This is a genomic window from Lysinibacillus sp. NPDC093216, assembly GCF_050280325.1.
In the GTDB taxonomy this organism is placed as follows: Bacteria; Bacillota; Bacilli; order Bacillales_A; family Planococcaceae; genus Lysinibacillus.
Map to the genome: position 1 here is coordinate 400,974 of NZ_JBNNVB010000002.1, position 43,765 is coordinate 444,738.

The window sequence follows — 43,765 nt, forward strand, 5'->3', positions numbered from 1 at the left end:
GAACAGAAAACTGGGCAAGAGTAACATTTTATCGTGCAAAACAACAAATCAGAAAAGGTGGGGAAAATAATGAATCATAGCGTTTTTAGAGATTTAATCCCGAGCTACATAGAAAATTTAACAAGCGAAGAGACAAATAAACAAATAGAAAAACATATGGAACAATGTGAGGAGTGCCAACAGTATGTAAAGGAAATGCAGGAAAACCTGTTGGTAGAACGTACCCATGAGCAAAAAAAGGAGGATAAAAATATCGATTATTTTAAAAAGGTGCGATCAAAAAATAGGAAAAAGATTTTCATTATTGTAGGATCACTACTATCCATTTTCCTTATTATATCCATTGGTTGTTTCTTCCTCTTCGCCCACATGTGGATAGCAGATGAAAAGGGCATACAAACAACCGTCCAACAACAAGGTACAACGGTTACATTGTCCTTTCAAACGAAAAATGACAATCGTTATCCTTTATCGATGAAACATAGGGGACAGAAGTATATCTATGAGATCATTATTTATGAAAAGTGGAATGATTTTTCAGAACCAGCCAGGATTTTAAAAGATGGAAGTAATGTCACGTTTACATTTTTAGATGAAAATACATTATTACTGGACAATGGTGAAGAAAAGAAACTGACAGACGAAGACAAAATACTCATTCAATATAAAAATAGTACGGAAGAGATACTATTAAAGGATTTATACGATCCAGAAAATAAAAGAAAATGATATGAACATGAATAAGAAAAGAATAGTTGCTACATTAATTCTAGATTATTCACCGACCAATATAAAATCCCGCAGAAAAGCTTTTTACTGCGGGATTCTCTTTTTCACTTAAAGTATTTTAATTTTTTCATTATACTTGATTCTATGCTTTCCCTCAGCCTAGCTAATTCCAATAGGGAAGAGGATTATTCAATTGTATGTAATCGTCCAAGTCACCATGTACATAACAATAAAGTAACTATAATCGTTAATATTAACGATAAAATAGACATCATTCCCCATTTATCATCACATAAAAATTCAAATAGCCCCAAGTTACAGGAAAAACTTTACCAATTATTTGTAAGAGATTGAGCAGCATATCAACGGGAAACATAATACCTGAAAGCATAACGAACGGAGAAATTTTTAAATTTGAAGTGCTACCTTTATACAGATTTGAGAGATATTGTGTAATGAGAAAAGGGATATTAATATAGATTTAAAGAAGTGCAAAATTTGGGGGAATGAAAAATGATTTTACTTAAATATAAAGTAGAGGAAAACGAGCTAGCAATGTTAAAAGAAGTTTATCAATCGGTAGGATGGATGAAACATGACGAACGCATCATAAAAAAAGTTTTCAATGCAAGTACACACCAAGTTTTCGCAGTAAAAGATCATGAAATTATAGGGTTTGCGAGAGCTCTTTCAGACGGTGTATTCAATGCTGCTATTTATGATGTTGTAGTCCATAAAGATTATCAAGGAAGAGGAATTGCCAGAACTCTTTTAGAGGACATCATTCACCAATTAGAGGATGTTTCTTGTATTCAGCTAATTGCAACGACAGGAAATGAACCTTTTTACGAAAAGATCGGCTTTAAAAAATTGCAAACTGGTATGGCCATATACAAAAATCCGCAACTAGCAGAGGAGTATTTGGAAAAGTAATAATCCTTGTGGTGGAGGACAAAAAAAGCTGTAGCGTACGGTATCGCTACAGCTCAATTTGACTTGCTTAGGTTAGTCAGTAAAACGATTATATCATACAATAGAGCAAACTAAAAATAACAACAGCTATATTTGATGAAGTATTTAAACACAAGGAAAACTTTAAAGAAATCACAGAATTGAGCTTCAGGAAGCCCACTTCTTCAGAGGTGGGAGGAATGAAGTGCATTTTTCTTTTTAGAACATATGTTTATATTGTAAATAATCAAAAAAAGAAAGGAGTGACGGGTAATGACGCTTCTCTTAAGTACATAAGAACCCCACTGCTTTAACTGTGGGAGTAGTCAGAAAAATCCAAACGTGAATTCTGATATGTAAGTATTTAATGAAAAAATTATCATTTGTCCTTGAATCTCCAGTAGCGTCACCTTTTATGATGAATTTAGTTACTCACTTTAAAAGGTAACAATCAAATATGCTATTGGAGGAAAAGCACAATGAAAAAAGAGAGTTTATTAAACAGAGGATTGGCAAGTTTAATGCATCTGTTCTCGCTACTATTAACCTTTATTTTACCTATATTGGTATACTTAGTATCAAGGAATAAGAATAAATATTTTGCTGATCATGCAAAAGAAGGGATGAACCTTCATTTTACTCTCTTCCCAGTTTTTTTGTTATTAACTTTTATGTCTAAAAAATGGAGCGCAGTTTCAAACCTTTCTTTTGCACTTATTATTCTTGAAACAATATTAATTTTAATTGCAGCAATTTATACTTTAAATGGAAAAAAGTTTTCTTATCCCGTTATACGATACTTTAAAGTCAATCATTAAGGAGAGAATAATTTGTCGGAGAAAGGGATTTTTACGATAGGTGAACTTGTGCAAATGTCTGGTGTTAGTATTAGAACACTTCGATATTATGACAGCATAGACCTACTGAAACCAAGTGATTATACAGAGGGTGGGCATAGATTATATACTACAGAGGACCTATCTACTTTACAAAACATTAAGTCATTACAGTTTCTAGGCTTGTCGCTAAAGGAAATTAAAGACATACTGCAAAAAAACACTGTTAAAGGTGAAATTATCTTAAAATTTTTAAACGATCAAAAACAGTTATTTGAAGCAAAAAAACTTGATATTATAAATATATTATCTGATATAAACCATCTTATTGAAACAGTGAAAGATGAGGAAATCATCCATATCGAGATATTTTGTGCTATGCTTCAAAAATTAATGTTTGCTGAAAATACTGAAACATGGTTTAAAGAACACTTTTCAGATATAACTGATGAATTATTTAGTATAAATAAATCCGAAGAAATCGATCTAGATAAAAAATGGACTAAAGTTTTATCAGAAATTAAACATTTAACACTTACAAAAGCTATACCTTCTTCAAAAGAAGCTCAAGAAACAGTTAAAACACTTCTGCAACTTATGAATGAAACCTTGAAAGGAAATTTAGATTTGGTTGAAAAAAAGCTACCATCCACAGAATCATTCAACTTTCCGAATCCTTTTACAGAAAAGGAGCAAATATTTTTAAAAGAAGCGATAAATATATATCAAAATAATTGTTACAACACCCAGGCAACGATAAAGAATTAATATATGAAAATCCGGCAATGAAAAAGCCAGTTGAAAAATTGCTAGTATGAAAATTAAACCCCAATTGTTTCTAACAATTGGGGTTTAATGAAAAGCTTAATTAGTAATTAATTTCATTTTTCTAAAGAAGATTTTGATTGTTTCATCTGTGTTGCTACGAAACAAGTTATTATGACAATTACTGATAAAATCAAAAACTCCTTATGTAAATCCAAAGGCAATGGCTTCTTTAATCCAAGGCAACCGATAAAAATAATAGTCAATAAACATACTATAATATACAAACTAATAAAGTATATGATAGTCTTTAACATTGAACTTTAACTAAATGCCCCTATAAAGCCTCAAACTATACACCACATACTTTGACAATCACAGTTAATATCCTCTCGTACATACCTATAGAAAAAATCAGTAAATCACATAAGAATACGATTCAAGACATATAAATAAAGGTGGCGGAAAAACATAAGTTTAAAATTATAGATGATAATTAAGAAAATCTTCACTTTTTACTAAGAAAAAATGAGCTTCGTTATATATACTTATAAAAAAAGGAAATAAATGAAACCGTTTGAATATTTAAAACGTATTGGTAGTAGGGAAGAATATTGAAGTAGGTGAGGAAATGGCATACACCATTTACATAGTATTAACAAAAACAGGTACATTATTATCAAAAGCTATAGGCATGTATACTGGAAAAGAGATGAATCATGCGTCCATTGCTTTTGATGAGGAACTCTTTGAAATGTATAGCTTTGGACGTAGACAACTAAACAATCCTTTAAGTGGGGGTTTTTTGCGAGAAGACGCAGAAAGAGGGCTATTTGAAACAGCCGATTGTGTCATTTATCGTTGTAAAATATCTCATTTTCAATACTTAGAGATGATGAAAATCGTAGAATATATGCATTGGAATCGTGATCGCTATAAATATAATTTTATTGGGCTCTTTGGCGTGGTGATGCAAAAAGAGGTAAGAAGAGAGCGTGCCTATTTTTGCTCGCAATTTGTGGCGATGCTTTTAAAGGTTGGAGGGCTGAAAGTTTATCAGAACCCAGCATTAATGACACCCCATTGCATTGCACAATTACCTTATTTAGAAAAAGTATATGCTGGGAAGCTTGCAGATTATTTACAAAGTGTCCGTTCACCAGTAATGTTATACGGTTAAGGCGAAATTTTGAATCATTCTAATTATTTTTTATCCTCGCTTTGATAACGCCTCGGCGCATCTAGATATCCGTTGAGGCTTCATATTTAGGCATGTCTTTACAGATTGTCATAGGACTTAGTAACTTTTACTCAATATTCACACAGATTAATGAAAAAAATCTAGTAATATTAGAGGTAATTAAATTAGGTATTATTCTCTTTGGAGTGTGTTATATACTTTATAGTATAATTATAGGTAATATTGGAATACATAGGGGGAGTTGTTGATGAGCGAAGAAATAAATGCATCTGGCTGGGACGCGATTGATCAGGAAGTATTAAAAGTTTACGGAGACCAGGAGCCGAAGCATTATGGAACCGTTATTCCATATTTACTAGGAGGCGAAGATCCGCTTGAAGGAATCAGTGCCTATAAAAGTGAGACACCAGTTCCACACTGGCATTTTGTAACTTATGGATTTTCCGAATTATATGAAAAAGAATCAGAGGATGCTGAATACAGCGGATATGGGTTTGAGTTAACATTTCGTCTTGCTCGAAATGAAGACGAGGAGGAGCCACCAGCGTGGGCGTTAAATTTGCTGCAAAACATGGGAAGATATGTTTTTGACAGTGGCAATGTTTTCAGAGCAGGTGATTATTTGGATGCTAATGGTCCAATCTGCGAAGGCGCTGATACGCTTTTAACAGCACTTGCATATACATTAGATCCAGAGTTGCCTGCGATTGATACACCGAATGGACAAGTGGAATTTATTCAAATGGTAGGGATTACAGGTGATGAGCTTGAGGCGATGCAAACTTGGAATACAATTGGTGTACTAAATGCAGGTCTAGAATATATCCCGAGCTATGTTACTGACTTATCTCGTGCATCTCTTTTACATATTTCATCCATTGCCGAAGCGGTAGAAAAAGGAATGGCGGAAGAAGGCTCAAATACTGGCTATTTATTTGTGGACCAACTAGCTTGGGAGCAGGGGAAAAAGGGATTGTTCAGCAAACAGCCTAATAAGTTAACGTTGGGGGCAAAGCAAGCAGGAATAATCGGTAAACTATTACGCGGGCGGATTTTAAAAGGGAAAAAACTAACCTTAGTTGGTCGAGAAATCCGAGTTGTATTTGAGCCAGGAGAAAAATGTGGGTATAGCGTGGAGGAAGCGGATGCTACCATAACTTTAAATGAAAAGGCAGTTATGGAGCTCAATCAAAACTTGATGCCACAAGAAAAAGAATTTGAATTACCTTCTATACCGGGGCTTTCACTCCTAATTGAAAAAACATATATTAAAGATCAGCAAGGAAACATTGTAGAAACAATCGGATGATAGAATATAATCTCTCGCTAAAACGAACAGTATATCCAAATGATATGAGTTTGGGTTCGTATAAAAGTGGGAGATTTTTTTATTAGTTTGGGATATAACGTGAAAGCTGGAGACATGATTCGAATCCAAGGATGATTACTGTAAGGAGCGTGGACGAGGTACCGATTTTATGTCAATGGCAACCTGAAGAGGTATAGATGGCTATTCACATGAAAAGATGAAATTATTACTTTGGTACCTTTCTGTAAGGGGTGATGTGTTTAAATGAAGAAACAGATGAAAAGAGCATTAAAAATCGTTGATATTGCCAAAGAGCCTTTAGAGAAAATACCATACATTACCGCTGCACCAAAGGGAGCAGGGATTTCTTATGAATGGTTTCCCGTTTACTGGGGAGAGATGCTTGAACTGCCAGAGGAGTTGGATGCGCTAATTATTGCTTCTGATTTACAAGGAATCGCAGGTCATAATCAAGAAAAGATGGCAGAAACCCAGAAGTTACTTGGTGAGGAACTTGCGGAAGTGCTTTCCCTTTTGTTTCAAATCCATTTGTCAGATTTGGACCCTGCCAAGGTGATGGTGTGCTTATGTGGAGACTTGTATACTAATCTAACCAAAAGGGGTGCTAGCGGTAGTCCTTTGCCTGTATGGAGAGCTTTTCAGAGTCATTTTGGATTTATCACAGGCATCGCAGGAAATCACGATCTCTTGAGGAATGAGGAACTAGCGGAATTGAATTCTACCTCAGGTATCCATTTCTTCACGAATGGGGGTACGATCATGCATGCAAATCTTGCAGTAGCAGGAATCGGAGGAATTATCGGTAGGGTGAATAAACCGAATCGGATGGGGGAAGCCGATTATTTGGAAAAACTCAGAAACATTTTAAGGCAAGTTCCCGACATCCTGCTACTTCATGAAAGTCCGGAAATTAGCTCTCAGGGCCTGCCTGGAAATCCGAATATTTGGAAAGAACTACAAAATGCTGCTGAGCTTTTAGTCTGCTGTGGCCATGTTCGTTGGGACAAGCCATTAGCTGAAACAAGTAAAGGACTACAAATTTTAAATGCGGATGGGCGTGCTTTTATTTTCACAGCGACGACGCTAGATTAGAAATGCTTTATAATGTATATGAGATAAGCCATTAGAAAGTGATGAAGGCTTGGCTGTAGTCGATTTTTTAGAGGACTATATCCAAAATAATTTAGAATCAAATCATATAGAGCTGTCTGAGGTTATTACCGCGATGAAACGAGAGGAGTTCTTTGATGAGAGCTTCGATGAAATTGATTTCGTCTTCGATATAAGTGTAATGACGCTTGCAGAGCTCTATGTAATGTATCTTGATACAGGGAAATTATATGACGGTGAAGACGACTTTGAAAAAATACAGTCAATAAATGCGGATGAAGAATCGTTGAAGTTTATTTTAAGATATTTAGCTAATATAAGAGATGAAGTTCCAACTGCTGATGGTATTAGGGTAATCGCTGAATTATGGCGTGAATCAAAATGCTGGATTGAATGAAAATCTAACTTAGAATTTCTATTCAATAGAGTTGAAAAGGAAGTTATCCATTCTCTAAAATGACAAGGGGATTGGATTCCAGTATTTTTATGTATAGAACTACGCGATAGCATATTTATCTCGTCTACAGGGATGCCCCGTATCTCAGCGGCATTAGAGGAGAATGGGCGACATGTGGCCGTTGCCAATGTCTTGATGAATTTGGACAGAACTTATGTTTAACCTTAAAGTTCAACCTTTTCTGCTATAATGAATGACTGTAGAGATAGGGGTGATAAAAATGCATATCGTCACAATTGAAGGCGTACCATATGATTGGTTGAAGCAATTACAGGAAATTCATGCACATGTATTTGATGGAGCAAATCTCCCACTAGAAAAACTAGAAAGTAAAGAAGGACTCATTTGTTTATTAGCAATAGAAAATGAAGATATCATAGGCTTTAAACTAGGCTACATACATCCGGATGGCGTTTTTTATAGTTGGTTAGGTGGTGTCCATGAAAAGAAACGTGGTCAAGGGATTGCCAGTCGATTATTGAGGCGACAGCATGAACATTTACAGGCACTTGGCTTTAAAAAAGTTCGTACATATGGTAGAAATGAGCGAAAAGCAATGCTCATAACAAATCTTAAACACGGATATGATATTGTCTCAACTTTTGTAGATAAAAAAGATCGACATAAAATAGTGTTTGAAAAAACGTTGGAATAGGAGTTTTATTATGAAGGCATACTTAGCAAATGGATTATTTTCTTTAGGAGATCGTTTAGTTAACGAGCAGCTAGCTGCAGCAATTAGAGAGGCAGTACCAGGTATTGAATTATACGTACCACAGGAGAATGATGCGATAAATGATAAGACGGCATATGCTGATAGTTTGGCGATTGCGCAAGCGGATTTAGAGATGCTACAAAATAGCGATGTATTAGTGGCCGTATTAGATGGCGTTGAGATTGATTCAGGTGTAGCAGCAGAAATTGGTGCATTTGCGATGCTGAATCGACCAATCGTAGGTGTATTTACAGATGTTCGCCAACAAGGCCGGGACAATATGATGAAAATAGAGGCACTTGTACGGGACGGAATTGAAAATCAGTTTGTTTATCGTAATTTATTTGTGATTGGCTTGATTAAGCGCACGGGAGTGATTACGACTTCCATTACTGAAGCTGTTAAAGCCGTTGAAAAATATAAAAAATAGGAGGAGTATTGTATGTTACTATCAACAACAGATATTGTAGCGGGAAAAGAAATTGTAGAAACTATAGGTTTAGTAAAAGGTAATTCGGTACAATCGAGAAATATTGGCCGCGATATGATGGCTGGACTTCGTAATATTGTCGGAGGAGAGATGAAGGAGTATGCAGAAATGCTCACTCGCTCTCGAGAACTTGCCACACAAGCTATGGAGGATGAAGCAAGACAACTAGGGGCAAATGCAATTGTTGCGATAAGATTTTCAACATCATCGGTCATGGACGGCACATCAGAAGTATTAGCATATGGAACTGCAGTAAGAGTAAAGGAATAATCTGCAAAAGATTTCGGTCAACAAGATTTTTACTTGGTTAAAAAAATGGTAGATGAAATTCATTAAGGTGTCACTTAAATAAAGTATGACGCTTAGGCAAAGCTAGAGGTTGGTTTCCGTTCCGGCTGGGCGCTTTGTAGCTGCCGCTTTGCTTTCGCTACAGAAAACATTTGTTGTTGCTGTCGCTACGCTTTCGCACAGATAAAACAATTGCTGCCGCTTCGCTTTCGCACAGAGCAAAACTTCCTGGGGGCGTCCGATGAGCCACTTCACTCGCGTTTCTCGCTGCAGGGTCTCATCTGTGACGCTGTGTGATCTGATCCCGAAAGTGAGTAGCCTAGAACGGAAATTAAGCTCATTTTAAGGGCAACTTTATTAGCAGATAAAAAGGACTTCAATTACTCTGTAAGATTAAGTACAAGTAATTGTACATTAAGTATTATTTAATAGTGTTTCACTTATAATGTTACACATTTAATGAAAATGCACATTACTAAATGCAATTTAGTGGTGTGCTTTTTTATTTTGACTATCTTTCTTATTTAAATTTGTTATAAGACTGAACATTTTACAATGACGAAAAAAAAACATTAAAATAAGAATATTCGTTCCTTTTGAGGGGGTTAATAATTGTATTGGTTTGAATATTGTCCTAAACATATCGAAAGTAAGTATGAGCTACTTGTATTTAAAGAAAATCACCCCTTTCTACCTTTAACAGATTACTACCATGACTGTTTCGGAAGAATAGACAAAAGTTCTGCCATATCCTATTTGAATTGTCTACTTCCATTTTTTAAATGGTTAGAGAAAGAAAGCAACTATCAAGGAAAGAAAGTGCAATGGAATGATCCAGAAGAAAAAATACGTGTTGTGGTTGAAGATTATTTGATGTATGAAATGAAGTGTAAGATTCGTGATAAAGACACGTTTCGCTTTGTAAATTTAACTAGTAAAAGTCCTAATACGATAAGTCGTTTTTTATCGGCATTAAAATCTTTTTATAAGGCTATGATTCGTTTGAAACGGTATCCGTATAGTAATCCATTAATAGATGGTCAAACTCTCTTGCACAGCTATAAAGTTGAGATAAAGGGTGTTCGAGATGATAAGCCAAGAATGCCTTCAATTGCAGGTACAGAAGAAGTTATCCCTCATAGAAGATTAACGGATTCCTATTTTAAAATTATCAATGAAGAATGGCAACCACAAATTATTGATGATATAGATCTACCTTATCAAGTATATCAAGCTGGAAAAAAAGCAAGTTGGTCACTTCGTGAAATGGTGATAGCTCGTATGCTATTTGAAACAGGTGCAAGAGCCTCAGAAATTATTGAATTAACAGTTGGTGATTACCGCAAACGTAAAAGTCATCAAGAATTTATTACCTTCAATAAGGGGAGTCATGGTAGAAAAATAAAGTTTATACGTGTTAGCAAAGATACGGTGAAAATATTGTTTCACTACATAGATACTGAAAGAAAACCCTTTGACGAGAATCATTTAAATTTTGAACAATTACCTGATGATGCCCCTATCTTTTTATCAGTAAATGGAACACCTCTTACTTATCACGCTTGGTACTACCACTGGAATCGAGCAATGAAGAGTAATGAACTAAGTTTAAATCCACATAAAGCAAGGCATTGGTTCGTTACTTCTCGATTACGAGAGATTTATAACGTTGCACAAAATGAAACAGAAATTCATCAACGAAAAAACGAGCTGATTAAATATATGAAGTGGAAAAATCCAGATACGATGAATGTGTATGAGCATCATTTTGATGAAACGAAACATCGAGAAGCTCATGAGAATATGTTGGAGCAAATGCAGAAAAATGAAGAGGATTATATTAAACAAAAATCTTTGAAGAAATCAAAACCAAAGCTTGAAGTCATTGAATCATCTATCATCGAAAACTTTGATGAAGATTTAAAAGAATTGTTAGAAGGGTTGGAATAAATTTGGATGAAATAACGCAGTCAAGACCTAAAACAGAATGGTACGATAAAATGCTTGGGCAAATGGATACTCGATTAATGTGTCTACAAAATAATAAAAGTGAATTTTTAATTGATAAATTAGATGAACGGTTGCTTAAATATTTGTATAACAACTGCTTAACTTTCGATTGGAAAAATCAATTGTTGCTTATAGCGTTAATTGGAGAAGTTAGGAATAATGACACACAAACTATATTTACTATAATAAGCATACTTCATCCAAGACTCAAAGACATTTTTAGGGAATGTAACATTACTTCATTTTCAGATTTCGAACCAAATGTCCATGTAGATAAATATTTGAAAGGTGATATTTGTATCAATTCTTCTAACAGTATGAAAAAGGATTTACTAAGTAAATATAATTCTTCTGAATACTATACTAAAAAGTGGATTAGTGAAAACCTTCCTTCAGGTGAACAGCAATATTATAATAAGTTTTTATTACCACCCTTTTCATATGATAGTAGAGAGTTTTCCTTTACTAAATTAGCCATAGAACAAGCCCAAAACACTCGTAAGGATGAAACAGATGCTATTGTGCCACATCTTTCAACAATACGTGCAGAAGCAAATCTACGATGGAATCAAATGAAGAGATTGAGAGATGCGTTTCATCAACAAATAAGGGTGATAGAAACTGATTCAATATCATTACCGATTGAATTTTCTTATGCGGAACCAAAACGTATTGGGGAAGTATTTTATTTTCGTTTATGGGACAAACCTTCCTTTGTACTAAACCATCAAAAGGATTTTTCAGATATTATTATAAAGCAAGCGACACAAAAAAAGTCGACTTATTCTGATGAAAATAATGCTTATTTTCTTGAGTTTATTCGTGCTGAATCAATAGAGAGTGATTCAGCACCTGAAGGTCTTTGGTTTAATGAATTAATTGAGCAGAACGTTTTAGGAAAGTGGGTACAAAACAGACCCATCGAAGAACATGAGAAGATTTTTAATTTCTTATCTTTATGGGGATACGAGTCTGATAACGGGCAAAAACCCTATACGTTTCATTCGAGGCATAAAGGTATACTAACACCTTCAACATTTATCACTTTACACAAGGACAAAGCAGAAGGTTTATTAATAGATGTAGAACCATTTTATGTGGCTTGTACATTTGGTCTATTAGCCATCGACATTTTAACAACAACAGGTGCAAGAAGGAATGAATTACTTCAAATCAGTAATACAAAAGAATGTATTGAGGTAAAGAAAAAGAACAACAAGCTACATTATTCCTATAAAGCTATTCCTAAAGGAAGAGATTCGTTAGAAGAGTTTTATTTAAGTAAACAAACGATGGAACATATTCAAACAGTATCAAGGATGTTAAAAGCACATTATGACGCTGATAAAATTCCAAGTGTCCTTTACAGGGAGGGAAGAAGGCACGTATTCCCCACACCTTTACCTTATTATTTCCAATATGCAGGTAAAGCATTACAAGGAAATGCTTTACACAGTTCCATTCGATTTTTACTTCATGGATTATTATTTGAGAGGCAGAACGGAAAAGCTGTAACTGTGAAAGCACACCTTTTACGTCATGCATTTGCAACAGAAGCTGTTCAGCGTCAAAAAATGCCGATTGATATTGTCGCAAAAATGTTACATCAGAAGGATTTGAATGTAACAGGGTATTATTCAGCTCCCACACCTACACAAATCGCAGAATCAGTAAGTGAATTACATGATGTTATTTCAAGTTATGTAGACATTGATGATGTGTATATAAGAAGTCCACAAGAGTTGCAAAAAGAATTTGATGCCTACGCCGAAAAAGTTGGTGTATTTAATAAAGTGTTGGGTGGTACTTGTGTTACAGATTACATTTGTCCTACTAAAATGCAATGTTTAGGCTGCAAAGCAAAAATACCCGAACCAGACCAAGAGGATGAATTATTAGAAGTCATTCAGTTATCAAAAGATATGGAAAGACGATTTAAACAAATGGGATTAGAGGTCGAAGTTCGAAAAGCGAAAGAGATGGCAAAGCAAGCGAAGATTGAATTGAAAGAGATTGATTTAATTAAGCAATATAGAGAGGAACGTAGCTATGAACCAATCACCAAAAGGAATCCATTTAGATAAACATCAGTGGCTTGATCAAGTACATCAGCAACGTAAGAAGCGTTCTGTTTCTATCGGTAAACAAACCATTGACTTTCTTGTAACTCAAGGAATTCCTGTAACCTATCATAACATTAGCGAGCATTCGAAAGCCTTTGATGATAAAGGAAAGGGCATCCATATGAATACCATTAAGCGTAATGAGGAACTACATGCCTATTATCAACAGTATAGCAGAACCTATAAAGTAAAGAACACGCATAAAAAGTCAGTCATGCCTTCTAAATTTGACGAAACTGCATTAAGAAGGATTTCTTCTGAACGGGATATAAATAACGCTAAGAAAAAATATATGCAGCTTTCTAAAGAGGAGTTAGTGAATCGCTTACTAGCAGTTGAACAATATGTGGCTGAAAATCATCAACGATGGGTCGCAAATCATTTTGAACAGTTCAAATAATTTAAAAAAATATGGGCATTCGTAATAAGTAGTGGACTTGCCCATTCTTTTTCTTACTAAACAATTTGTTCGTTCAATTGTTTAGTATTACTTCATTCGGTATATTTATTTTCGGTAATAGAATAGTGGTAAATTTCAATATCTGAATCAATGAAACCTCTTCGTTTCGCTCCATGCAGTGTTTGATACATATTCTCTCTACCAACAGGGTTGTCCGTATGAATATATATTTTGTTTGCCCGTAACCCTTTTTCACAAATATACTTTACTAAGTCATAACCTGTTGGCAATAGATTACCTTGTAGATCTTCTCCTAAATCATGGTCAAGAGAAAGTATATCTACTTCGTGAGTTTCAAGTAAGTGAATGGCTTCTTGAAACGTTCTTGCCACGACAAAACCACTAGGACAATCTCTTAAATCATCTACATATACATTAATCATATTATTAATTCCTTTCTCCACAATATGTTTCAAATGCGTAGTGAAATTATTTTTAAAAATTAGTTTCCACTACTTGTTACGAATAGCCAAAAATATATAAACATGACTAATAATAAAGGGATATTTACGTGCATTTTCCAATATCTCTTTATTACTCGTTTTACAACCAATGTATTAATTCAACCATTTCATCAACTTCATCAATAAATTTGAGAATAGCAATAATATGACTGCATATTAGCTTGCTTTCATTACTGTTTAGAATTTGATTATCGTGTGCAAAACTTCTATTGTTTCGAACTTGATTATATTCACTTAAAATGTTCGTATATACTTTTAAAATTTGTAATGTCATATTAGAATCAACAATATTACTTGCTTCTAAGTGCTTACGATACTTACCGAATAAGGTGTGTAATCCATCTTCTTTATCATAAGGTAATTTATATTTAGTACATAGTTGTCTGAAAAAACGCGTACAGAATGTATGTAATCTATCTAGTGCAAGTTCTGGTTTATCTTCTTTTAGATTTTTCTTTATTTCATCTGAAAGGATTTGAAGAGAGGCAGAACCAAATACGTCAATTGTTGTAAGTGTATCAATATCACTGTCTAAGCTAAATTCAAGTGTTAAATCTGGTATAAATATAATACCTTTTAAATCATAGCCGACTTCTGATGGAATTAAACTTTGGCAAACATCAAATAAGGTTGACTTAATTTGGGGTTTATCTAATTCTTCAATCGCTGCGGAAGGTAATGCAAATTTTATATTTATACCTTTAGCATCCCAACGACTTCCTCTTGCCCCATCAACATAATAAGATGTACCTAAATCTTCAATAGATAAAGTAGCTGTTCTCAAAACCTCCCATGACATATCTGCATGTTTTCTTTTCAGTTCACTTATCACGACTTGAAAGAATTTCTCCTCACTAACGGGTAAACAGTATGTATAATCACTCATAAAATACACCCCCACTCTTATTATTACTAGTATTTTACAGTATAAATTGATTCTTATCTATTGTAGCTTGTAATAAAGATTGATTATTTATAATAAAGAACGATAATTTGTAATAAAGTTTGATTAAAATCATCCTTCCTCTGTAAATTTCTTAGAGGTTAGATGATTCTTTTTTGGATATTTATGTTAATGTAACTATAAAGATTGTGATGAAATGTACTTAAACTAACGAAGCAGTTTAGTTCAATAAGTAATTTGGTCAATCATGGTAAAGTAATATTAGGTATGGGAGAGATGATAATGGACCAATTAAAAGGGAAAGTTGCGATTGTTACGGGTGTAAGCCGTCTGAAAGGGATAGGAGCCGCTATTTGTAAGGAGTTAGCTGATTCGGGTTATCATATATTTTTTACTTATTGGACGGAATATGATAAAAAAATGCCTTGGAGCATTGAATTAGATGAACCCGTTAAATTAAAAGAAGAATTAATAAAAAAAGGTATTAAGGTATCATTTATGGAGTTGGATTTAACTCAACATGATGCACCTGAACAACTTATAAATAAAGTTTCTGAACAACTTGGTAGTCCTGATATCTTGATTAATAACGCAGCATACTCAACCAACAACGATTTTTCTAATTTAACTGCCGAAGAATTAGATAAACATTACATGGTAAATGTGCGTGCAACGACACTATTAAGTAGTAGATTTGCTCAAAGGTTTGATAAGAAATCAGGTGGAAGAATAGTCAATATTACTTCAGGTCAGTTTCAAGGACCAATGCCTGGCGAATTAGCATATGCAACAACAAAAGGAGCAGTTGATGCTTTAACTATTACGTTGTCGGCTGAACTAGCCCCTTTAGGAATAACGGTTAATGCATTAAATCCAGGTCCAACTGATACAGGTTGGATGACAGAAGAAATAAAAAATGAATTAAAACCGATGTTTCCTTTCGGTAGAATAGGAAAACCGAGAGATGTTGCAAAAACCATTAAATTTCTAGTGAGCGATGAAGCAGATTGGATTACAGGTCAGATTATTCATTCAGAAGGTGGATTTAAAAGGTAATTTAACTAAAAAGGCTTTGGTTTTAGAACCTTTTTGTTGTATTAAATTCCAAGGAAGTTATCAATTTGTGAAACATTGTACTTAAACTCCCATGAAAGAACGTAATCATCTTTCATTTTCTGTGGTGAAGTGCTGATTTTTGCACTGCATGAAGGGCTAACGGGGTGCTTTAATTGAATATTCGCATCCCGAAATAATCAAACTTTTTTATAAAAACCAAACTAGATAAATAAAGAACCAACTGTTTTGATCAAACTTTGTTTCAAAACAGTTGGTTTCTTTCTGTATAAAATCAGCGTTTGCAACTTACTTTTAATCGAACTTTATTAAAAAGCTACATCTATATAAAAATAAAAGCAGAATTAGTCCTTCAACTAATTCTGCAAAAAGCTATTATAATGTGTAACATTCTATTTATCATGTTGTTAAATCTTTAACAGTAGAAAATAACTTGACTTTTAATAAAACTCGGTGATTGAAGTCCTTTTTATCTGCTAATACGGAATTAACTGTAAAAATAAAGTGAATTATAACAAAAGTATAGTATGTCGTGCCAATTATACCAATAAAATAGAAATTACGTAGTTAAAAGGACTAATAGTGTCCAACTCTTTTTGTATAATAGAGAAGTAACTTTGAAGAGAGAGTGGGATATATGGTAGATTCACAACAAAACAAAGGCTATCGCGTCATTTCGATGTTTGACAGACTAATGGATGGTCAAGGAATTAACAAAAAACAAGAAGCATTTACACATAATGTTGGTGAAAAAACCATACAACGGGATTTGAATGAAATTCGAGCGTATCTGGAAAAAGCTAAATTGGGTTGCCATTTAGAATATGTGCGGACAGAAAATGTGTACAGGCTGACAAATAAAGGGGAAAGTATTTTATCGAAGGAGCAAGTTTTAGCGATTGTTAAAATTCTCATCGAATCAAGAGCACTGCTAAAATCAGAAATGAGCGCTATTATAGATAAGCTGATTTCGATTGTTGCGGCTGATAAGCAGGAGTTTATTCACAATATTATTTTAAACGAAAAACATTTGTACGTAGATTTAAATCATAAAAAGTCTCTATTGCCTTTAATTTGGGTTCTATCAGAGGCGGTTCAAAAAAAGAAAATCATTAAAATTGATTATTTACGTGAAGGCGAAATAATTCCTACAGAAAAGATTTTAAAACCACTCGCGGTCATTTTCTCAGAATACTACTTTTATTTAATTGCTTATGATAATAAGCACGAAAAGGATTTGCCCATTGTGTATAGAGTCGACCGAATTCAACATTTTCATGAGCTTGATAAAAAATTCCAAATACCATATGCCGAACGTTTTCAAGAAGGGGAATTTCGCAAACGTATTCAGTTTATGCATGCTGGCGAGCTAATGCGTATGAAGTTTATCTTTAAAGGAACATCCCCGCAAGCTGTGTTAGATCGCTTACCAACAGCAAAAATATTATCCAAAAAAGATGGGCAATATTTATTTGAAGCAGAAGTTTTTGGACATGGTATTAAAATGTGGCTGCTGAGCCAAGGGGCAAACATTGAAGTGCTAGAGCCAATTGAGCTTAGAGAAGAGATGATTGAAACGATTCAATCAATGCAGCAAAATTATCGCTACATATAAAAAATAAGATAAAAATCCGCGTAGATTCTAATCTAGGCGGATTTTTATCTTATAAGAATGTAATTTCATAAAAAAGATCACCTTATTAATTCTGAAAATTTGCACATAGGTATTCTTTTCCACGCTATAATTGAGCATATACTGAATGGATAAAGGGTGGCAATAAAATGACATATAATCATGAAGAAAAAGATATATTGTATCCAGATGGTACATTAATGTATCGTGGCGGTGTGAAGAAAAATGACTTTGGTCATGACATTTATGATGGAAAAGGTACGTTATTTGACCAAGAAGGGGAGCTGTTATTCGAAGGAGAATTCGTCAATCATATGAAGCAAGGTAATGGCATCATGTATTTAAAAGGTCAAATGATTTATCAGGGCGAATTTATTCAAAATAAAAAACAAGGTAATGGAATTTTATATAAGGATGGTCAGGTATATTATGAGGGGCATTTTCGTAATGATTTAATGGAAGGTTACGGGATTTTGTATTATGAGGAAGATGCTATTGCTCCATTTAAAGAGCTTCGTACACAGTATTCGCATTTAAACCAGCCGCAATATGAGGGTGATTTTGTCCATGGCATGAAGAAAGGCAAGGGAAAACAATACTATCCAAGTGGTTTTTTACAATATGAAGGTGATTTTATCTGGAATCATATGCAAGGTGCTGGAAAGCTATACTTCGCACCAGAATCGCCAAGTACTAAGGAGCTTTCAAATGGTGTAATATCCCTTCAATATGAAGGCTATTTCTTTGAGGATATGAAGCATGGAAAAGGTAAGAACTATTCTAGTCAAGGTGTGCTAGTATCGGAGGGACAATTTAAAGAGGATGCTATGACGGGACATGGTACTCTTTATTATACTAATGGACAGGCTTCCTATATCGGAGACCTTGTAAATGGAGAAAAGCACGGTCGAGGAGATTATTTTAATGAAGAGGGAAAAATAATTTATAGCGGTGAATTTATTAACGGTGAACGTTTGCGAATAACACCAGAAATAGAGCAAGAAATTGAAAAATTACAGAAGCAGCTGGATGGACTTGTAGGACTTCCAAATGCCAAGAAGGAATTACATAATCTAATTAATTTCATTAAAATTCAAAGCTTGCGTGTCGACCATGGTTTAACAAGCTTCCCAATCACCTATCATCTAGTGTTCTCTGGAAATCCAGGTACAGGAAAAACAACAGTGGCACGTATCATAGGCCAAATATATAAACATCTTGGTGTACTCTCAAGCGGGCATTTTGTGGAAACAGATCGTGCAGGCTTAGTAGCAGGATATGTTGGTCAGACGGCTTTGAAGGTCCAGGAAGTTGTGAATAAAGCAAAGGGCGGCGTGCTTTTTATAGATGAAGCCTACTCACTAATTAATGATAAACAGGACGCTTTTGGTAAAGAAGCGATTGATAGTCTATTAAAGTCGATGGAGGATTTACGCGATGATTTAGTTGTGATCGTTGCTGGCTATACAGAGCTCATGGAGGAATTTCTTCTTGCCAATCCAGGCTTTAAATCACGCTTCAATCATTTTGTGCAGTTTGATAATTTTAGCACGGATGAGCTTTATGATATTTTTGCCATGCTATGTAAAAATAATGATTACCAGTATGGTGACGTATTTGCACACCATATGAAGGAGCAATTGCACCAAATTCCAGCCGAATCAATTCCAAACTTTTCGAACGGTCGGTATATTCGAAACTTATTTGAAAAGCTTGTGACTATTCAGTCAAACCGTCTAATTCAACAGAAAGAAATTACGAGAGAAGAATTAATGGAGTTTACAGAGAAAGATATTTTACTAGGTATAGCGGAAAATCTATTCGATAATACATTTTAACTTCTTTCAGCCAATGTCTTTAGTAGCGAAAGCAAAGCGTCAGCTACAAATGTTCGTTGAGACAGAGGAACTCAGTCTAGAAACAAGTTGCTGACGCTGCGTTAACACTACGCTTTCGCGCAAAAAACATCTGCTGCTGACGCTTCGCTTTCGCGCAAAAAACATCTGTTGGCTCGGATGTCACGCAATTATGCCTCGGCATAATTGATAAGTTGTCATTGAGGTCAAGGGATTAATAAAACTTGGCCTCAGCTGTAGACAAAAAATATGATCAATAGACAAAGTTGATTTTCACTCTTAGTCACCATTTTCCGCTAATATCAACGGTTCCTCGTTGCTGCCTATAAGCGATCTTTTCGATATAAAATGAAAAAAGGAGAGAAAGATGAAAAAACTTTTAGCTATTATATTAGTATGTGCATGTATTTTACCGAGGGTAATGACTATAAATATTACGATTGACAATAACATTAAAGTCCATAAAAATAAATAGATTAAACAATTTACAAAAAATGAAATTAGTAGTAATCTAAAACAAAAACATACGCTACCGTATTTTTCTGGAGAGATGACATGCAATTAACGAGGGAAGATTGGATAAAAGCAGGCTTACAACAATTAGCTGATGAAGGAATACATAAAGTTCGTATCGAAGCACTTGCTCGATTACTAAAAATAAGTAAAGGGAGCTTTTATCACTATTTTCGTGACCATCAAGAGCTGTTAGATTCTATGGTCGACTATTGGGAAATACATGCAACAAAGCTGATTGTTCAAAGTATGGAGCAACAGGGGGCTTCCTTAGAACAGCTATTAAAAATTAGTTTTAATCGAGATAAAAAAATGGAAATTGGTATTTATACTTGGGCAAAATATGATCCTGTTGTTGCAGCACGCTTAGTGGATATTGAAGAACAAAGAATTTCGAAATTGTATCAAAAAAAAGGCATAAACAATGCTGAATCGATAGATAGAGCGAGACTTGCCTATTTAACGTATGTAGGATGGATGACAAGGTTTGAAGAAAATCCTAATTTTGATCTTGATAAAATGGTTGAGCTTTTAATACACGATTATAAATGTCCCTAATATGGTTATAGAACCTGAAGGGACAAAATTATTACCATAACATACGGTAGTGTATGTTTTAGGATTGCGATAATTGGAGGTAACTATATGAAATCAATTTTACCATTAGTAGCTGCGGGATTACTGTGGTTTATCAGTTTTTTGCATATATATTGGGCATTTGGAGGTCGATGGGGTTCTGCAGCTGTTCTCCCTGTAAAAGAGGGGGAGCATAAACCTGTTTTTACTCCAAGAAAATGGGGAACATTATTCGTAGCCATTCTTATTCTATTTGCTAGTATCATTATCGTTGTTCAAGGTGATTATTTGCAGAGCTTTCAAGCAAATAGTCCATCTAAAATCGGAAGTATTGTCTGTGCTATAGTTTTCACTATTCGGGCGATTGGTGATTTTAATTATGTTGGAATTTTTAAAAAAATAAAACATTCACAGTTTGCTAAATATGATACTTGGATCTACAGTCCATTATGTTTGTTCTTTGGATTTGTCTATATCATTCTATTGTTTTAAAATGAGTGACAGCGGGGGAGAAATTATAGGGGGAAACAATATTGAATCAAACGATTTACTTACTTCGTCATGGTGAAACGGAATTTAATACACAAGGACGATATCAAGGAGAGCTCGATTCTCCATTAACAGAAGTGGGTGTACATCAAGTACAACAAAATGCACAAATGCTGAAAAGTTTAATTGGAAATCCTAATGAATGGAAAATTTTTTCGAGCCCATTAGGCAGAGCCATGCAGAGCACGGAAATAATTTGTGAAACAATTGGATATGACTTGAAGAATGTTGAAAAAGATGATCGTTTAACTGAGGTTGCAGTGGGACAATGGGCTGGACTAACAATGAAAGAAATCGAAAATTCTTGGCCAAATCTTCTTCAAAATACAGACGTGTATAATTGGTATTTTAATGCGCCTAATGGAGAAGCTTATGACTCAGTAGTGAACAGACTAAGTGCTTGGCTAGAAGACATTCAACATATACCGAAAGTGATTGCTATTTCACATGGTTTAACAGGTCGTATTTTACGAGGAGTATATGCGGATTTAAAAAAGGATGATGCACTGAAGTTAGAAGTATCTCAGGATGTATTTTTTAAATTAGCGAATAAAGATATAACGAGAATTTGTTCGGATTTCGATGATTTTTATTAATAAAAAATCAGCTTTAAGAATTTCTTCATAAATTTCCTACAGGAATATTCATAAATGCCTCCTATTATAATGTGTGGGGGGCGTTTTTTTATGAAAAAATTTGTCTTATTTTGTTTTATATGTGCGGTTGCATTCTTTTTTTATTATACGAACAACACAATAACGGAACAAACGCCAATAGAGTTACCTTCGTTGCATAGTAAAAATGCTTTGTTGCTGAATGAAAAAGGAGATGTATTATTCGAAAAAAATGCAGATGACATTATTTATCCTGCATCATTAACGAAAATTATGACAGCGATTGTTGCTATTGAAATGAGTACGGATCTGCAGAAGCAAACAATCGTTACACCACAAACGATTTCTAAATTTACTGTTCAAAATGCTTCCATGGCGGGCTTTAAGGCAGGAGATTTTGTAACGATAGAAGATTTATTATATGGCACACTGCTTGCCTCTGGGGCGGATGCTACAGGAACACTTGCGGATGCGATGGCAGGTAGTGAAGAAGCATTTGTGACATTAATGAATAATAAAGCGCATGAATTAGGGATGAATGATACCCATTTTGTCAATGCCAGTGGATTACATGATCCCGCCCATGTCTCCAGTGTCCGTGATATAAGTAAGCTATTTCATTATGCCATTAAAAATCCTACCTTTTATCAAATTTTGACTTCGAAAAGTTATATGACTCATGTCCCAAATGAATTAACGATAACAAGCTCACTATTAGCTAAAATACCAGGTGGGGAAGGTACAATATTGGGCGGGAAAACGGGCTATACACCTGAAGCGGGTCTTTGCTTAGCCTCGATTATCGAAAAAGATGGTAAACAATATATTTTCGTGACGACGAATGCGAATGGGCAGGCTTGGACACCACCATTCCATATTGAAGATGCTCTTACAGCGTACGGTGCGCTGTAAGAGGAAAAAATATGAAAAAAATAATAACTTTTTTATCGTTTCAATCGTCATATCTATAGGGTGCACTGCACAAGTACCTGAAAAAGGCGTCTTGGGGCCTTTGACAAATGAAAGTTGGCAAAATAGCTAAAACAGTATTCATGCTTGGGAATACAATCGATCATTTTCATTTAAGAGGGGAGGTACTACATGCCAATTGTTTTCATCATCTATTGCCAGCGCTACCACGGGGGATTTTTGATGAAGAAAAGGAGGAAATTATTTTAGAAAATTATCAGTAAACAAATTGATAACCGTTCATCCTAAAAAATGTGTAATTCAGAAATTATAAATCAGAAAAACTAGTTGATTCCTACTATTTCCTGGGATAATTTATTATTCTATAATTAAAGTCGAATCCTATACTTTTATGGAAAAAACATATGAGAAAAGACATCTGTGATGAAAAGGGCGGTGACGAACGATGAAAAAACTTTTACCCTATGCTATTATTTTGACTTTTTTAATCAGTTTTGTGTTTGTGGGTAATACTTCTGCAAATGCTGAGGGTACACCAGTTATTCAATCAGTAGCTAATGACACAACAGTTTATGTAGAACCTTCCGTAGAAAGTGCCGTAATCGGTCAAATAGTGAAGGGTAGTTATGTAACAGCTACACCAGTAAGTGAGGGATGGACTCGAATTAAAGCGCAACAGCTAGAGGGATATGTAGAAACGGCAGCATTAGTAAGCCTTACATCCGAAAAATATGTAGTGACGAAAAAAGATGGAACAACATTATTTACATACCCTAGTCCAAGTGCACAAAAAGCCGGACAGATTTACGAAAATAGTATGGTCTTTGTATATGGATCGGCACCTGGAGGTTGGTCATTTGTCCAACATGGTCATCAAACAGGTTATGTAGCAACAAATTCTTTAAAGAAACCTGTTGCGACAAAAAAACGAGTAAATGCTACTAATGGCGCTGTGCTTCGTTTAACTGCTAGCCCAAGTGGCGAGGTTCTCGGTACAATTGCCAATAAAACAGTCGTTCAGCAATATACAACGCTAGCAGGCTGGGCCTATGTAGAAGCAGGTGAACAAAAGGGCTATGTGAAAGCTTCAGAGCTAGCAAATATCCAAATAACTGATAACAAAGTATACAATAAAGGTGTACCAGTAGCGAAAGGGGCAAATAAGCGTGTGGCTTTAACATTTGATGATGGGCCAGATGCAAAAGTTACCCCACAAGTTTTAGCGATTTTAAAGAAATATGATGCAAAGGCTACATTTTTTATGGTTGGGCAAAATGTCTCTAAAAATTCAGCAGTCGTAAAGCAAATTTATGAGGCTGGCCATGAAATAGGCAATCATACATGGGACCATGCAAAGTTAACAGCCTTATCGACAGCGAATGTTAAACAAGAGGTTGATCGAACTAACAATGCAATTAATGCAGCGATTGGTCAGTATCCAACGGTTTTCCGTCCACCATATGGTGCAACGAATGATAAAGTTCGTTCTGTCATGACGATGCCTTCTATTCTATGGTCAATCGATACACTAGATTGGAAGCATCGCAATGCTGATAAAATATTAACGTATGTGAAAGCATCGGTGAAAGATGGCAGCATTATTTTAATGCATGATATTCATCAAACGACAGCAAATGGTTTGGAGAACGTAATTCTTTACTTGCAAAAACAAGGCTACGAATTTGTAACTGTTAGTGAAATATTACAATAATCAATAAGTCAAAAAATAAGCCGTGCAATTGTCATTATTAGACAGTTGCACGGCTCATTATTATTTAAATAGATTGATCGTCGTTATAATAATGGGAATACCGAAAACATCGATTAAAAACGCTCCTACAATGGGTACTACAAGAAATGCTTTTTTAGATGGACCGAAGCGTTGGACAACTGCTGACATATTGGCCATTGCATTTGGCGTTGCCCCTAAACCGTGACCAGCAAAACCGGCAACCATAACCGCCGCATCGTAATTCTTTCCAAGAATCTTAAACAATACAAAGATACTAAATAAGACAATGAAGAATACTTGGGCGAAAACAATGATGAATAGTGGTAGTGCTAAATCAGCAATTTCCCATAATTTAATACTCATGAGCGCCATTGAAAGGAAAACACCTAAAGTCACATCGCCGATTAAAGAAATGCTCTTCATGTTAATCGCTTCAGGTTTTATTTTATCCATAATATTGCGCACTAGTACAGCTACAAACATTGAACCAACATAGCCAGGTAGTACGAAACCTGTAGCTTCTGAGAATAATGTTCCAACATATGTACCTACAGCCATACAGAACGTAATTAATAATACTTGTGTAAAGAATGAATCGGATGTAATTTGTTCATGTTTATTTTCAAAATCAATTTCTTCCGTTTCTTGTTCATTTGGCGTTAAATTATATTTACCAACTAAGTACTTTACAATCGGACCACCGATTAAGCCACCAGCCACTAAACCACATGTAGCTGCAGCCGCACCGATTGTCATGGCTGATGAAATACCTAAGTCTTCTAATGTTTGTCCAAATGCTGCAGCGGCACCATGGCCACCTTCCATAGAAACAGCACCAGCCATCATACCGATTAATGGATGAATCCCCATTAGCGATGCAAGAGATACACCAATAACATTTTGCATTAATGCTAGGAAACCACAAGCCAACCAATAAATAATTAATAGTTTTCCACCAAGCTTCACAAGTTTAAAGCTTGCTCCTAAACCAATTGTTGTGAAGAAAGTAATCATAAATAAGCTTTGTAATGACGTATCAAGCGAAATTTCTAATACGCCTGTTGTTTTTAGAATAGTGGTCAATGCGGCGAATAGTAAGCCACCAACAACAGGTGCTGGTATACAAAAACGCTTTAAAAAACCGATTTTATTGATGAGCCAGCCGCCCAATGCGAATAGTGCAACTGCTAGAAATACTGTTGTAATTTGATTAATTTCGATCATGAACCTTATCTCCTAAGTAAGTGATTTAGTGCTTCGTAAACAAAATAAGCACCTAGTTTAACTGTGCGCCCATTCTCATCCAGAGAAGGATTTACCTCACAAATATCAAAAGAATGTGTATTTGGATGTGAAGTGACTTGTTGAAGTATCGTGCGTACAGTTTTTGGATCTAGTCCAAATGGTGATGGAGCACTAACACCCGGTGCAAAAGCAGCATTTAGTACATCCATACAGAGCGTTAAGAGAATATAATCATGATTATCCATATATTGCTGAAGATCATGCATGATTTGTGCTTTATTTTCTGGCGTCATATTTTCTTCTAACACATAGTTCACATGCAACTCATCGGCTTTATCAAATAGTTCTTTTGTATTGCCGAAAGGTTGTATGCCTAAAACAAAGTAATCGGCATGTGGATCCTGCTCTAAAATCTGACGGAACATTGTGCCAGACGATGGTTGCTCATCGTATGGTCGTAAATCGAAATGAGCATCTATATTGACGATCCCGATTTTCGCATCTTTAGGTAACGCTGCACGAACGCCTAAATAATGTCCGTATAATGTTTCATGTCCACCGCCAAGCACGACACATTGTATTTTTTTATTTAGCAATGTTTTGACAATTTCACCGAGCTCATGCTGTGCCTCTTCTAAAGCGTGATTAAGACAAAGAACGTTACCAACATCTATAATTTGCTGTTCATCATTAAATGTCCAAGGTAAGCTAGATAATGATTCACGTAGAGCATTTGGTGCACTTGCTGCCCCTACACGTCCCTGATTACGACGTACACCTTCATCACATATAAAGCCCACAATACCGGCATGCTGATTATCTGAAGCGCTTACATCATTAATAGGAATTCTTTTCACTTTTTGATGTAAACGGAAACTACTCGTATTAGTAGTTGAATCTATACGGCCTTTCCACTGTTTTTGATCTGTCATTGTATACATATCTTCATCAACCCCATTTCCAATATTATTCTAGTGAAAATATTGTTATGAATAAATTATATATTCACATAATTATTATTTCTAATATATAATTAATATTAATCTATAGCTTAAAACTATAAATGAGGAGGATGTTGTTGTGGATTTTAAACAATTACAATATTTTTTAGCAGTTGTGGAGCAAATGAATTTCTCGAAGGCAGCTGAAAAACTGCATATTTCTCAGCCTTCTCTAAGTAATGCTATTAAAAAATTAGAGCAAGAAATTGGCTCACCTTTACTTGAAAGGAATACAAGAAATCTTCAATTAACAGAAGCAGGCGAGCTTTTATATGAACGAGCAAACGTTATATTGAAAAACATGGAAGTTTTAAAAATAGAAATGGATGAGGTAATTGTACGTGGCACAAGTGAAATAACGATAGGCGTGATGGAATCGATTAAGCATTGGCTCCCAAAAGTCATTACAGAGTATAAAAAAGAATATCCAGAAATGATGATTCATCTAGTAGATATTTTAGGGAGTAAGCGTGTTGAAAAATCGCTTAAAAGCTATAAAACACATTTAATTATTACAAATCAAATAATGGATGATGAAGAGCTCGAAGTTCACTGCTTATATGAAGAGCGACTTGTAGCCGTTTTACCATTAAATCACCCATTAGCGAAGAAAGAGAAGCTGACGATCGCAGATTTAAGTGAAGAGCCTTTTATTATTAGTACAGAAGGCTTTCAAACGAGACATGACATTTTAGATGCATTTGAAAAGGCTGGAAAAAACATTAATATCCAATTTGAAATTGAACGCTTTGAGACGGCTGTATCTCTCGTTCGTGAAAATTTAGGGATTACCATTTTACCAGAAAACTATTTAAAAGGTCCTACAGCTAAAACTATTGTACAAAAGGAAGTAGATTGCCCCAATTTACGGCGAAATGTTTATGTAGTGTATTTAAAAAATCGCCATTTACCTTTGGCTATTCGTGAATTGCTTACTGATATTATGAAGAAAGGCAAAACACTTTAGACTATAGAAAGCTTAAACGACAACTGTTGAAAAAAAGCAATCATATTCTTGGAGTATGTTAAAGATTTGGCTGTCCAAGTTTTCTACGTAAATTATCAATATACAAGAGAGGGGACAATATGAGAAAAATAGTAATTGGTATTTTAATAGTTTGTTTATACTGTTTTCCTTTTGTTTATTTTTCGATGTACCAAGATTTTACTAACCGATCAATGCTCGGCTATTTAATGATGATTGTAATGACTTCACTTTTTGCTTTTTGGGGGAATTTTCTATGTAATTCAATTCCTTTTATTATCGGTAATATTGTATCGGCAGTTAGTTCCTTTTACTTTATCGGTAGGATGGAGGACACGTTAGGGATAGGATGGGATGGTGGTTATTTTAAACCCTTATCGCCTTCTCAACTAGTAGTAATTGTGAGTGTCTTAAATTTAATACCTCAGTTTTTCGCTATGAAGTTAGCTAAGGGACACAAAAATAAAGTTAAAGATTAAATTAATTGAGATGAGTGACTTCTTTGAAATAGAAGTTACTCTTTTTTTATGTTTCTTTACGTAATTTACCAATTTTAATGAATGGTTTATCACTCAAAATTGTAGATGATGTTTGTTAAAACGTATACCATTTATAAAAGTTGATTGGAGTGGAGACTGGGCGACTCCTCGGGGATTAGCGTCACAGATGAGACCCTGCAGCGAAGCGAAGCGGCTCATCGGACGCCCCCAGGAAGCTCTGCTCTGTGCGAAAGCGAAGCAACAGCAATTGTTTTATCTGTGCGAAAGCGTAGCGACAGCAACAACAAATGTTTTCTGTAGCGAAAGCAAAGCGGCAGCTACAAAGCGCCCAGCCGGAACGGAAATCAACCACACGTTATGTAAGACGCTATTCTGATTTGAAGATACATATTATGGCAAAATAGTGTTTTGACTTGTATTTTTTTATCGTAATGAGATTTTCTATACGCTGAAAACACTGTCTTGAGTATGAATTTTCTCTATAATTCAAATTTTTGTTTAATAGACATTGATTTACAAGAAATATAGCGGTAACATTTAATGTAAGAATAAAAATGAATATTCATTCATTTATCATTTTGATGTTCAAATAAAGGGGGGCTTTTTTATGAATTTTTCTTATAGTGAAAAAGTAGTAAAACTACAAGAGAAGCTGACAAATTTTATGGAGCAATACATTTATCCAAATGAGGCAGTGTTTGCTGCACAGGTAGAAGCAATGGAAGATCGTTGGGGAGCGATCCCACCAATTATGGAGGAATTAAAGCGCAAGGCAAAAGAAGCGGGCCTATGGAATTTATTTTTGCCAGAAAGCGAATATGGTGCAGGTTTGACGAATTTAGAATATGCACCTTTATGTGAAATTATGGGACGCTCTTTACTTGCTCCTGAAGTGTTTAATTGCAATGCGCCAGATACAGGAAATATGGAGGTTCTTGTGCGTTACGGCTCAGAACAGCAGAAGAAGCAGTGGCTAGAACCGTTATTACGTGGAGAAATACGTTCCTGCTTTGCAATGACTGAGCCTGCAGTTGCGTCTAGTGATGCAACAAACATCGAGGCAAGTATTGAACGGGATGGCGATTATTATATTTTAAATGGACATAAGTGGTGGACGACAGGAGCCGGTGATCCTCGTTGTAAAATCGCTATTTTTATGGGGAAACATAAGGATTCTACAGCACCGATCCATGAGCAACAGTCGATGATTTTAGTGCCGATGGATACACCAGGAGTGAAAATAGAGCGTATGCTTACAGCATTTGGCTATGATCACGCACCAGAAGGACACGGTGAGGTGACGTTTACTAATGTTCGAGTACCAGTTGAAAATATTTTGTGGGGAGAAGGAAAAGGCTTCGCGATTGCGCAAGGTCGTTTAGGGCCGGGTCGTATCCATCATTGTATGCGCCTTATTGGAGCTGCTGAACGTGCATTAGAGGAAATGTGCGTGCGTGTTCAGGAGCGACATGCTTTCCATCGACCACTCGCAGACCAAGGTGTGATGCGTGAGCGTATTGCGGAGTCCCGTATCGATATTGAGCAGGCAAGACTCTTAACGCTAAAGGCAGCGTACATGATGGACACAGTAGGAAATAAAGAAGCGAAGGCAGAAATTGCGATGATTAAAGTAGTGGCGCCAAATATGGCATTGCGAGTTATTGACCGAGCAATTCAAGCATTCGGTGCTGCTGGGGTAGGACCTGATACGACGCTTGCGGCACAGTGGGCAAATTCCCGAACATTACGTTTAGCGGATGGACCGGATGAAGTGCATCGTAACACGGTTGCCAAGCTGGAGCTGAAAAAGCATGCTAAAAAACAAGAGGAGCTGGTGAAATGACGGTACTAGACTTATTTAGCTTAAAGGGGAAAACTGCCATCGTAACAGGGGGAGGACGCGGTCTTGGAGCTCAAATTGCACAAGGCTTTGCTGAAGCAGGCGCTAACATTGTACTGTGCTCAAGAAAGGTCGAGGCATGCGAAGAGGTAGCCGCAGAATTAGCTGAATTAGGTGTACAAACATTAGCTCTTGCCTGTGATGTGACAAAGCCAGAGGATATAGCGAACGTAGTGTCAAAAACGCTTGAATCATTCGGCCAAATTGATATTTTAGTCAATAACAGTGGTGCGTCTTGGGGTACTCCAGCTGTTGAAATGCCGTATGAGGCTTGGCAAAAAGTCTTCGATGTTAACGTCAATGGCACATTTTTAATGAGCCAAGCTGTTGGCAAAATAATGCTAGAACAAAAGAGCGGAAAAATTATTAATATCGCCTCGGTTGCAGGGCTAGGTGGTACATTACCTGATTTCATGGATACAATTGGCTATAACGCAAGTAAAGGTGCAGTCATCACACTAACAAAAGACTTAGCCGTAAAATGGGGACCATATGGCGTCAATGTAAATGCGATTGCCCCAGGATTTTTCCCAACCAAAATGTCAAAAGTCTTAATTGAGCGTGGACAAGATTATTTAATGGGAGTGACGCCGTTAAAACGTTTAGGAACTGAAAATGACCTAAAAGGCGTTGCATTATTTTTGGCCGCGGCTGCCTCAGATTATATAACGGGGGATGTCATAGTTGTTGATGGCGGCATGAGCTCGATCATATAAGGGAGGGGTACAATGGATACGATACAAGTAAGGGCAAGTGAACGTATTGATGAAGTGAAATTACATTCATTTTTAAAGAGTCAATTTCCGGAGTTACCAGAGGGGAAGCTAGAAATTTCACAGTTTAGTGCTGGACATTCAAATTTGACTTATTGCCTAAAAGTAGGCGAATTTGAAGTTGTTCTTCGTCGACCTCCACATGGACCAGTTGCTAAAAAAGCGCATGACATGAAACGAGAGTTTACGATTTTATCAGCATTACATCCATTTTTAGCTGCTGTACCAAAACCTTATGTATACGTTGAAGATCGAGAGATTATCGGTAGTGATTTCTTTTTAATGGAACGTAAAAAGGGTATCGTACTTGATACTCATTTTCCACCTGGAACCGAAAATACAGAGGATTTAGGACGGCTCATTTCAGAAAAGATGGTTGATTCACTTGTTGCTCTTCATGCAATACCCTATAAGGAAACGAAGCTACAGGATATGGTGAAGCCAGACGGATTTATGGAACGACAAGTACATGGCTGGATTGAGCGCTATGATAAAGCGAAAACGGCAGAGCATGCTGAAGTAGCGGTATTGACAAAGTGGTTAAAGGATCATGTACCTTCTAATCATGAAGCAACCATTATTCATTATGACTACAAGCTTAATAACGCAATGTTTACAAGCGATTACTCTGAGATGATTGGTCTTTTTGATTTGGAGATGACAACTGTGGGGGACCCATTAGCAGATTTAGGCGTGGCCATGAGCTACTGGATGCATGCAGATGACCCAAAAATGTTACTATACGCATTTGGTGAACCACCAATAACGACTTTACCAGGGTTTTATACACGTCAGGAATTCATAAACCGATATGCAGAGAAAAGCGGGCGTGATGTTTCAGCCATCGATTATTATATTACATTTGCCTACTTTAAATTAGCAGTAATATGTCAGCAAATCTATTATCGATATGTGAATGGTCAAACAAAAGACGATCGTTTTGCACAAATGGACAAAATGGTAGCTGCACTAATTCATCAGGCTTCCAAGGCATTATAAACTATGGTATAAATGACGGTTGCTTGTAAAGCAGCCGTTATTTCACGTTATTAAATACTTTTCTGTCAATGAAATTAAGTGTCAAATTTATATAAGGTAAATTAATACTTTTTTTCTGTAAAAAATGTGCATGCATGGGTTAGGAGCATGCAGCTCATTCGAACGTGGAAAGTACTTTTACAACTGGTTGTTTTTTTGAACATGGATATTTATTTCCATGGATTTGATTGACATAAAAAGTGTATTAAGCATATAATACATTACGAAGAGTGTATTGTGTGCTTAATACACTTTTACATTTTTTTGAGAATGGTGTATTAAGTTGTTAATACACCGAGGCCGATTAGCGGGTAATGGCTAAATAATAAATCGGGTAGTTCTTTAAAAGTACTTAGCGCACAAATATGTTCAATCTGTATTAAGTGCTTAATACACGAAAAATATAATTCTCTGGGAGTTGAGTTAATTGACTGTAAAGTTTAATAATCGGGATCCAGTTTATGTCCAGGTTATCCGACATTTTAAAGAGCAAATCGCCCAGGGTTATTTTGAACCTGGTCAGGAGATTCCATCAAGAAGAGAACTAGCCAACCAGCTGAAGATTAACCCAAATACTGCACAACGAGCTTATAAGGAAATGGAGGAACAAGGATTGATTTTTACTGAGGGAAATATGCCTAGCTGCATTACTAAAGATGAAGCGGTCCTTAAAAGCGTCCGTGAGGAATTGATTATTGAAGCGGTTGACTTATTTTTAGGTTCTATTAAATCCATCAATGTACCGTTATCCGAAGTGCTGGAACTAGTTAAGAAAAAGCATGATGCCGAAAGTGGAGAAGCGGAGGAATCGAAATGATCGAAGTAAAAAATGTCATGAAAAAATACGGCAGGAAACAGGTATTAAAAGGACTTTCTTTTACTGCTGAAAAAGGAGAAATTACTTGTTTAATCGGTATAAACGGCGTAGGAAAGACGACAATCATGAAAGCTATTATGGCGCTCACTCCTATTAATAGCGGTGAAATTTTGATTGATGGAGAAAAAATCCGGAAAGAAAGCTTTGAAAAAGTTACCTTTATTCCAGATACGATTACGATGTTGCCGCAAATGAAAATTTGTGATGCCTTTGCGTTCATGGCCGATTTTTATAAAAACTGGGATCCTCAAAGAGCAGAAGAGTTGCTGCAATTTTTTAAACTAGACCCTACTGAACGGATTGCCAATTTATCAAAGGGGAATATGGCTAAAGTCAATATGATATTAGGTTTGGCACTGAATGTGGATTACTTACTGATGGATGAACCATTTTCTGGTATTGATATTTTCTCCCGTGAACAGATTGCCGAAGTGTTTACAAGCCACTTAATTGAAGATCGTGGTGTGATTATCACAACCCATGAAATTAGTGATATTGAACACTTGATTGATAGAGCAGTGCTTATTGATAACGGTGAAGTATTAAAGGAGTTTAGCGTAGAGGAAGTACGTGAAAAGGAAGGGAAATCAGTCGTTGATGTCATGAGAGAGGTGTATTGTGGATGAAAAACTTTTTCAAACTTCTTAATTTCGAAGTAAATCGAATTTTTAAATTGTACCTAACTTTAATAGGATTGATAATTGTCAGTCAGTTCATTGGGGCGATTGTCGTGTCGAAAGTATATATGAATGACGCAGATCAGGTGATGTATAAAAATCAACTATCAATGAGCCAATATATTAAGGAATACGGGGTTTCTCCTTTTCATCGTTTCATTGAATCTGGTTGGTTTATGATGCCAATCTTTTTTAGCATCGCCATGTTGATGATTTATGTTTTCTTTATTTGGTATCGAGATTGGTTTGGAAAAAATACGTTTATTTACAGATTATTAATGTTGCCAACTGAAAGAATTAGTATTTATCTCGCAAAATTGACGACTGTTATGTTGTTGGTACTTGGTTTGGTTACTTTGCAAATATTGTTAATCCCGATCGAAATACAAATTTTTAATAGTATTATACCAACAGATTTACAATCGCATTTTTCATTTTATGATATTTATAGTTTAAGAATGTGGGGCTGGCTGTATCCGAAAACCTTGACAGAATTTATCCTGATTTATGGAGTCGGGCTTATCTTTGTAACAGTTCTATTCACTGCCATTTTAATTGAACGAAGTTACGGTTTAAAAGGCATTTTTTTCGCAATCATTTATGGAATGCTTTCGTTCGGAGTCCTTTTTGTACCAATACTAGTGAATGAATTTGATAGTGGCTATTTTTACGCACTTGAAGTCTTTCTAATGGAACTGGTAATGAGCGTCATCGTATTAAGCAGTGCCATTTGGATCGCAAATCATTTGCTAAAATATAAAATCAGGGTCTAGGGGGGAATGACAATGAAAAAATATTGGAAAACGATATTGATTAGTTTAATCATCGTGACGACAATCGGTTCTTACTATATTCAACAGGCAATGGCAAAGGGTGTATCCTTTAAAATCGAAACAACTAGCGGAAATAAGGGAGAAATCGACAATCTTATTCTTCAAGCGAGTTATCAGAGTGGTGATATTATTCGAGGGTTGCATATATCAAAGAATGGTTCGACTAATCAGAGCAGGTCTTTCATTGGAGAGTTGATAGGACGAAATAACCCTTTGATGTTTCAAAAATATATTGAAGAACACCGTAGTTTTATGCGTGGAAAAGAATTAAATCCTGGTCAGTATTTTGAAGACGAAGACCGTTTGATTTACACCACTTTTCAAAGTAATGGTCGAAAAGAGGGCCGAGGAAATTTGTTCACTCTTCAAATCGACACACTTGATAAACATACAAATGACAGTTCTTCATTTGAAATCAATATGCCTGACCAAGTGAGATATGACTGGATTAATGAGAGAGATGTCTATGTAGAAAATGGAAAAATAAAGATTTTAGGAACTAGCTATCTCAATGGTGATGAAGAGCTGCATATATATACGATTGATGAAAACAAAAAGGAATTAGAGCAGGACTCAATACTTGCAAAATTAGCGTCAGAAGAGAGATTCCAGGCCAGCATCAATATATTTAATGACAATAATAAAGTACAAAATGAAAATTATCTCTTATATATGGTTGAAAATTACAAATACCTAGATGATGATAAGCCTGAAACGATTTCTAGTAAAATGTATCTTTATAACTATCTCAATAATGAAGTGAAGGAATGGACAATTCCAGCCGAATTAGAACCATATAAGGAGTCTATGATTCTTCATGGAACAGATATATTCATTCCTGTTCGCTCAGCCAATGGTTTAGAGCTGTACCGTTATAATATAGAAAAAAAACAGTGGGAAGAGCCTTTAAACTTAAAATATCCAAGCATTGAAAATGATGAAGAAAAACCTTTTTTACAGGTTACAGATGGTAAACTATATTTAGTCGATCGTGTTTTTGACGGTCATTTCCTCTTTATCGGTGATTTACGTACAGGTGAATCATTATATGAAGGTAAAATCATCATCGAAAACAAAGAAAATCTAGATGCAGATTACTCAATAATTATCGGGCAATTATATAACATTAATTAAAGAACATAAAATTTAGAATGAAGATGGTGTTTAACTTCTTTCAGCACTTGTTTAATGTTAACGTAAGTGAAACGGCAGTTACAGAAATCTCCCACCTCTATAGGTGGTGAGATAAATGCGAATTTAAGTTACTTTTCAGCGGGTGTCCAAACACCTACCTGTACCTGTCGCTACGCTTTCGGTACAAAAGACACCTGTACCTGTCGCTACACTTTCGGTACAAAAGACAACTGCTGAAATAGAGGAACTTGGTCTTAGAACGCCACGTCCTGTGGCATTACCGAAATGACCGACATCGTGTCGGCCCTCATGAAGTATGGGAATTGGCTAACTGACCTGGAACTTCTACTTGTAGGAAATTTTTAACTTTTTTCAGGAGTTGTGAAATCTTATTCATTAGGTAATTGAACTAACTAGCTAATGGCTTGTGAAACTTGTTCTTAAACTTTTGGAATGCTTTACTTGAAGAATATTGAGTTGCTTAGGCAGCTCTTTTTTTATTGGACTAACTGTGCAATTTAGTTTAATAAGAAGGATTGCTTCTTACTTTATAGAATACATGTAATATGTATTTTTTTAGGAGGTAAATAGATGATTTTTGAAATAACCAATCAAGTTCGTGTAACTGATTTTAACGAAGGGTATAAGTGGTATGAAGCATTACTAAGCAAAAAAGCTGATTTCATACCACACGACGGATTTGCCGAATGGGAAATAATCCCTGGTTGCTGGTTGCTGAAGGAATACCATCAGAGGAAAGTGGGCCTTTACGTTTAGGGGTAACTGATATAGTAGCTGAAAGAGATCGACTAGTTAAAGAGTTGGAAATTGACGAATTTGAGATATACTCCCGTGAAGAAGTTTCTGCAAAATGGGGAACTTTCACTGACCCTTGGGGGAATCGACTTGGACTATTTGAGTATTTGGATAAGAAAGAAGAAAATGACCGTATAAAAACAATTATGGGAGTTTAAATATTTTGCTTGTTGTACTAACGGAGGCAAAAGTTTAAGATCAAGCTACCGAAGTCAAAGGTAGCTTTTCTTATTGACTAACGGCGCGGATTAATTTAATAAAGACCGATATGATAAATAGATTTCCATCTATAAAAATCAAAGGGAGGGATTCATATGGAAAACTTTGAAGATCTATTGCCAAGATATAAATTTGATAATGATAGAGTAGAAATGATTAAAAAAATGGATAGAGTTAAAATATTGCCTTTACTTCCTAACCTCCTTGAATGGATTCAAGATATGAATTGGCCAGTGGCACCAAGCGTATTAGAATTACTTTTAACTTTTCCAGAAGATATTGTTCCACATGTGCAAAATGTTTTATCTTCAGATGATGATAACTGGAAGTGGTTTATTTTACATTTTTTAGTTACAGAATTACCAGTAGAGTCAAGAGTTCAGTTTAGAGAGTATTTAACTAGAGTGGCTGAAACACCTAAACATAATGAACTCGCAGAAGAACTTGATGAAATCGCAAAAGAGATTTTGGAAACAATCTAAAAAATACCCCTTATTAACTAAGGTAAGAGCAATTTTATAAAGGAAAGATAGATAGTGTAAAAAGGTTTTAAGATGATATGCTTCAATTCTCTTTTCTGATTCATATGATTCCCACGCTTTTGATATTTAATAAAATATATTCTTCCGAAAATATTGTTTATAGAGGAATTATTTCCAATTTACTAGAAAGAGTATACATAGAAAAATAAATACTTCACTAACGGAGCAGGATAGTTTAATAAGAAAGGGAGATAACAGTGGGATATTGGGAAAGGGAGTTACTTAATACGTCACGAGGCACCTTCGAAATATTTATCAAGGGAGAAGGGGAACCACTTTGTATAACCCATCATTACTCTGTATTTAATCAGACAGGAGATTATTTTGCAGAGACATTTACAAAAACAAACAAAGTATTTTTAGTAAATTTAAGAGAGACAGGACATTCAGAAAAAGCAATAGAGCCTTATCAACTGAGTATGTTGGAATCAATATTCGATTTAGAAGCTATACGTGAAAAATTAGGTTTTGTAAAATGGGGATTCGCAGGGCATTCAACTGGAGGTATGTTAGGAATAATTTACGGAATATATTTTTCAAATAGCGTAGATTTCAATGTAATTGTTGGAGCAGCTGCAAGAGAATATATGACATTTTCAAAAGATTGTATTTATAATCCTGAACACCCTAAATTCAACAGAATGCAAGAACTGATTGAAATCTTAAAACACCCAGATTTACTAACAGAAAAAAGAAATAAAGTAAAAACTGAAAGGACAAAGCTATCTTTATTTGAGCCTGATAAGTATGATGAACTTTTTTCTCAAAGTATTAGTAAGGAAATATCTGCAATTCGTTTGAACTTTTTCAGTCGAGAATTGCAAGTATATGATGTGTCGAAAAAATTAGGATTTATATTAACACCAACTTTAATAATAGGTGGTAAATATGATGTACAGTGTCCAGTAATATATTCTATTGAAATGAATGATGAAATACCGAACTCAAAATTAGTTATTTTTGAAAGAAGTAACCATTATCCATTCTTAGAAGAATCAGAGCGATTTATGGAGGAATATAAGTTATTTATAAAGGAACAAAATTTTCTAACGGGGCAGTTTTCTTGAAGAGGAACATATAGCAAAGAATAAATATGCGAAAAAGGAGTGAGTTTAAATGGACAATATTAATTATAGCAGTAAATAGAATAATTATAGAGAGGTATCACCATTGACAAAAATATTAATGGAAGATCGCATAGTGAATAACATACCGATTTTAAGTATTTATCAAAATGAATTAAAGAAATGCCCATTAATTTTTTTTCTTCATGGATACGGAGGAGACCGTGAGCAAGCATTAGATTTTGGATATATGCTTGCTAAAAAAGGGTTTTATTATGTTAGTATCGATTGCAAAGACCATGGTATGAGGAAAATGAACACCGAAACTAACAAATTTTCTAAAGTATTTCCACCAGATACTGGTCTTGATTCTTATGTTCATATGCATGAAGTAATAGAACAGTCCGCATTCGATATACAAAGTCTCATTGAATATTTTAAAAGTAGAGATGAGATTGATAAGAATAAAATAGGAATATCAGGTTTATCTATGGGAGGATATGCAACATTTTATATCGCAGCTAATAACCCTAATATAAAAGTTGCGATTCCAATAGCTGGAAAGCCATCTTTTTCAAAAGCATGAAAAGATAGTATCCTATCAACAGGTACTTATGAACAATGGAGAGAACCGATTCAGAATGCAGCGAAAGAAATAGCAAAAAGAACAGAGTATTTCCGAATGATAGATCCATATGAAAAGTTAAGTAGTTTTTCACCAAAACCATTACTAATAATCAATGGCGATCAAGATACTGATTCACTATTTACTTATTCATTAGAGCTCTATGAAAAGTTGTTACCATTGTACGCTGAACAGCCAGAAAATCTTCGACTCAGCATGCCTTTTGTAGATCACCAATTTAATTATTTTATGAAGCTTGAAGCTTGCAATTGGTTTGAAAAGCATCTTGGTATCCATTAATAGGATACTTTTTTGACAAATCTTATTGTGCTAACAGGGGCTTTCGTGCAATAAGGATTTCAAAAATAATCAAGCTTTAAGAAGTTAATCTACAAAATCCAAATAAGAGCATGTTTTGATCAATCTTTTTTCAAAACATGCTCTTTAGATTTGTTCTTATATTGAGATAAATCGTATTAATTTAACCAAACTTATTTTAAAGCTAGAACTAGGTTGATTTTCCGTTCGACTGACGCTTTTCTGGGAGCGGTCGATCGACGCTGATCCATAAGGAGTAGCTCAGTCTATACTCCAATTTAAGGACTGACCAATTTGTTTTTCATCTCTGTAAAAAAACAACAGATTATCCGACGTTATATATTATATTTTAAGACAAATTCTCGCACCCCAATTTATTATCATAACAAAATATACCCGTTAAGAAAATCAAGAGAGAGGGAATGCATGTTCTTATTTTATCATAGATTCTTTCAAAATGAAATTTTCACAGCATAAATAGCTTGCACTATATAAGGTCATTTCAATGAAAACTTTTTTTACTATCTTGAATTTATCGAGAAACACAAAGTAATATAGTTTAATAGGGTTTTAGGTCTATTTAGTAATATGAAAAGATCAGGTTCATAAACAGGAGCCTGATCTTTTATTGTGTTATTCCCAAGTTTGATCTAGCTTATTACTGTAGAACTTAATGGCTTTGCTATAATCTTTTATTCCTTCATGATGAGTAGTGTGAATTACTGTATTTAATAAAGTTTCCATAGCCTTTGAATGTTCACTAAGATTATAGAGAGTCATCGCATAAAAAACCTTTACATGTTCGGCTTCTGGAAACTCACTTAGAGCTTGTTCAAAAATACGTTTCGACTGTTCATATTGCCCTAATGTACGATAGGTGCTACCTAATCCTAAATAAGCTCTACTAAAAATTCTGGCTTAAGCCCTAATTGAATCGCTTTTTCATAGTGGGGGACAGCCTTTTGTTCTTTTCCTAATGAATCATATGTCCAGGCACATTGAAATTGGTAGTATCCATTTTCAGGCTCTTCATTAACTAGAGCTACCATTAATTGATTCGCTTCTTCCAATCGACCATTCTCTCTTAATGTAATGATGTGTTGTAATCGTTTATCCATTGTCTTGTATCCTCTATCTTTCTATTTTTTCTAATATTTAATAATTTTAAACTTTTGAATTAATATTGTATACTTGATTTAAATTTTAAAAATTTTACTTTTCTATATTATCAGGCATATTGAATAGAAAAATATTGAGTTATGATTATGTACGAAATCGACAACAACGAAGCGGCTCAGCGCTCGTTTTTCAATTAATAAAATAATAATGGGGTGAATTAGAATGCTTGAGCGTTCTATGGAGAAAACACGGGAATGTAAAAAAGAAAGGGAGTGATTGAAAGAAGAGCATAATATGAAGCTCTTCTATATAAAAAGAAAAGAGGACGATTATTATGAATAATTATCAAAGCATCTTAAGTGAAGGATTTAATTTAAAATATTGTGTGAAGGGACAAGGTAAGCCGATATTGGTAGTGGGTAGCAGTGTATATTATCCACGCTTGTTCTCGGAAAATTTATATAAACATTTTCAATTTATCTTCTTAGATCATAGAGGTTTTGTAAAGCCTCCTCATTCTTTAATGAAAGAAGATTATACTTTGGATAAAATTGTTGAGGATATCGAAACAGCAAGACAATGGCTAAAGCTTGAGGATTTCATTATTTTAGGACATTCTGGGCACGCATTTATGGCTTTGGCATATGCCGAAAAATATCCTCAATATGTTCAGAAGGTTATTTTATTAAATTCAGCGCCGACAAACAGTCAAGAGAGACAGCAGCAAAGTTTTTCATTTTTTAATGAAACTGCCAGCGCCCAGCGTAAAAAGCAATTTGAGCATGATATTGCCTTCTTAGAGAATGATATTCACAATGATCCTGAAAGACGATTTGTGCATATGTGTATCCGCATGGGAGCGCATAGCTTTTATGATTATACGTTCGATGCTGCTTATATGTGGGATGGCGTCTATACAAATATGGAAGTGATCGATTACCTTTGGGGTGTAGCTTTTGCTGAACGAAATTTAATCCAATCTTTAGCTCACATTGATAAGCCTATATTTGTAGGGTTAGGAAGGTATGATTATTTAGTAGCTCCTGTTTCGCTCTGGGGTGTAATGGATGATTCATATGAAAATGTGAAGAAGGTCATTTTTGAAAAAAGTGGCCATAACCCAATGTTTGAAGAACCGGATATTTTTGATAGGGAATTAATCAACTGGATTAATGAATAGCATGATGACCATTATTCATATGGCATTGTAATAAAGATTGATCATGTAAAATAAGGTTCCATTAATTGATAACACTAAAATGAAAAATCGCTAGAGAATTAATAAAATTCCCGAGCGATTTTTCATTTAATTGTTTATGGCAGTTTTCTCGAAGATTGTTGATGTTAAAACAAAACGGCAGATTTAATCTACAAAACTTGTTGAATAAATTCTATCTTTATATATTTTGTGAATCAAAATTTAACTAAAGCACAATATCTTAATTATTAATTTTCGTTGAACACTCAATACAGATAAACTTTCCTTCGAGATTTAAATAAGCTTTGATCTCAGTAAATCCTTGGATGTATTATAGATAAGTGGACATACCTCGGTTAAATCAATAGAATTGAACATAAGAGAGGACGTGTCCGACCATGAGTCAAAAAAAGTACAATAAAGAATTCAAACAAACAGTAGTCGAACTTTATCGTTCGGGTACACCGGTCAATCAACTAGCTAGCGAATATGGTGTGTCAGAAGTCACAATTTATAAATGGATTAAACTCCATTCTCCAATTGAAGGAACTGGGGAGTTAACTGCAGCTGAAGTAGCTGCTATTCAGAAGGAAAACCTTCGCTTAAAACAAGAGGTAGATATCCTAAAAAAGGCTATGACCATATTCGCGCAAAAATAGAAGACCAAGAACTGATCGACCACATTACAAAAGAAAGCGAGCATCAACCCGTTCAATTGATGTGTCGCATTTTAAAAATGCCTAAAAGTACGTATTATCAATCATTTCACAAAAAGCCGAACAGCTATCATGTCGCCAATGAAAAGCTACTCGCTCGTATTCGCGTTATTCATAAGGAAAGTGACGGCCGTTATGGTGCACCGAAAATATTTCAAATCCTTAAACAAGAGGGCTATACAGGCAGTATTGATCGCGTTCAACGAATTATGAGAAAAGCAGGCATTCGTTCAAACATTACAAAAAAGTACCGTCCGACGCCAACGCAGAAACCAGTTGAAGAGCGTGAAAACGTGTTGGGACAAGACTTTACAACCGAAAACATCAATGAAAAATGGGTGGCAGATATTACGTATATCCACACAGTAAATGATGGTTGGTGTTATTTGGCGTCGGTATTAGATTGTCATACAAAGAAAATTGTTGGATATAAATTTGGTCGTAAAATGACGGTTGACCTAGTCTTAGAAGCACTTGATAACGCAGTAGCCGCGCAAAATCCAGCGCCAGGACTCATTATACACACGGATTTAGGTTCTCAATATACAAGTGAAGCTTTTGGCGAGCGCTTACAGAAATACGAAATGATCCCATCATTCAGTCGAAAAGGTTGCCCATATGACAATGCGTGCATCGAATCATTTCACGCAACACTCAAAAAAGAAGAAGTATACCGAACGCGCTACAGCCACTTTGAAACCGCACGTGTAGCTTTATTTAAGTACATCGAAGGCTGGTACAATCGCAAGCGAATCCATGGTAGCATTGGTTATTTCACACCCGATGCATATGAGATAATGTGCCGAGTAGCAGCGTAAAAAGGGGACAAAGAAATCTACCCCTCCACATTTTCGGGCGCAACCTCCATGCATTTTCCGCTCTACATCCCGAGTAGGCGGTCAAAGGCTCTTTTCACTTTGACGGTCTACTCGGGATGTGGAACACTCCAAAAATGGACGTTGCGCAACACAAAAAATTAACTTGAGTGTGTCTACAATCTTGACGTAGATCCACCTTTTCGTTTCGGATATCGAATTTGGACAAATATTTCTTCATCATGCTTGATTTTATTACTACACTTCATACATTTTGGAATTATTAGTACCATCATATTACCTCCTATATTTGAATACTGCTAAACTCCTCTACTCAATACGGTTGAAAAAAATAAAAGTTCATTCCTGATTATTAAAGAAACCTGCCCCTTTAGTTGAATAGCAACAATCTTTTCGAAAACATCCTTATTTAACCTCGAAGGGAGAACTTAAGTGTCACCTTATCTATTACAGTAGCTATTATAATACCCACTGTATATCGAACCAAATCCTCTACAAGAAAACCTTTCCCAAGTATCAAAGCCCCGAGTGTTGTCCCACGAATCTGATTAATCCAGTCTTCCTGATACAATTGGCTAAATTCAATGCCAAAGCTAAACAAAAAACTGAGCCAAATGGCTGTGAGGGTGCTCTTACGCACTAGCAACAATCGAAATCCGAAATAGACCATCATAGCCCATAGCATGTCCCCAGCGTTCTGCGCCACAAATGACGGAAGTAGAAGACTCCATTTTCTAGAAGATAGACCTAATATGATAGTGATAACAACAGCTATCAAATAGCCAATTCGCATGCTACGGTAGTGCAAGTTGATAGATTTATGCTCATTAGTCATTAGAATCACTCTTTCGGCATGTTGATATTAATACATTATGATTCATTATCTCATAAATAGTGTCAGCTACAAATGCTAATTTAAATATGTACATTCCTGCTTGAATAAAGATGTACAAAAATGCTCTTCCATTTCATACTAATACTGAGGTGTTAGTATGCATATTCAATTAGAGATTGAGACAGATTTTAAAATTAATAGTCT

General features: G+C 35.3%; 44 protein-coding genes and 2 pseudogenes (1 of these 46 running past the window's edge). 40 read left to right on the top strand and 6 right to left on the bottom strand.

The features are described from left to right. The 15 genes from ACQKOG_RS04410 to ACQKOG_RS04480 form a co-directional block, all read left to right on the top strand. Positions 1-80: the 3' portion of an RNA polymerase sigma factor gene (locus tag ACQKOG_RS04410; protein ID WP_427445252.1), read on the top strand. Its footprint begins 418 nt before the window's first position; only the last 80 of its 498 coding nucleotides appear in the window; its start codon lies off the left edge, out of view; the stop codon is at positions 78-80. Beyond that, positions 70-729, top strand: coding sequence for a zf-HC2 domain-containing protein (locus ACQKOG_RS04415; RefSeq protein WP_370081122.1), 660 nt, complete (start codon positions 70-72; stop codon positions 727-729). The genes ACQKOG_RS04410 and ACQKOG_RS04415 overlap by 11 nt, the downstream gene beginning before the upstream one ends. Before the next feature lie 513 nt (positions 730-1,242). After that, positions 1,243-1,662: a GNAT family N-acetyltransferase gene (locus tag ACQKOG_RS04420; RefSeq protein WP_370081124.1), complete on the top strand. Its 420-nt coding sequence runs from the start codon at positions 1,243-1,245 to the stop codon at positions 1,660-1,662. 497 nt (positions 1,663-2,159) lie between these two features. Further along, complete coding sequence (locus ACQKOG_RS04425; RefSeq protein ID WP_427445256.1) at positions 2,160-2,498, top strand: DUF4870 domain-containing protein; 339 nt, start codon at positions 2,160-2,162, stop codon at positions 2,496-2,498. Positions 2,499-2,510: 12 nt separating this feature from the next. Beyond that, complete coding sequence (locus ACQKOG_RS04430; protein WP_427445259.1) at positions 2,511-3,284, top strand: MerR family transcriptional regulator; 774 nt, start codon at positions 2,511-2,513, stop codon at positions 3,282-3,284. 628 nt (positions 3,285-3,912) lie between these two features. Next, on the top strand, positions 3,913-4,461 hold the full coding sequence (locus ACQKOG_RS04435; protein WP_370081130.1) for a hypothetical protein: 549 nt from the start codon (positions 3,913-3,915) through the stop codon (positions 4,459-4,461). Positions 4,462-4,729: 268 nt separating this feature from the next. Continuing rightward, the gene (locus ACQKOG_RS04440) at positions 4,730-5,791 is read left to right on the top strand and encodes a suppressor of fused domain protein (RefSeq protein ID WP_370081132.1); all 1,062 of its coding nucleotides are present in this window, start codon (positions 4,730-4,732) and stop codon (positions 5,789-5,791) included. A 264-nt stretch (positions 5,792-6,055) separates the two neighbouring features. After that, positions 6,056-6,904, top strand: a complete 849-nt coding sequence (locus ACQKOG_RS04445) for a metallophosphoesterase family protein (protein WP_370081134.1) — start codon at positions 6,056-6,058, stop codon at positions 6,902-6,904. A 49-nt stretch (positions 6,905-6,953) separates the two neighbouring features. Then, positions 6,954-7,319 (top strand): DUF4259 domain-containing protein, encoded by a 366-nt coding sequence (locus tag ACQKOG_RS04450; protein WP_427445265.1) that lies wholly within the window; start codon positions 6,954-6,956, stop codon positions 7,317-7,319. Between the two features lie 280 nt (positions 7,320-7,599). Next, on the top strand, positions 7,600-8,034 hold the full coding sequence (locus tag ACQKOG_RS04455) for a GNAT family N-acetyltransferase (RefSeq protein ID WP_370081138.1): 435 nt from the start codon (positions 7,600-7,602) through the stop codon (positions 8,032-8,034). 10 nt (positions 8,035-8,044) lie between these two features. Beyond that, the gene (locus ACQKOG_RS04460; RefSeq protein WP_370081140.1) at positions 8,045-8,524 is read left to right on the top strand and encodes a nucleoside 2-deoxyribosyltransferase; all 480 of its coding nucleotides are present in this window, start codon (positions 8,045-8,047) and stop codon (positions 8,522-8,524) included. A gap of 12 nt (positions 8,525-8,536) precedes the next feature. Continuing rightward, a complete protein-coding gene (locus tag ACQKOG_RS04465; RefSeq protein WP_370081142.1) occupies positions 8,537-8,854 on the top strand; it encodes a YbjQ family protein in 318 nt (105 codons plus the stop codon). Positions 8,855-9,484: 630 nt separating this feature from the next. Beyond that, positions 9,485-10,822, top strand: a complete 1,338-nt coding sequence (locus ACQKOG_RS04470) for a tyrosine-type recombinase/integrase (RefSeq protein ID WP_370081144.1) — start codon at positions 9,485-9,487, stop codon at positions 10,820-10,822. 2 nt (positions 10,823-10,824) lie between these two features. Beyond that, on the top strand, positions 10,825-12,966 hold the full coding sequence (locus tag ACQKOG_RS04475) for a site-specific integrase (RefSeq protein ID WP_370081146.1): 2,142 nt from the start codon (positions 10,825-10,827) through the stop codon (positions 12,964-12,966). Then, positions 12,932-13,405, top strand: a complete 474-nt coding sequence (locus ACQKOG_RS04480; RefSeq protein ID WP_370081148.1) for a hypothetical protein — start codon at positions 12,932-12,934, stop codon at positions 13,403-13,405. Before ACQKOG_RS04475 ends, ACQKOG_RS04480 begins: the two co-directional genes overlap by 35 nt. Positions 13,406-13,497: 92 nt before the next feature. Here ACQKOG_RS04480 and ACQKOG_RS04485 read toward each other — a convergent pair whose 3' ends face one another. After that, a complete protein-coding gene (locus ACQKOG_RS04485; RefSeq protein WP_370081150.1) occupies positions 13,498-13,848 on the bottom strand; it encodes a cyclic-phosphate processing receiver domain-containing protein in 351 nt (116 codons plus the stop codon). Positions 13,849-14,008: 160 nt separating this feature from the next. Continuing rightward, the gene (locus tag ACQKOG_RS04490) at positions 14,009-14,815 is read right to left on the bottom strand and encodes an abortive infection family protein (RefSeq protein WP_370081152.1); all 807 of its coding nucleotides are present in this window, start codon (positions 14,813-14,815) and stop codon (positions 14,009-14,011) included. A gap of 300 nt (positions 14,816-15,115) precedes the next feature. Here ACQKOG_RS04490 and ACQKOG_RS04495 point away from each other — a divergent pair, with 300 nt between their 5' ends. From ACQKOG_RS04495 to ACQKOG_RS04535, 9 genes are all read left to right on the top strand, one after another. Continuing rightward, positions 15,116-15,889 (top strand): SDR family oxidoreductase, encoded by a 774-nt coding sequence (locus ACQKOG_RS04495; protein ID WP_289417341.1) that lies wholly within the window; start codon positions 15,116-15,118, stop codon positions 15,887-15,889. A gap of 655 nt (positions 15,890-16,544) precedes the next feature. Then, positions 16,545-17,522 carry a helix-turn-helix transcriptional regulator gene (locus ACQKOG_RS04500; RefSeq protein WP_370081154.1) on the top strand — a complete coding sequence of 326 codons (978 nt, stop codon included), beginning with the start codon at positions 16,545-16,547 and terminating at the stop codon, positions 17,520-17,522. Between the two features lie 167 nt (positions 17,523-17,689). After that, entirely contained in the window at positions 17,690-19,378 is a 1,689-nt protein-coding gene (locus ACQKOG_RS04505) for an AAA family ATPase (protein ID WP_427445274.1), read from the top strand. 573 nt (positions 19,379-19,951) lie between these two features. Next, complete coding sequence (locus ACQKOG_RS04510; protein ID WP_427445277.1) at positions 19,952-20,467, top strand: TetR/AcrR family transcriptional regulator; 516 nt, start codon at positions 19,952-19,954, stop codon at positions 20,465-20,467. Between the two features lie 87 nt (positions 20,468-20,554). Further along, complete coding sequence (locus ACQKOG_RS04515) at positions 20,555-20,977, top strand: DUF3995 domain-containing protein (RefSeq protein ID WP_370081160.1); 423 nt, start codon at positions 20,555-20,557, stop codon at positions 20,975-20,977. Positions 20,978-21,018: 41 nt separating this feature from the next. After that, positions 21,019-21,630 carry a histidine phosphatase family protein gene (locus ACQKOG_RS04520; protein ID WP_427445280.1) on the top strand — a complete coding sequence of 204 codons (612 nt, stop codon included), beginning with the start codon at positions 21,019-21,021 and terminating at the stop codon, positions 21,628-21,630. A gap of 90 nt (positions 21,631-21,720) precedes the next feature. Then, positions 21,721-22,560: a D-alanyl-D-alanine carboxypeptidase family protein gene (locus ACQKOG_RS04525; RefSeq protein ID WP_370081164.1), complete on the top strand. Its 840-nt coding sequence runs from the start codon at positions 21,721-21,723 to the stop codon at positions 22,558-22,560. Positions 22,561-22,667: 107 nt separating this feature from the next. Next, positions 22,668-22,841 (top strand): hypothetical protein, encoded by a 174-nt coding sequence (locus tag ACQKOG_RS04530; RefSeq protein WP_370081166.1) that lies wholly within the window; start codon positions 22,668-22,670, stop codon positions 22,839-22,841. Between the two features lie 182 nt (positions 22,842-23,023). After that, positions 23,024-24,289: a polysaccharide deacetylase family protein gene (locus tag ACQKOG_RS04535; RefSeq protein ID WP_370081168.1), complete on the top strand. Its 1,266-nt coding sequence runs from the start codon at positions 23,024-23,026 to the stop codon at positions 24,287-24,289. A gap of 60 nt (positions 24,290-24,349) precedes the next feature. Here ACQKOG_RS04535 and gltS read toward each other — a convergent pair whose 3' ends face one another. Further along, the gene (gene gltS / locus ACQKOG_RS04540; protein ID WP_370081170.1) at positions 24,350-25,534 is read right to left on the bottom strand and encodes a sodium/glutamate symporter; all 1,185 of its coding nucleotides are present in this window, start codon (positions 25,532-25,534) and stop codon (positions 24,350-24,352) included. Positions 25,535-25,539: 5 nt separating this feature from the next. After that, positions 25,540-26,496, bottom strand: coding sequence for a formimidoylglutamase (gene hutG, locus ACQKOG_RS04545; protein ID WP_370081172.1), 957 nt, complete (start codon positions 26,494-26,496; stop codon positions 25,540-25,542). 139 nt (positions 26,497-26,635) lie between these two features. Between hutG and ACQKOG_RS04550 the strand changes: the two genes are divergently transcribed. The 14 genes and pseudogenes from ACQKOG_RS04550 to ACQKOG_RS04615 all read left to right on the top strand — a co-directional run bounded on the left by ACQKOG_RS04550 (position 26,636) and on the right by ACQKOG_RS04615 (position 38,839). Further along, positions 26,636-27,523, top strand: a complete 888-nt coding sequence (locus tag ACQKOG_RS04550; protein ID WP_370081174.1) for a LysR family transcriptional regulator — start codon at positions 26,636-26,638, stop codon at positions 27,521-27,523. 119 nt (positions 27,524-27,642) lie between these two features. Then, positions 27,643-28,020, top strand: coding sequence for a hypothetical protein (locus ACQKOG_RS04555; protein ID WP_427445287.1), 378 nt, complete (start codon positions 27,643-27,645; stop codon positions 28,018-28,020). 628 nt (positions 28,021-28,648) lie between these two features. Further along, entirely contained in the window at positions 28,649-29,884 is a 1,236-nt protein-coding gene (locus ACQKOG_RS04560; RefSeq protein ID WP_370081178.1) for an acyl-CoA dehydrogenase family protein, read from the top strand. Next, on the top strand, positions 29,881-30,657 hold the full coding sequence (locus ACQKOG_RS04565) for an SDR family oxidoreductase (protein WP_370081180.1): 777 nt from the start codon (positions 29,881-29,883) through the stop codon (positions 30,655-30,657). Before ACQKOG_RS04560 ends, ACQKOG_RS04565 begins: the two co-directional genes overlap by 4 nt. Before the next feature lie 12 nt (positions 30,658-30,669). Beyond that, a complete protein-coding gene (locus ACQKOG_RS04570) occupies positions 30,670-31,713 on the top strand; it encodes a phosphotransferase family protein (RefSeq protein WP_370081182.1) in 1,044 nt (347 codons plus the stop codon). A gap of 466 nt (positions 31,714-32,179) precedes the next feature. Continuing rightward, positions 32,180-32,569, top strand: coding sequence for a GntR family transcriptional regulator (locus tag ACQKOG_RS04575; RefSeq protein ID WP_370081184.1), 390 nt, complete (start codon positions 32,180-32,182; stop codon positions 32,567-32,569). After that, positions 32,566-33,255, top strand: a complete 690-nt coding sequence (locus ACQKOG_RS04580) for an ABC transporter ATP-binding protein (protein ID WP_370081186.1) — start codon at positions 32,566-32,568, stop codon at positions 33,253-33,255. The genes ACQKOG_RS04575 and ACQKOG_RS04580 overlap by 4 nt, the downstream gene beginning before the upstream one ends. After that, positions 33,252-34,079 (top strand): hypothetical protein, encoded by an 828-nt coding sequence (locus ACQKOG_RS04585; RefSeq protein ID WP_370081188.1) that lies wholly within the window; start codon positions 33,252-33,254, stop codon positions 34,077-34,079. Before ACQKOG_RS04580 ends, ACQKOG_RS04585 begins: the two co-directional genes overlap by 4 nt. A 12-nt stretch (positions 34,080-34,091) precedes the next feature. Continuing rightward, positions 34,092-35,273, top strand: a complete 1,182-nt coding sequence (locus ACQKOG_RS04590; RefSeq protein ID WP_427445293.1) for a hypothetical protein — start codon at positions 34,092-34,094, stop codon at positions 35,271-35,273. Positions 35,274-35,864: 591 nt separating this feature from the next. Continuing rightward, positions 35,865-36,247, top strand: a pseudogene (locus ACQKOG_RS04595) (VOC family protein). Positions 36,248-36,403: 156 nt separating this feature from the next. Next, the gene (locus tag ACQKOG_RS04600) at positions 36,404-36,790 is read left to right on the top strand and encodes a DUF5071 domain-containing protein (protein ID WP_427445296.1); all 387 of its coding nucleotides are present in this window, start codon (positions 36,404-36,406) and stop codon (positions 36,788-36,790) included. A gap of 257 nt (positions 36,791-37,047) precedes the next feature. After that, positions 37,048-37,917, top strand: coding sequence for an alpha/beta fold hydrolase (locus ACQKOG_RS04605; RefSeq protein WP_427445299.1), 870 nt, complete (start codon positions 37,048-37,050; stop codon positions 37,915-37,917). A 103-nt stretch (positions 37,918-38,020) separates the two neighbouring features. After that, positions 38,021-38,500 carry an alpha/beta hydrolase family protein gene (locus tag ACQKOG_RS04610; RefSeq protein WP_370081198.1) on the top strand — a complete coding sequence of 160 codons (480 nt, stop codon included), beginning with the start codon at positions 38,021-38,023 and terminating at the stop codon, positions 38,498-38,500. A 96-nt stretch (positions 38,501-38,596) separates the two neighbouring features. Continuing rightward, positions 38,597-38,839, top strand: coding sequence for a hypothetical protein (locus tag ACQKOG_RS04615; protein WP_427445302.1), 243 nt, complete (start codon positions 38,597-38,599; stop codon positions 38,837-38,839). A gap of 651 nt (positions 38,840-39,490) precedes the next feature. Here ACQKOG_RS04615 and ACQKOG_RS04620 read toward each other — a convergent pair. Then, positions 39,491-39,975 (bottom strand): annotated as a pseudogene (locus ACQKOG_RS04620) (tetratricopeptide repeat protein). A gap of 335 nt (positions 39,976-40,310) precedes the next feature. On the opposite strand from ACQKOG_RS04620, the gene ACQKOG_RS04625 reads away from it, so the two are divergent. Both ACQKOG_RS04625 and ACQKOG_RS04630 read left to right on the top strand, forming a co-directional pair. Continuing rightward, entirely contained in the window at positions 40,311-41,156 is an 846-nt protein-coding gene (locus ACQKOG_RS04625; protein WP_370081202.1) for an alpha/beta fold hydrolase, read from the top strand. Between the two features lie 416 nt (positions 41,157-41,572). Further along, positions 41,573-42,708, top strand: a protein-coding gene (locus ACQKOG_RS04630) for an IS3 family transposase (protein ID WP_370083798.1) whose coding sequence is annotated in 2 segments (ribosomal slippage) — positions 41,573-41,798 and positions 41,798-42,708 — 1,137 coding nt in all. Because the reading frame shifts where the segments join, the coding sequence is not laid out codon by codon here. Positions 42,709-43,135: 427 nt separating this feature from the next. Here ACQKOG_RS04630 and ACQKOG_RS04635 read toward each other — a convergent pair. Then, positions 43,136-43,561: a DUF2809 domain-containing protein gene (locus tag ACQKOG_RS04635; protein WP_370081206.1), complete on the bottom strand. Its 426-nt coding sequence runs from the start codon at positions 43,559-43,561 to the stop codon at positions 43,136-43,138. Between the last annotated feature and the right edge of the window lie 204 nt (positions 43,562-43,765).

What these genes read in the sequence shown, in the direction of transcription:
- ACQKOG_RS04415 (WP_370081122.1), top strand. Translation starts at nt 70, where the DNA reads ATGAATCATAGCGTTTTTAGAGATTTAATCCCGAGCTACATAGAAAAT.
- ACQKOG_RS04420 (WP_370081124.1), top strand. Translation starts at nt 1,243, where the DNA reads ATGATTTTACTTAAATATAAAGTAGAGGAAAACGAGCTAGCAATGTTA.
- ACQKOG_RS04425 (WP_427445256.1), top strand. Translation starts at nt 2,160, where the DNA reads ATGAAAAAAGAGAGTTTATTAAACAGAGGATTGGCAAGTTTAATGCAT.
- ACQKOG_RS04435 (WP_370081130.1), top strand. Translation starts at nt 3,913, where the DNA reads ATGGCATACACCATTTACATAGTATTAACAAAAACAGGTACATTATTA.
- ACQKOG_RS04440 (WP_370081132.1), top strand. Translation starts at nt 4,730, where the DNA reads ATGAGCGAAGAAATAAATGCATCTGGCTGGGACGCGATTGATCAGGAA.
- ACQKOG_RS04445 (WP_370081134.1), top strand. Translation starts at nt 6,056, where the DNA reads ATGAAGAAACAGATGAAAAGAGCATTAAAAATCGTTGATATTGCCAAA.
- ACQKOG_RS04455 (WP_370081138.1), top strand. Translation starts at nt 7,600, where the DNA reads ATGCATATCGTCACAATTGAAGGCGTACCATATGATTGGTTGAAGCAA.
- ACQKOG_RS04460 (WP_370081140.1), top strand. Translation starts at nt 8,045, where the DNA reads ATGAAGGCATACTTAGCAAATGGATTATTTTCTTTAGGAGATCGTTTA.
- ACQKOG_RS04465 (WP_370081142.1), top strand. Translation starts at nt 8,537, where the DNA reads ATGTTACTATCAACAACAGATATTGTAGCGGGAAAAGAAATTGTAGAA.
- ACQKOG_RS04480 (WP_370081148.1), top strand. Translation starts at nt 12,932, where the DNA reads ATGAACCAATCACCAAAAGGAATCCATTTAGATAAACATCAGTGGCTT.
- ACQKOG_RS04485 (WP_370081150.1), bottom strand. Translation starts at nt 13,848, where the DNA reads ATGATTAATGTATATGTAGATGATTTAAGAGATTGTCCTAGTGGTTTT.
- ACQKOG_RS04490 (WP_370081152.1), bottom strand. Translation starts at nt 14,815, where the DNA reads ATGAGTGATTATACATACTGTTTACCCGTTAGTGAGGAGAAATTCTTT.
- ACQKOG_RS04495 (WP_289417341.1), top strand. Translation starts at nt 15,116, where the DNA reads ATGGACCAATTAAAAGGGAAAGTTGCGATTGTTACGGGTGTAAGCCGT.
- ACQKOG_RS04500 (WP_370081154.1), top strand. Translation starts at nt 16,545, where the DNA reads ATGGTAGATTCACAACAAAACAAAGGCTATCGCGTCATTTCGATGTTT.
- ACQKOG_RS04505 (WP_427445274.1), top strand. Translation starts at nt 17,690, where the DNA reads ATGACATATAATCATGAAGAAAAAGATATATTGTATCCAGATGGTACA.
- ACQKOG_RS04510 (WP_427445277.1), top strand. Translation starts at nt 19,952, where the DNA reads ATGCAATTAACGAGGGAAGATTGGATAAAAGCAGGCTTACAACAATTA.
- ACQKOG_RS04515 (WP_370081160.1), top strand. Translation starts at nt 20,555, where the DNA reads ATGAAATCAATTTTACCATTAGTAGCTGCGGGATTACTGTGGTTTATC.
- ACQKOG_RS04525 (WP_370081164.1), top strand. Translation starts at nt 21,721, where the DNA reads ATGAAAAAATTTGTCTTATTTTGTTTTATATGTGCGGTTGCATTCTTT.
- ACQKOG_RS04530 (WP_370081166.1), top strand. Translation starts at nt 22,668, where the DNA reads ATGAAAGTTGGCAAAATAGCTAAAACAGTATTCATGCTTGGGAATACA.
- ACQKOG_RS04535 (WP_370081168.1), top strand. Translation starts at nt 23,024, where the DNA reads ATGAAAAAACTTTTACCCTATGCTATTATTTTGACTTTTTTAATCAGT.
- gltS (WP_370081170.1), bottom strand. Translation starts at nt 25,534, where the DNA reads ATGATCGAAATTAATCAAATTACAACAGTATTTCTAGCAGTTGCACTA.
- hutG (WP_370081172.1), bottom strand. Translation starts at nt 26,496, where the DNA reads ATGTATACAATGACAGATCAAAAACAGTGGAAAGGCCGTATAGATTCA.
- ACQKOG_RS04555 (WP_427445287.1), top strand. Translation starts at nt 27,643, where the DNA reads ATGAGAAAAATAGTAATTGGTATTTTAATAGTTTGTTTATACTGTTTT.
- ACQKOG_RS04560 (WP_370081178.1), top strand. Translation starts at nt 28,649, where the DNA reads ATGAATTTTTCTTATAGTGAAAAAGTAGTAAAACTACAAGAGAAGCTG.
- ACQKOG_RS04565 (WP_370081180.1), top strand. Translation starts at nt 29,881, where the DNA reads ATGACGGTACTAGACTTATTTAGCTTAAAGGGGAAAACTGCCATCGTA.
- ACQKOG_RS04570 (WP_370081182.1), top strand. Translation starts at nt 30,670, where the DNA reads ATGGATACGATACAAGTAAGGGCAAGTGAACGTATTGATGAAGTGAAA.
- ACQKOG_RS04580 (WP_370081186.1), top strand. Translation starts at nt 32,566, where the DNA reads ATGATCGAAGTAAAAAATGTCATGAAAAAATACGGCAGGAAACAGGTA.
- ACQKOG_RS04585 (WP_370081188.1), top strand. Translation starts at nt 33,252, where the DNA reads ATGAAAAACTTTTTCAAACTTCTTAATTTCGAAGTAAATCGAATTTTT.
- ACQKOG_RS04590 (WP_427445293.1), top strand. Translation starts at nt 34,092, where the DNA reads ATGAAAAAATATTGGAAAACGATATTGATTAGTTTAATCATCGTGACG.
- ACQKOG_RS04600 (WP_427445296.1), top strand. Translation starts at nt 36,404, where the DNA reads ATGGAAAACTTTGAAGATCTATTGCCAAGATATAAATTTGATAATGAT.
- ACQKOG_RS04615 (WP_427445302.1), top strand. Translation starts at nt 38,597, where the DNA reads ATGATAGATCCATATGAAAAGTTAAGTAGTTTTTCACCAAAACCATTA.
- ACQKOG_RS04625 (WP_370081202.1), top strand. Translation starts at nt 40,311, where the DNA reads ATGAATAATTATCAAAGCATCTTAAGTGAAGGATTTAATTTAAAATAT.
- ACQKOG_RS04635 (WP_370081206.1), bottom strand. Translation starts at nt 43,561, where the DNA reads ATGACTAATGAGCATAAATCTATCAACTTGCACTACCGTAGCATGCGA.